General features: G+C 48.6%; 46 protein-coding genes (1 of these 46 running past the window's edge). 5 read left to right on the top strand and 41 right to left on the bottom strand.

Annotated features, from left to right (window positions below):
* Positions 1 to 602, top strand: the 3' portion of a protein-coding gene (locus PXY01_RS13865; protein WP_127570616.1) for a permease. It extends 478 nt beyond the left edge of the window; 602 of the gene's 1,080 nt are visible here — the last part of the coding sequence; its start codon lies off the left edge, out of view; the stop codon is at positions 600 to 602.
* A gap of 63 nt (positions 603 to 665) precedes the next feature.
* Here PXY01_RS13865 and PXY01_RS13860 read toward each other — a convergent pair whose 3' ends face one another.
* The 8 genes from PXY01_RS13860 to PXY01_RS13825 form a co-directional block, all read right to left on the bottom strand.
* Positions 666 to 2,507, bottom strand: a complete 1,842-nt coding sequence (locus tag PXY01_RS13860; RefSeq protein ID WP_281277889.1) for a carbohydrate-binding protein — start codon at positions 2,505 to 2,507, stop codon at positions 666 to 668.
* 391 nt (positions 2,508 to 2,898) lie between these two features.
* Positions 2,899 to 3,273 (bottom strand): PH domain-containing protein, encoded by a 375-nt coding sequence (locus PXY01_RS13855; protein ID WP_127570614.1) that lies wholly within the window; start codon positions 3,271 to 3,273, stop codon positions 2,899 to 2,901.
* Positions 3,274 to 3,425: 152 nt separating this feature from the next.
* Positions 3,426 to 4,256 carry a YitT family protein gene (locus tag PXY01_RS13850; protein ID WP_164744425.1) on the bottom strand — a complete coding sequence of 277 codons (831 nt, stop codon included), beginning with the start codon at positions 4,254 to 4,256 and terminating at the stop codon, positions 3,426 to 3,428.
* Positions 4,257 to 4,324: 68 nt separating this feature from the next.
* Positions 4,325 to 5,539, bottom strand: coding sequence for a cation:proton antiporter (locus PXY01_RS13845; RefSeq protein WP_127570612.1), 1,215 nt, complete (start codon positions 5,537 to 5,539; stop codon positions 4,325 to 4,327).
* Positions 5,540 to 5,542: 3 nt separating this feature from the next.
* Positions 5,543 to 6,037 carry a cation:proton antiporter regulatory subunit gene (locus PXY01_RS13840; protein WP_174721828.1) on the bottom strand — a complete coding sequence of 165 codons (495 nt, stop codon included), beginning with the start codon at positions 6,035 to 6,037 and terminating at the stop codon, positions 5,543 to 5,545.
* Positions 6,038 to 6,798: 761 nt separating this feature from the next.
* Positions 6,799 to 9,996, bottom strand: a complete 3,198-nt coding sequence (locus PXY01_RS13835; RefSeq protein WP_164744424.1) for an S-layer homology domain-containing protein — start codon at positions 9,994 to 9,996, stop codon at positions 6,799 to 6,801.
* Between the two features lie 396 nt (positions 9,997 to 10,392).
* On the bottom strand, positions 10,393 to 11,517 hold the full coding sequence (locus tag PXY01_RS13830) for a J domain-containing protein (RefSeq protein ID WP_127570609.1): 1,125 nt from the start codon (positions 11,515 to 11,517) through the stop codon (positions 10,393 to 10,395).
* An 18-nt stretch (positions 11,518 to 11,535) separates the two neighbouring features.
* Positions 11,536 to 13,239 carry a molecular chaperone HscC gene (locus PXY01_RS13825; protein WP_127570608.1) on the bottom strand — a complete coding sequence of 568 codons (1,704 nt, stop codon included), beginning with the start codon at positions 13,237 to 13,239 and terminating at the stop codon, positions 11,536 to 11,538.
* 239 nt (positions 13,240 to 13,478) lie between these two features.
* On the opposite strand from PXY01_RS13825, the gene PXY01_RS13820 reads away from it, so the two are divergent.
* On the top strand, positions 13,479 to 13,697 hold the full coding sequence (locus tag PXY01_RS13820; RefSeq protein ID WP_127570607.1) for a hypothetical protein: 219 nt from the start codon (positions 13,479 to 13,481) through the stop codon (positions 13,695 to 13,697).
* A 250-nt stretch (positions 13,698 to 13,947) separates the two neighbouring features.
* On the opposite strand, the gene PXY01_RS13815 is transcribed toward PXY01_RS13820, so the two are convergent.
* Positions 13,948 to 15,234, bottom strand: a complete 1,287-nt coding sequence (locus PXY01_RS13815; RefSeq protein WP_127570606.1) for a glycoside hydrolase family 18 protein — start codon at positions 15,232 to 15,234, stop codon at positions 13,948 to 13,950.
* A 186-nt stretch (positions 15,235 to 15,420) separates the two neighbouring features.
* On the opposite strand from PXY01_RS13815, the gene PXY01_RS22850 reads away from it, so the two are divergent.
* Positions 15,421 to 15,855 carry a collagen-like protein gene (locus PXY01_RS22850; RefSeq protein WP_164744423.1) on the top strand — a complete coding sequence of 145 codons (435 nt, stop codon included), beginning with the start codon at positions 15,421 to 15,423 and terminating at the stop codon, positions 15,853 to 15,855.
* A gap of 56 nt (positions 15,856 to 15,911) precedes the next feature.
* Here PXY01_RS22850 and PXY01_RS13805 read toward each other — a convergent pair whose 3' ends face one another.
* The 18 genes from PXY01_RS13805 to PXY01_RS13720 all read right to left on the bottom strand — a co-directional run bounded on the left by PXY01_RS13805 (position 15,912) and on the right by PXY01_RS13720 (position 36,362).
* Positions 15,912 to 16,841 carry a serine hydrolase domain-containing protein gene (locus tag PXY01_RS13805; RefSeq protein ID WP_246027930.1) on the bottom strand — a complete coding sequence of 310 codons (930 nt, stop codon included), beginning with the start codon at positions 16,839 to 16,841 and terminating at the stop codon, positions 15,912 to 15,914.
* A 259-nt stretch (positions 16,842 to 17,100) separates the two neighbouring features.
* Entirely contained in the window at positions 17,101 to 17,814 is a 714-nt protein-coding gene (locus PXY01_RS13800) for a stalk domain-containing protein (RefSeq protein ID WP_127570605.1), read from the bottom strand.
* Positions 17,815 to 17,852: 38 nt separating this feature from the next.
* Entirely contained in the window at positions 17,853 to 19,742 is a 1,890-nt protein-coding gene (locus PXY01_RS13795) for an AAA family ATPase (RefSeq protein WP_164744422.1), read from the bottom strand.
* Between the two features lie 1,235 nt (positions 19,743 to 20,977).
* On the bottom strand, positions 20,978 to 22,306 hold the full coding sequence (locus PXY01_RS13790; RefSeq protein WP_127570603.1) for an LLM class flavin-dependent oxidoreductase: 1,329 nt from the start codon (positions 22,304 to 22,306) through the stop codon (positions 20,978 to 20,980).
* Positions 22,307 to 22,333: 27 nt separating this feature from the next.
* A complete protein-coding gene (locus PXY01_RS13785; RefSeq protein WP_127570602.1) occupies positions 22,334 to 22,588 on the bottom strand; it encodes a glutaredoxin family protein in 255 nt (84 codons plus the stop codon).
* Positions 22,589 to 22,622: 34 nt separating this feature from the next.
* On the bottom strand, positions 22,623 to 23,819 hold the full coding sequence (locus PXY01_RS13780; RefSeq protein WP_127570601.1) for a CaiB/BaiF CoA transferase family protein: 1,197 nt from the start codon (positions 23,817 to 23,819) through the stop codon (positions 22,623 to 22,625).
* Positions 23,816 to 24,430 carry a cysteine dioxygenase family protein gene (locus tag PXY01_RS13775; RefSeq protein ID WP_164744421.1) on the bottom strand — a complete coding sequence of 205 codons (615 nt, stop codon included), beginning with the start codon at positions 24,428 to 24,430 and terminating at the stop codon, positions 23,816 to 23,818. Before PXY01_RS13775 ends, PXY01_RS13780 begins: the two co-directional genes overlap by 4 nt.
* A 127-nt stretch (positions 24,431 to 24,557) precedes the next feature.
* Positions 24,558 to 25,286, bottom strand: a complete 729-nt coding sequence (locus PXY01_RS13770) for a CoA-transferase (protein WP_127570599.1) — start codon at positions 25,284 to 25,286, stop codon at positions 24,558 to 24,560.
* On the bottom strand, positions 25,271 to 26,140 hold the full coding sequence (locus tag PXY01_RS13765) for a CoA transferase subunit A (RefSeq protein ID WP_127570598.1): 870 nt from the start codon (positions 26,138 to 26,140) through the stop codon (positions 25,271 to 25,273). The genes PXY01_RS13770 and PXY01_RS13765 overlap by 16 nt, the downstream gene beginning before the upstream one ends.
* Complete coding sequence (locus PXY01_RS13760) at positions 26,124 to 27,056, bottom strand: LysR family transcriptional regulator (protein ID WP_127570597.1); 933 nt, start codon at positions 27,054 to 27,056, stop codon at positions 26,124 to 26,126. Before PXY01_RS13760 ends, PXY01_RS13765 begins: the two co-directional genes overlap by 17 nt.
* Positions 27,057 to 27,091: 35 nt before the next feature.
* Positions 27,092 to 28,225, bottom strand: coding sequence for an LLM class flavin-dependent oxidoreductase (locus PXY01_RS13755; RefSeq protein WP_127570596.1), 1,134 nt, complete (start codon positions 28,223 to 28,225; stop codon positions 27,092 to 27,094).
* Between the two features lie 12 nt (positions 28,226 to 28,237).
* Entirely contained in the window at positions 28,238 to 28,783 is a 546-nt protein-coding gene (locus PXY01_RS13750) for a TlpA family protein disulfide reductase (protein ID WP_127570595.1), read from the bottom strand.
* Positions 28,780 to 30,006, bottom strand: a complete 1,227-nt coding sequence (locus PXY01_RS13745; protein ID WP_127570594.1) for an acyl-CoA dehydrogenase family protein — start codon at positions 30,004 to 30,006, stop codon at positions 28,780 to 28,782. The genes PXY01_RS13750 and PXY01_RS13745 overlap by 4 nt, the downstream gene beginning before the upstream one ends.
* Positions 30,007 to 30,025: 19 nt before the next feature.
* Positions 30,026 to 30,808, bottom strand: a complete 783-nt coding sequence (locus PXY01_RS13740; RefSeq protein WP_127570593.1) for an ABC transporter permease — start codon at positions 30,806 to 30,808, stop codon at positions 30,026 to 30,028.
* Between the two features lie 28 nt (positions 30,809 to 30,836).
* A complete protein-coding gene (locus tag PXY01_RS13735) occupies positions 30,837 to 31,943 on the bottom strand; it encodes an ABC transporter substrate-binding protein (protein ID WP_127570592.1) in 1,107 nt (368 codons plus the stop codon).
* 29 nt (positions 31,944 to 31,972) lie between these two features.
* Positions 31,973 to 32,857: an ABC transporter ATP-binding protein gene (locus PXY01_RS13730; protein WP_127570591.1), complete on the bottom strand. Its 885-nt coding sequence runs from the start codon at positions 32,855 to 32,857 to the stop codon at positions 31,973 to 31,975.
* 253 nt (positions 32,858 to 33,110) lie between these two features.
* On the bottom strand, positions 33,111 to 34,556 hold the full coding sequence (locus PXY01_RS13725) for a methyl-accepting chemotaxis protein (RefSeq protein ID WP_127570590.1): 1,446 nt from the start codon (positions 34,554 to 34,556) through the stop codon (positions 33,111 to 33,113).
* A gap of 252 nt (positions 34,557 to 34,808) precedes the next feature.
* Positions 34,809 to 36,362 (bottom strand): stalk domain-containing protein, encoded by a 1,554-nt coding sequence (locus PXY01_RS13720; RefSeq protein ID WP_127570589.1) that lies wholly within the window; start codon positions 36,360 to 36,362, stop codon positions 34,809 to 34,811.
* A gap of 339 nt (positions 36,363 to 36,701) precedes the next feature.
* Here PXY01_RS13720 and PXY01_RS13715 point away from each other — a divergent pair, with 339 nt between their 5' ends.
* Positions 36,702 to 36,995: a hypothetical protein gene (locus PXY01_RS13715; RefSeq protein ID WP_127570588.1), complete on the top strand. Its 294-nt coding sequence runs from the start codon at positions 36,702 to 36,704 to the stop codon at positions 36,993 to 36,995.
* 96 nt (positions 36,996 to 37,091) lie between these two features.
* Here the strand turns inward: PXY01_RS13715 and PXY01_RS13710 are convergent, their stop codons facing one another.
* The 14 genes from PXY01_RS13710 to PXY01_RS13645 all read right to left on the bottom strand — a co-directional run bounded on the left by PXY01_RS13710 (position 37,092) and on the right by PXY01_RS13645 (position 54,569).
* Positions 37,092 to 39,152 carry a methyl-accepting chemotaxis protein gene (locus tag PXY01_RS13710; protein WP_164744419.1) on the bottom strand — a complete coding sequence of 687 codons (2,061 nt, stop codon included), beginning with the start codon at positions 39,150 to 39,152 and terminating at the stop codon, positions 37,092 to 37,094.
* Positions 39,153 to 39,493: 341 nt separating this feature from the next.
* Positions 39,494 to 39,946: a DUF3237 domain-containing protein gene (locus PXY01_RS13705; RefSeq protein ID WP_246027928.1), complete on the bottom strand. Its 453-nt coding sequence runs from the start codon at positions 39,944 to 39,946 to the stop codon at positions 39,494 to 39,496.
* Complete coding sequence (locus PXY01_RS13700) at positions 39,943 to 41,208, bottom strand: flavin-dependent oxidoreductase (protein ID WP_218028225.1); 1,266 nt, start codon at positions 41,206 to 41,208, stop codon at positions 39,943 to 39,945. The genes PXY01_RS13705 and PXY01_RS13700 overlap by 4 nt, the downstream gene beginning before the upstream one ends.
* Positions 41,209 to 41,451: 243 nt before the next feature.
* Complete coding sequence (locus tag PXY01_RS13695) at positions 41,452 to 42,780, bottom strand: amidohydrolase family protein (protein ID WP_127570586.1); 1,329 nt, start codon at positions 42,778 to 42,780, stop codon at positions 41,452 to 41,454.
* Positions 42,781 to 42,797: 17 nt separating this feature from the next.
* Positions 42,798 to 44,054, bottom strand: a complete 1,257-nt coding sequence (locus tag PXY01_RS13690) for a Zn-dependent hydrolase (RefSeq protein WP_127570585.1) — start codon at positions 44,052 to 44,054, stop codon at positions 42,798 to 42,800.
* A complete protein-coding gene (gene hutI / locus PXY01_RS13685; RefSeq protein WP_127570584.1) occupies positions 44,051 to 45,334 on the bottom strand; it encodes an imidazolonepropionase in 1,284 nt (427 codons plus the stop codon). Before hutI ends, PXY01_RS13690 begins: the two co-directional genes overlap by 4 nt.
* 23 nt (positions 45,335 to 45,357) lie before the next feature.
* The gene (gene hutU, locus PXY01_RS13680) at positions 45,358 to 47,019 is read right to left on the bottom strand and encodes a urocanate hydratase (protein ID WP_373864294.1); all 1,662 of its coding nucleotides are present in this window, start codon (positions 47,017 to 47,019) and stop codon (positions 45,358 to 45,360) included.
* A 78-nt stretch (positions 47,020 to 47,097) separates the two neighbouring features.
* A complete protein-coding gene (gene hutH / locus PXY01_RS13675) occupies positions 47,098 to 48,642 on the bottom strand; it encodes a histidine ammonia-lyase (protein WP_127570582.1) in 1,545 nt (514 codons plus the stop codon).
* A 303-nt stretch (positions 48,643 to 48,945) separates the two neighbouring features.
* Positions 48,946 to 50,211, bottom strand: a complete 1,266-nt coding sequence (hisD, locus tag PXY01_RS13670; protein WP_373864296.1) for a histidinol dehydrogenase — start codon at positions 50,209 to 50,211, stop codon at positions 48,946 to 48,948.
* A gap of 38 nt (positions 50,212 to 50,249) precedes the next feature.
* Positions 50,250 to 51,044 (bottom strand): ABC transporter ATP-binding protein, encoded by a 795-nt coding sequence (locus PXY01_RS13665; RefSeq protein WP_127570580.1) that lies wholly within the window; start codon positions 51,042 to 51,044, stop codon positions 50,250 to 50,252.
* A gap of 6 nt (positions 51,045 to 51,050) precedes the next feature.
* Positions 51,051 to 51,815 carry an ABC transporter permease gene (locus tag PXY01_RS13660; RefSeq protein WP_127570579.1) on the bottom strand — a complete coding sequence of 255 codons (765 nt, stop codon included), beginning with the start codon at positions 51,813 to 51,815 and terminating at the stop codon, positions 51,051 to 51,053.
* Positions 51,816 to 51,830: 15 nt separating this feature from the next.
* Positions 51,831 to 52,268 carry a histidine utilization transcription antiterminator HutP gene (gene hutP / locus PXY01_RS13655; protein WP_127570723.1) on the bottom strand — a complete coding sequence of 146 codons (438 nt, stop codon included), beginning with the start codon at positions 52,266 to 52,268 and terminating at the stop codon, positions 51,831 to 51,833.
* A 91-nt stretch (positions 52,269 to 52,359) separates the two neighbouring features.
* The gene (locus tag PXY01_RS13650; protein ID WP_127570578.1) at positions 52,360 to 53,424 is read right to left on the bottom strand and encodes an aliphatic sulfonate ABC transporter substrate-binding protein; all 1,065 of its coding nucleotides are present in this window, start codon (positions 53,422 to 53,424) and stop codon (positions 52,360 to 52,362) included.
* A 497-nt stretch (positions 53,425 to 53,921) separates the two neighbouring features.
* The gene (locus PXY01_RS13645) at positions 53,922 to 54,569 is read right to left on the bottom strand and encodes a 2OG-Fe(II) oxygenase (RefSeq protein ID WP_127570577.1); all 648 of its coding nucleotides are present in this window, start codon (positions 54,567 to 54,569) and stop codon (positions 53,922 to 53,924) included.
* An 804-nt stretch (positions 54,570 to 55,373) separates the two neighbouring features.
* On the opposite strand from PXY01_RS13645, the gene PXY01_RS13640 reads away from it, so the two are divergent.
* Complete coding sequence (locus tag PXY01_RS13640) at positions 55,374 to 57,494, top strand: methyl-accepting chemotaxis protein (protein ID WP_127570576.1); 2,121 nt, start codon at positions 55,374 to 55,376, stop codon at positions 57,492 to 57,494.
* Positions 57,495 to 57,671: the final 177 nt, after the last annotated feature.

Genomic DNA, 57,671 nt, shown 5'->3' with positions numbered 1-57,671 from the left:
GCAATCCGACCATAAATCCGGCAACGCTCGTCTTCATGACCTTCGTTCTATCGTGGAGGTTCACGGTGCTGCGGCTCGTGTTCGGATTGCTGCTCACATTCGGCGTCAGCTATTTCGCAAACCGGTTCGCCGCGAACGAAACTTTGCCTGATCAGGTGGCACAGGCTCCGAAGAAGCTGCAGCAGGAAGAACAATCCGCACCACTTATCATCCGATGGCTGAAAGCGGTCGGGAGCATGCTACTGCATATTGTTCCCGCTTATATCATTGCAGTGCTGCTGCTCGGTGCAGCAAGAGCCTGGCTGTTCCCATCGATTGGAGAGACGGCATCGAATAACATTCTTCTTATCGTAGCGTTCGCCATTGCCGGTATGCTGTTCGTCATCCCTACGGCAGCAGAAATTCCGATCATTCAGACGATGATGTCCTTCGGGCTGGGCACAGGACCGGCAGCAGCACTGCTGCTGACACTGCCTTCCATCAGCCTTCCGTCCATTCTCATGGTCGCCAGATCGTTCCCCCGGAAGGTCCTGTTGTTCGTTGTTGCGTCGGTCGTCGTGCTTGGTGTGTTAAGCGGTGTCGTTGGAGCGGTTATCCTATAACAAAAGGAGCTTGCGACGGATGTCGTCACAAGCTCCTTCTTATTTAAAGCTATACTACCCTGATTAGAGTGAGAACTCCAAATAATCCAGCACAGCATCCCATGTTCCGTTGTCGGTCGTTACAATAAGCTTAATGTTGGTTGGTCCGGTTACATGCGATACATTGGACAATGTCTGTACCGTTGGCGTCGTTCCCGTAAAGTAGAAGGAGCCGACCGTCGTGCCGCCGATTTGCAGATCAACCCTTGCTGTACTGGAGTTCGTTGAAGCCCCCCTGAGCGAGAACGTATGCGTAGAGTAAGCAAAATATTGATCGAATGAGGCACTATCGTTATTCGCATACAAGGCTACTCCGTTAAATGGAGAGCTGATTTTCCCTGCGTATTGCCCACTTAACGTCATATTCTCAACCTCGACTCTTGTTACTGAGCCAGAGCCTGAGCCAGGGTTCGTGCCAGGGTCCGAACCTGGGTCCGAGCCAGAACCGGAGCCTGCCGGATTCGTGGAGAACTGCCAGTAATCCAGGTTAAACAAATTGCCCGAGCCTGATCCGGTGAAGACAAGGTACAGCCGATGAACGCCTGTGATGTTGTTAACCGACGTCTCCACCTGCTTCCACGTCTGAGCCCCGCCGGTAGACGTCACGTTCAGCGTCCCAGCAAGCGTTCCCGTCGGACTATCAAGTCGAATCTCAATCTTGCCGCCTGAGGTGGAGGCGACATTCGCTTTGAATGACTTCGCGCCGCTTGAGCCGAAATCGGCATTGCCTACGGCGATCCAGTCCCCATTATGAATATTGGTCACGTTCTGGTTATTGAATGGCCCGCCCGCAGCCTGTGAGTTCTCCGTTGTAATTCCTGCGCTCCAGCCGATCGTTTCGGCTTCGGTACGGTTGTACGGATTCAGATTCGCGATCTGTGCAATGCCGGCCATATTCGCTTGTACCTCTTGAATCGTTCCATCTGCGTTATGCACCAGCTTATTAATATGCGGAGAACGATAGCCTTTGCCCGAGCCTAATTGAGCTTGGCTCACCGTCTGAGCATGATAGACGACATACCACTGGTTATTGAAATTGAATACCGCATGATGATTGTTGCCGCCCGATCCGAAGAAGACGGCTGGGTTTTTCAAGAAATGCCCTGCGTACGTGAAAGGCCCCATCGGGCTGTTGCTCACCATGTACCCGATCTCTCCTGCCGGATAAGCTGCCGGGTGAGTACCGGAGAAATTGATACAGTACGAGTAATAGTATTTGCCGTTATATTTATGAATGCCGGAATCCTCGAACATGAACGGAGCATCGATTGTGACAGGAGTACCGTTAAGACTAATCATATCGGCACCCAGCTTAGCCACTCGGGCTGTCTTCGGATTCGCAATGGATGACTGATCGGACGTATTCGGAATTCCTCCGCCCATGTATAGATAACCAGTCCCGTCATCATCCACCAGAACAGCCGGGTCGAACAACCACGTCACACCAGACATGTTAGGCGTGCTTCCTGTTACGAGTGCTCTGCCCAGAGGATCGCTCCACGGACCGATCGGTGAATCCGAGGTCAGTACCCCAATGCCCGATCCACCATTAGCAAAATAAAGAAAGAACTTATCTTTGCCGTTAATCGTTTTGCGTGCAACGGAAGGCGCCCAAGAGAGCGAGGCCCATTTGGCAATGCCTGCGCCATTGTTGGCGTTGTTTTGTCCCGCAACTGGAATCGAGCCATGGTCTGTCCAGTTCACCATATCAGCCGACGAGATGACGTTAATTTTCGTTAATGCACTAAAATCGTTGTCCTTCACCGTTCCATTGCTGTTGTAAACATACGCGTCGCTCGACATATAGACATATACTCTTCCGTTATAGACGAGTGCGAAAGGATCCGCTCCAAGCTTATGATCCATCAATGGATTGGAGTTGCCGGGCGTCTTAGCAAGCGCACTGTTAGCCGCATATGCGCTCGTTACTGGGAAGCAAGTCAGCAATAAGGCAAGAGCAGCTAGTAAAGCCGCAAATCTTCTGAATTTCAAGTTCATCTCCTCCTTTTTTGAAAACGTTTTCTCACGTGAGTAGATCATTTTATCGTTCCGAAAGGACTCCCCCCTTTGTTCGATCAATTATAAAGCTGCAAGACAGTCTCATTATAGAGTGCTTGCTTTACCGCATAAATAGAATTTCTTGTGATTTCCGTTTGAATATTTATCGTGCTGGTACTCCGCCTACAAATAACAAAAGCAAGGCACATTCGTCCAAGCGGACGCACCTTGCTTCCCTTGCCTGAGAGTTAAGTCAGTCTTAGTCTTGCAGCAGCGCGCTGGCAATCAGCTTATCGAACTTGCGAATATCGACACCTTTTTGCAGCTTTACTTTGATATGCCCGGCACGCGTCCACAGCTCCACCTCAGCATTGAAATCGAGAAATCTGCCTGCATTCTCCGTGGACCACATATTGATGAAGGAATACGGTAAGGAGTATATTTCAACCTTTTTGCCGGTAAGGCCCTGCACATCTTTCACGATCAGCCTTTTGTTCGTGAACACAGCCGTATCACGTAATGTTTTATACGCAGCTACCGCTGTCTCCCCTGAGACTAACAAGTCATTAACGTCTTGAGGAACGGGACATTCCGCGATTAAGGTCCATTCCAGAATGCTTTGTGTACCTGCCATCTTACAACAGCCTCCTACAGGTTAAAGTGCGTTGGGCTCCCATAATGAAATGATCTATAGCTCATTCATTATTATTACGCAAACACCGCAATTAACACTTATGATCGAAAGTATTAACCACCATATTTATGCCCAGTAGTACACCGTAAGATTTACATTGCAGACTCTTTGGTATATTCTAAACTGCTCTTAATTTGTACATTGGGATCAAGCGCTTTCAACCGTTCTCTCATGAATGGCACATCCGCGCGATGAACGATACAGAATGCTGTATTGTCCTCTGCGGTGGAGATCCATCGAATATGGAACGTATGCGAAGTAACGTGCTGTAATGAAGAAATTTCTTTGCTTCTGACCAAGAACCGTTTATAAGGCGTTAGCCCTGAGAAGCCCGCCTCAATCATGCAGTAAGCTAATGAATGTGCCAGAATGGAATAGACCGCTTGTTGAACTCCAAATACAGCCCCTGCCATAATAAGGATCGCAATATTGATCATAAAGATAATGATACTTGCCTTTGTACGTCCGAATTGCGGGAGACGCTTGACGGCCGATTCCGGCTCATCAAACCGTCCTCCGTAGCGCAGTACGATTCCACTCCCAATCCCTAGACAGGTACCGCCGAACAGTGCTGCAGCTAATGGCTCATCAACTAACGCCGCAACAGGATGAAACAAGTAAGTGAAAATGCCTACAACGACCAACGGAATGACGAAGGGCAGACGAATGGCCTTCGGCCTTACTGTATAAGTAATAAACGGCAAGTTAAAAAGAAATAATAGCAGACTTAGCTTCATCTCCGTCATATGAGAGACGAGGATGGACACCCCTGTAATTCCGCCTGTCGTTACTTGATTCGGTAATAAGAACAGTTCAAGTCCGATCGATATAATAAAACAGCCGGCGATAATAGCGAGGTAAGGAAAACCTTTCTTCAACCATGGAACGGACTTTAACGCATGAGCCGCATTCCAAAGAAACATCTGCTTAATCCTCCTCTTGAATGGCGAGAGCGAGAGACCATTCACGGTCTCTCGCTTAACCATAATCATTATGCTTGTCCGGGCTGATCCGATTTGGTTATGAATTTGAACAATCTATTAACCGCCTGATATACGTACTTCGATTCTTTCGCTAGAATAGGACCAAGAATAGCAAGAATCAGTACATATAAAGCGGCAAATGGCTGCAAAACCGCAAGCAGGCCTCCCTCCTTGCCTAAGTTCGCCATAATAATAGAAAACTCGCCGCGGGATACAATCGTTAGTCCGATATTCGTCGATGCTTTAGGTGATAGTCCTGCACTTCGGCCCGCCAGCAAGCCAGCTACATAGTTGCCGATCAGCGTAATAGCAACGGCGCCTAAAGATAACCATACCGTGTCGAGCAGCTCTAACGGATTAATCGTTAGACCGAAGCCGAAGAAGAAGACAGCACCGAAGAAGTCACGAAAGGGCAATATAAGCTGCTCAATTCGCTTCATATGCTCCGTCTCCGCTAGTACCAAACCGATCAATAAAGCTCCGATTGCTTCCGCAACATGAATCGTTTCGGAAAATCCGGCAACTAGGAACAGTCCGCCGAAAATAACTAAAGAGAATATTTCATTCGAGCGAATGCTTAATACCTTATTCAACAATGGGATCACTTTACGTCCAACGATCAATAGCAACAGCATAAAGCCCAAGGAGATGGCAGCCGACATTAAGACTCCTGTGAAAGATGCTGAGCCGCTCAGTATCAGCCCGGACAGAATTGAGATGTATACCGCCAGAAACACATCTTCGAACATCGTAATGCCGAGAATCATCTCCGTCTCCGGGTTCGCCGAGCGCTTCAAATCGATTAGCACTTTGGCAACGATGGCACTGGACGAAATCGTAGTAATGCCCGCTACAATCAACGTTTCCTTGAATGGAAATCCCGCTACGAAACCAAACAGCAGCCCTAATGTGAGATTGATCAGAATATAAATCGTTCCGCCAACGACAATGGACCTCCCCGACTTCACCAAGCGCCCGACCGAAAATTCAAGCCCAAGGTAAAATAACAGGAACAGCACTCCGATTCTGCCCATGAACTCGATTAGCGGAGCACTCTCAATAAACCGGAAATCAAAATGCCATATCTTCGGGGCGTGCGGGCCAACAGCCATCCCCATAAGGATATAGAACGGAATGACGGAGAACCGGAGCTTCGACGACAATAAGCCTGCTGCTGCAATGAGCACGACAGCTAAGCCAATCTCCAGTACGACGTGATTCATGCGTCAATCACCGCCATTCTGTAAAATTTCTTTAAGCTGTCTTAAATTTTTCCGTTCTCCCGCGACGATAAGGATCGATTCCTGAGTGATTACATGGTCCGGTCCGGGGTTAATGACCTTCGTTCCGTCTTTGTTCACAACAGCTATTATGGAGGCTCCTGTCTTCTGACGAACTTGAAGGCCGCCGATTGTATTGCCAATCGCCCTCGCGTGATGCTCGATTTTATACCACTCAATAATAAGATCGTCCAAGGCAACTTCAATCGTTTCCAACGCCTTCGGCTTGTAATTCATACCGCCGACGATACCGGCTACCATTCGCGCTTCATCATCGTCCAACGTAATCATTGAGATACTGTCATCCGGATCATCATGCTCAAAATGATACAGCTCACGTCGGCCATCTTCATGAATGATGACGACTAATTTATCTCCGCTCCGGCTCTCGATCTGATATTTCCTTCCGATTCCCGGCAAATCCGTTTCTCTTATATTCAAGCTCAACCCTCCAATATTCTAGAATTAATACAAATCCGATCAAGGATTAGAGCAGCCTAGAAAATTCGAGGTGAACTTGATTGGCATCAGAAGCAGTCTCTTGCGAAACAACAACACGTAAGGATATAGCAGGTTCGATAGTCGAATTATTCTGATAATTATCGATGGCATAAGGAACCGAACAAAATGAAGGAAAATGGCTAGGACAAGAAACGGATGACGTGGAAGTAAAGGCTGAATTCTGATAGATCGTGTTCTGGGGGAGCTGCTGTTAAGAATTGTTGTCTCAGTAGAATCGTGGAATGATATGGGTTCGGTTAATATAAATGAAATGGATAAGCACAGCATTATAATGAATGACGGAGCTAACTTGAACCAACGGGGTGGGGCCAGCCATTGTCGCATCTCACTCCTTCATTTTATAAGTTTTCCTTATAAGTGTAACACATTATAGATTATGAATCAAAAATCAGAGTATACCTCTCCCCCCTAATTTATACGGCCTACATGGATGATATCGCAAAGTCCTATGAGATTATCCGTGCAAGCAGTCGTGAATCCAATAAACTCATGAATGACAAAAAATCACGGCGCATCGGTCATGCTGGACCGAATACGCCGTGATTGGCTCGCTTTATGCTACTCTCGGGAGTACATCACATTGTCGATCAAATTTCTGATCATTTCATAGATGGCATACACCTTATTGTTCGTTGCATCATAGGTCACATCGGCGATCGAATCGCCCTACCAATTCCCATCTAAATAGGGACTGGAACTGGGTCCATTGTACTTTTACCAATAAATTCTATGTGCGTCTTGTTGTCCATTGCAGTCAATGCAATGATCTGATCGTCGCTAATAAATACTGATGTCCCAATTCCATCCATGTAGTATGATCCTATCTGTTGAAAATCACTATAGCTATATACATTAACAATATAATCTGTTAAGGTATAGAACTTATTACTTCCCAAATCAAATGCGATATCCTCGAAGCATTTATTCAAGCTAGACATATATTTCAAATCCGACGCTCCGAATACATTGCCTGCACCGTTAAAGATGTATTTACCGTCGGGCGAGAGCTTCATATTCGTTGACATGCTGTATTCACCATGATAAGGCGAATCACCTCTATCGTAAAATTGACCCGTATCAGTAATATAGTAAGACATAATATCTCTCGGACTCGTATCAGTATCAATGACGTAGAGCAGATCCAATGTAGGATGCATAAAAATGTAACATTTCTCAGCGAGCCCACTCGTTCCGCCCTCCACTAACGCCGATCCGTTCCTACGATAGGATTTAATACCGGAAAGCGGTCCTGCCCCTGAGGAAATATAGATATTACCGTAATGGTCTACTGCAATATCAAAGGGATCAATCTCAACATCATAAATATTTGTAATCGATAAACTAGCTGCATCAATTATTGCGATCGCACCACTTTCCTTCGCGCTATAAATTTTACGATCCATCTTGAGTAGTGAGACGAACAATTCCCCGTTCGCATACGTTATACTTTCCGGCGGTAAGTCAAAGCTGACGGAAGATAATTGCTTCGTTTCATAATTCAAAGCATAAACCTTCTTGTTCGTCTTATCTGTCATGTATAAAATCGGTTCGCTCGGATGCTGTACAGAATCTGTTAAGGTAAAGCTCACATCCATATACTCGTTGTAATACGGAGCGGCATTTACCGTCTGACTATAGCTCGACTCGACCGTTCCCCCGTTTGCCACCGCAGTCACTCTGTAGTACCTTGTCTTGCGTGGAGCAAGATCTCGATCGATAAAGCTAGTACCTGTAACTTTAATTTTTTCATTCATAGCATCCGTTATAGGGACATAGGCTCCATTCAACGAATCACTGCTATACACATAATAATATTCTGCTGCAGGATTAGCCTCCCACTGCAATTCAATTTCCGAATGGGATAAAGGTTGAGCCGTTACATTCGTTGGAGCATTGATTCGTTCACTTATTTCCTCTATTACCCATTTAAACTTTGCGCTGTCCCAGACTGCCCGGACGACCAATTTATTGCCATAAAATAACGTCAACTGATCACCATCTGCCAACGGCTTCATTCCTATTAGCTGCTGGTATTCAAGATCGTTAATCTCAACATCATTGATGAGATAACGAAGGCTGTTCGAACCATTGTAATATACGTGCCCATAGACGGATCCACTCACGGAAACGGCATCCAGAATCACAGGGAAATAGTACTCGTATACGTATACATCGATGTCTGGATTAATAAATGCAACAACTTGATTATTGCCAGGAACAGGACCGCCGGCTACGTTATATGCTCCAACCTTTCCGTTAATGGATGAATAGCTCACCTCCCGGCTTGTGGGGGATATCGAAAATCTCAAGCTGGAGTAATCTCCTTCAGCAGTAAAATACGAATATAACTGATCTCCGGCAATAAATATTGCTTCAATCCCGGGCAATTTGTTCAGATCTTGACCACCCGGATCCTTTCCTGGCGTACCAGTTTCCGGATTCGTTCCGTTACCCGTGTCTGGATTCGTTCCATTATCCGTACCCGGATTCGTGCTCGGGCTGCCGCTTGATGGAGGTATGAATATTCCTCCGCCTCCGGTCGAACCGGAATTACCAGTAATGCTCCGTCCATTAATGATGACCAGCACGACTCCGTCGCCCAGCTTGTAGCTTCCTACATTTTGCTCAATTGTGATGCCGTTCGCATTAACGGTGACGACCTTGATTGTGCCTTTACCACTAATCGTTATAGCTGCATTCAATACAACATTGTCCAACGTCGCTAAATCCTGAACATCGACCGTGCTGCCTTGTGCCGCATTGTTAATGACCAAATCGGCTACATTCGTAGAGCCTAAAATATCGAGAGCAGCTTGCGAATTCACGATGACCTTCTGGAATGCGCCCAGCAATTGTACGTTTGTGCCGGCACTCAACGTAATGATCTCAACTTCTTTGAAACCCTCATTGTTATTGTCCGATTCCAGCCTAGCTTGCGATTTAACAATCGTCCTGCTAATAACGGTGCTGCCTTGGGCTAATAGACGAACTTGCCCATTCGCTTTGTTGACGAGTACAACAGACAGAACAGAATTGTTCAAGACGACACTATTTGCACCGCCGCCTGCAACAATTGTTCTTCCTTTTACCGTAACGTTATCGAGGTACACTTCCCCTTCGCCAATCCCCGGAGCAAGGTACAAGTCCCCTTCAATCGTCGTATTCTTAAGCGTTACACCAGAAGTATTAATCGTCACATTACCCTGTACCGTCTGCTCAGCTTCACCGCCGACAGTACCCGGAGCTTGGATAAGCTTGCCTGCCGCCTTATCCAGTAATACTACGGCCTCCGCTCTTGTAATCGGCTTCAGCGGACGCAGTGTTTGATCCGGATATCCTTTCATATAGCCAGCAGTATAGAGAGAATTCAAGTAAGGTCTGCTCCACTGAGGAATTTGATCCGCATCCTTGAATGTGCTAAGTGCACTGTCGTCGCTCGGATGATCCAGCTTGAGCAGCGTATCGATCATTTTGGCCGCTTCTTGTCGGTTCACGCTAGCCCCAGGCTTGAAGCTTCCGTCCCCGAAGCCTGATATGTAACCTGCAAGTTTAGCTTTGACGATATCCGAATAATACCATTGACCTTCAGGCACATCGGTGAAGGGCTTCGTCTGATCTTGATCTGTGAACCCATAAACTCGATTAATTAATGCGACGAATTCTGCCCTGGAGATCGTCTGATTCGGCTTGAACGTATGATCCGCATAACCATTAATCAGCCCTTGATCCAACCAACGGGAGATTTCATCCTGCGCCCAACTGCCATTAATGTCGGAAATCTTCTCCGCGCTTTGAGCGTAAGCCACGCCTAAATTCGATGTAATTAATGATAGGATAAGGCATAAAGCTAGAACTGCATTTCTGCTGCGTTTGATCACGCTGATGGTCCTCCCCTGCTTTTTTCTAAGAGCGAACACCGATAATTTACGACCTTAATCTTTAATAGCATTCTTCTCTTAACTTTGTAAAAAATACAAATTATATTATCCTAAAATATACCATGTATACTTTTGAGAGACAAGAAAAGTATGGGTAAAAATCAACCAAGTTGAAGTGCATATCGGAAAATGGAAACACAGTGCCTGCATCAACGAAATCCCCGCAGTAATGTTATCGCAGCCTTGGAGAAACGCGATCCTCTCAAATTAGCATTCTTTAAAAAAACTCGACCTGTTTCGGTCGAGTTCTGAAGTAGATAAGAGCCTACATTTTCTTTAACAATAAATCACGGCGTGTCGGTCATACTGAACCGAATACGCTGCGCTTCATTAATCTTATTCAATATAGAGAGTATTCCCCTCCATCTTTCCGTACCGATTCATTTTAGCAAGCAGATGATCGAGATTCATGATATATAAGCGGTTCCGAACACGAATTCTTTTGCCCCGAAGATAGATGATTAATGAATTGGAACGCCATACTATTCTGGTAATATCGATATACTTGAAATCATATCTTTTGCCCCATCGATTAAAATAGGAGAAGGTGTATTCCCACATAATAATTTTCCAGTTCCGTCTAAATACATAGAGAATACTCCGCACCAGCACCCAGAGAAGATACAGCGTGATCGTAAAAACATTCCCAATAATCAGATATATAGTCCAAATAATTGGGATCTTAAAGCAATATCTCCACCAACTAATATCCAGATTTCTAATGATTTGTCCTTTCGATATTACGGCCTTCTTCCATTGGCGAGGCGTGTCGATCTTCTGCGTCGCTATTGCGTATGTGTCTACAAAACGAGCTGGATACTCGTCTGCTTGGTTAATCATTTTCTCCATTAGCCCCAAGTGAGATTCGATAATGTTCCAAATAGGATCCTGCAGCCAGCTGTAACGCCTCGAGAGCAATTGCAGCATTCGATTTTCGATCCTAGGTTTTAATTGAAAGTCCCACAATATTTCGTCGCTAAGCAGCTCTTTCCATGCCGCTGGGTTATTTTGTTGGCTGCTATCATGGATAAGCTGCTCCAACCGCGCCATAAAATCGTTTACCGCTTGCGTCTTATCCTGAGCTTGCTGGGCAATGAAATTATATCTTGCAGTAAGATGCTCAGCCTTCACTTGACCTTCGTCCTGCTCGGATTCATCATCCTCAATTGGACCGGTACTTTCCAGCCTGAACAGCCGCTGGTACGCTCGTTCATCCCCATCTGCAGGCGCGTCAGCATTGTTTCTTTCAACTTCTACATTCCCTGTAGTTTCTGTTGCCGCCTCTTCATGCTTAATCAACAGCTTTGCTGCACTCATCGCCGCCGTATATGCAGCTCTAACCTTCTGATAGCCTTCCGGATCATCTTCAGGGTGACAGACGAGCAGCTGCTGTTTATAGGCCCTTCTGATTACGGCCGTATCAGACGTTGGAGCAATCCCGAGTACTGCCCAACAATCCATACCTCAATCCCCCCTAACTTAGTAGCCTCGAGATTGTTCAATGGTGTCCAAGAATGCCTTAAACTCTTCGGCTGCTCTGGCAATCCGCCGCGGGTCTTGCCCTGCAAGAATCCCTTCGAACTGTGCCAGATGGCTCATAATGATTTCCCGCTTCACACCGATCGATTCTTCATACAGCCGTTCAGCCTTCGCGAGAAGCAAACGGTTCTCTGAACGATCACGAGGGTGAATTTTAATATCCTTCAAGGCGCTCAGTCGTGCAGCTAACGCTTGCGGGGACAGCTTTTCTGCATTCTTCTCGATTACGATCGTTTTGATTTCGCCGGTTAATACAGAAGTAACCTCCACTTCCAGAATGCCGTTAATATCGTAAGTGAACCGAACATCAATAGAGGCCTCACCCTGTCTCATGCGCGGGATTGGAAATCTAAGCTCGCCTAATAACAGATTATTGGCCGTACGCATACTCTCTCCCTGGTAAATTCTTAGATGGATCATTTCCTGATAATCCACGACGGTGCTGTATCGTTCAACTCTACTAATTGGTATCGGGCTATTACGCTCGATAATCGGGGAGAAATATCCGCTGGCATACTGCTCGTGTTCACCAATTTTTTTAGTGATCTCGATACCTAGCGTATAAGGACAAACATCCGTTAATATCATCTCGTTCAGCGCCTGATCACGATTTTTCAGTGCTGCTTGAACTGCAGCTCCCAAAGCAACCGCTTCGTCAGGATTAATGTTCGAGAACGGGAAATGTCCGAACATTCTGCCCACCACTGATTTAATAAGCTGCATCCGAGTAGCTCCGCCTATTAGAATAACCGCGTCCAAATCACTAGGTGATAACGACGCGTCATTCAACGCCCGTTCAATCGGGTTCCTTAACCGTACAATTAATGAGGAGGTAAGCTTTTCAAACTCCGAGTAATGAATGTCGATTTCATAGGTTTGTTCTGAAGTTTCATAGCGCATCCTCCCCGTCGCTCCAGCTGCGAGGTCCTTCTTACAAAACTCGGCTTGATTAAAAATGACGGATTTCGCTTTACCATTCAAGCTATCGAACGTAAGTCCGCATTTCTCGACAAAATAGCTTGCGAGAAGCTCGGTGAAATCTTCACCGCCCAAATAATTGTCGCCTGCGACTGATTTCACTTCCATGATGCCTTCGAAAAATTCAAGAACCGATACGTCAAACGTTCCTCCGCCAAGATCGAATACTAAAAACTGCGTGTTATTCTGTTTTTCGTGTAATCCGTAAGACAAGGCCGCTGCAGTAGGCTCGCTAATGAGCCGCTCCACTTTGAGACCAGCAATCTGAGCAGCGTATATCGTCGCTTTACGCTGTGTGTCGTTAAAATAAGCAGGGACGCTAATGACCGCCTCCGTCACTTCCTCACCCAGATAGGCTTCCGCGTCAGCCTTCAGAGAACGAAGGACAAAAGATGAAAGCTCCGCAGCCGAAAACATATAAGGCTTGAGATGGAACTGCTTCTCCGTCCCCATAAATCTCTTGAAAGCTGCAGCCGTTACGTGGGGATGCGTAATGAGACGCTCCTTGGCAATTTGCCCGACGATAATCTCACCGTTATTGTCTACACTTACGACAGACGGAGTTAGAAAGCTCCCCAGCGCATTCGGAATGAGCTTAGGCCCATCCTCGGTCCAATAAGCGATCAAACTATTCGAAGTTCCTAGATCTATTCCGATTAGTGCCACAATACCCCTTCTCTCTGCATAACATTTAAATCTATCGTGTTAGGAAAATAGGACCATTTTTTCTACTATATAATGAATTTCTCAAAATGATCAATATGGTTGGAAATCAATCTATTTTTGAGAGTATTCCAAGCAGGACAGGAGCAGGGAGAAGATTAGTCCGTCACAAAATCCGTTGATTACACTTCGCGGACATCATTCAATGATTTGGAGTACATATCAAAGTGAGGAGAATGCTTGTGGATATCAAGGCGAAAATCGAAGAAATTGTAACCAAAATTAAAAATGATAAAGACTTCTCGGCTAAGTTTATGAAGGACTCTGTTTCGGCGCTCGAATCCGTTATGGGAATCGATCTGCCGAACGATCAGATCAATGCAATGATTGATAGCGTAAAGGAAAAAATTACGCTGGACAAAGCAGGCAGCATGCTCGGCTCGATTAAAAAGCTGTTTTAAACCCGACGCTGAGGCAAGCCCCCCCTTGTAGGTTCCTCGCCTTTTTCAATCGTATGCTCTTTCGCTGCCCCCTAACAAAACACTTTGGGTGCGTTACTGCAGTTACGGCTCAACGCTATGGAGAATCTGTGTGCATTTTTATCATCTATTAAAAAACGGGGGTCGGTCCGTCAGTCAGTTTACCCTGACTTTCTGGACAGCCCCCGTTAGATAGAGCGAACCGCGGAAGTGGTGCATACTGCAACCAAGACTACTTCTTCGTCACCTCAAAATTCTCATCAATTAACAGCCAGTTCTGCGGAAAGCTAAGCCCCAGCTTCCAATAGCTGATGCCCCGCAAGCCCAGCTCCTTCAGCAGATTGAACTTTGCTTGAATCGAACGCGCGTCCTCGAACCAGACGACATGCTCTTTGCCATTATTGTCCCAATAGTTAAAATGCGGCGCCTGCGCTTGCTCATCATAGAGAATCGCAGCGTTATGCTCACGGGCGATATCAATTGCCTGCTGAGGACTCACCGCCCTGGCGTATGCGCCTCCCGGCACAAAAGGAAGCGTCCAATCGTAGCCGTATAGGTTTTGGCCCATCATAATTTTCGACGCCGGCATCTCGGTTAGCGCATATTCGAGTACTTGCCGTACCGGTCCGATCGGAGACACCGGCATTGGCGGTCCTCCGCTGTAGCCCCATTCGTACGTCATAATGACGACAAAGTCCACGATCTGTCCATGCGTACGGTAATCATGAGCTGTGTACCATTCCCCCGCCTGCGTCGCACTCGTCTTCGGTGCGAGCGCAGTCGAAATTAGTAGCCCCTCCCCGTGAATCCGATCGGCAGCTTTGCGCAGAAAACGGTTATATGCCTCGCGATCCTCTGGACGAAGATGCTCAAGATCGAAGTGAATATCGCGGAAGCCTTGCTCCCTTGCGGTCTGGATAACCGTATCCAGCAGCCGATTCTGTACCTGCTCGTTATTGAGAATGATTCGCCCGAGCTCAGCGCTGAACTGGCCGTTCTCCAGGTTGGTGACGACCATCATCAGCACCGCTCCGTTCTGTCGCGCAATCTCCCGCAGACCGCCCAGCGGAGGCGGGTTTAACGTCCCGTCTCGATTAATCTGGAAGCTGAACGGGGCGAGATACGTCAAATGCGGGGCTGCTTCGCGGGACGCATTAAGGAGCGCTGGCGCTACACGGCTGCCGCGCGGTTCGACATAGGCATTAATCTCTGCAGCCCGGCGCGGCCGCGGCGGAATATAAAGTCTCGTCCCTGGCGTTAAGGTGCCGCTGATCGGAATTTGATTCACTTCCGCCAGCCGCTGCGCGGTAGTGCCGTATGCGGAAGCAATGCTGATTAACGTATCTCCAGGGCGCACCCAGTAGTACGAGCCGACGATCGGAATGACTAATGTTTGTCCGACGACCAATGTTTTGGATGGTGATATTTCATTCGCTTCCGCTATAGTTTCGACGGGAATTCCATACGTTTGTGACAGCTGATAGAGCGATTGGCCGGACTGTATGACATGAATTTGCATAACAGCCTCCCCACCTTATGGATACTTCGATAAACAGGCATCTCTTCATACATATTCAGTGAAGGAGGCGTTAGACCATATCTCTATAGATAAACCATCTGTAACTTCGTTAGGGTATGCGCCCATTCCTTTATCTCCGCTACTACATATATTGTTTTAGCCCATCAACTAAGGAGTGACAAGATCATGTCATTTTTCCCGCCTTCAGGCCCCCCAGGATTCCCTGGACCACCGGGACCGCCAGGATTTCCAGGACCACCTGGACCGCCAGGATTTCCAGGGCCACCTGGACCGCCAGGATTTCCAGGGCCACCTGGGCCACCTGGGCCGCCAGGACAGCAGCCAGGACCGCCGGCTCCCCCAGGAATTATGGCACCTAGTTCACCTCCGCCGGGATTTATCCCTCAACAGCCTGCAGTAACGCCCTTTGCTGTTGATCCAGGAGCGATAGCTCGCTGTTTGTTTCGAAATACGTACGTTTGGCTCGTCAATCGAAATCAATTCTGGTTTTTCCCGGTATTCGTAGGGCGTACATCCGTTGCAGGGTTCCAGTGGAACGGAAGGTTTTGGGTGTACACTGGACTGAGCCTGCAATCGATCCAATCCTTCACCTGTGTCTGAATGAACATGCGATCAAGGCTCCATTCGACTAGGAATGGGGCCTTCTTAACGCAGCTTTATAATTCTCTGCTAAGCAGTGCTTCATCGATTCGAGAGGCGATAATACCCGCTCCTCTATCAACATTAGCTAAAACATGGGCTTCCGCATTCAGTCTCGGATAGTATGAGGATTGCATGACGACGCCTGGATCTCCGCCCATAACAAAGTACTTAAATATTTCGTTGTTGATCATGGTCATCCATACTCCGTAGCCATAATGGATAAATTCATCATCTTGAGCATGCGGGGTAAGCATCCGTTCGGTTAAGCTTTTCGATAATAATTGATAGTTCATGAGTGCATTCCAAAATTTGGCTAAATCATATACCGTCGTATATGCCCCTCCATCAGGACCGCCTACATTAGGAATGGAGTATTGATTCGTTTTCCAATGATCATCATTCCCCACATAACCGAGCGCGGTACGTTCAGGTAACCGATCCATACGAAAATATCCCGAATCATTCATTCCACAAGCTTGAAAGATGTTCTGCTCGACATAATCGTTAAAGCTTAAACCCGTTAATTGCTCAACAATGAGTCCAAGCATAATGAATCCCGCATTGCTATATGAAAATCGGGTCCCAGGCTTGAATTTCATCGGATGATTCTGAAACAAGGGCAGAAAACACTTCGGGGAAGTAACATGATACATCGGCACGGTTGTCCAAATTTCTTCATAGCCGGTCATCATCTCTTCATCATGGTAGTCAGGAATGCCGGAGGTGTGAGTAAGCAAATGATGCACCGTAATGGCTGGATCAAGCTGACCTAGCTTGATTTCCATATCACTTAATGAAGTATCAAACGCAAGAAGCCCTTTCTGTACGAGCTGACAAATCGCAATTGCAGTAAATATTTTGCACCCCGATGCTATGCCAAATCTTGTATTCGTTGTATTGTTGATCTTGTCGCTGCGGTTGGCAAACCCATAAGCTATTCTCAAACTTTATACTGCCCCGAGCTCCAAACAATATGGCGCCCGAGAATTGAATGCGCTGACTGTCCTGCTGATTATATTCCATGACGATTTTATCGATATCCATCGTTGAGCACCCCTTTAATAACCTTATGAAATGAGTATAGGATAAGCTCTGAACTGTGGAGATATAGCTAGAATCGTTATAACAATAAAAAGACAGCTAAGGCTTCTCCATTCGCCCTAACTGTCCTTCTATCAACGAAAATTCACCAGCTAAATATAATTATTTGACCCAACTGTCATCCAGCAGAACATATCCAGTCGAATACCCATCCACTGAAGCTACGAAATCGACCGATAAATAACGAGTCATCCCCGTGATATTAAAATCCACCTCAGCAAACGGCTCCTCCTTCGTCAATGTCCCTTCATATAGCACCACGTCATCGTCATTCAGCACCCGGAACTTCATCGTGCTATGAGCGGCGGCGAAGTTAGCAGCGACAACAATGTGCCCTCTTGTATAGGCTTTGCCGAAGTCAATCGTCATCCTCTTCTGATTGCTGTTGACCTCCTCTAATTTGAAGGCCGCCTGGTATTGCTTGCCTCCGCGATTTAGCTCAGACGCATTGCGTGTCACGGAGGTCGTGTAGTACGACTTCTTCTTATCAAGACCTACCGATTTGTCCAGGAAGGAAACATAGTCCTTCTTCTCCCCAAGAATCACTTGTTTATTGACACTATTGTATTCGACAGGAACCCCGAATGCTTGAGATACCGCGCGGAGCGGCACGTAGGTCGTTCCATTATAGGTAATCGCAGCGATAGGCTTCCCATTCGCATCCGTAGGCTTCCACTTCGCCCCATTCAATAGGAACGTAATTTCATTGTTCAAATAAGCTCTTATTTCTTGTATCTTCGCAGCAGCTTGACTGGATATAGAACCGAGAAAAAACATGAGCAGCATCATACTTACCATGATCATTTTTCTTCTCATTCCTTCATCTCTCCCATCGAATAACGTTGCCCCTATACTTAAGGGGGTGTCTGCTCACTGAATTGGATTTCATGCTCTTCATGATAAAATTGTTTACGTAATGATTGGGCGACCATCACAATTAATCGCCGAAGATACCGATAGTAGGTCGCGATTGGCAATGATAACAGCGATGCAACTGCCTCATGCGAGCCTTTCTTCTGCAAATAGCGGTGCTGCAGGATTTGAGCCTGTGCCTGCTCCATGCGTGAGCCCGACTTCAACCGTCGGTAAGTGGCTAGAATCCATTCCTTCACTTCCGTCGACTGAATATCTTTATATTTTTCTAACAGGTGCTTCACAAGTGTTTCCCACGTTTTTAGGTCGCGCTCTAGATGATCGGGATTAAAGAGCTCCTTCGCTTTGGCTACAATTGGCCCTCTCAAGGATTGAGGCCGTTCCCTTGTCGAATAGAGAAGCGGAAATGGGATCGGCGTGCGCAAATCCAACTGAATGAAATACATAGACTGCCCTCCGTCCGATTGATGCTTCGCCCATTCCAGATGCTCGAATCCCATTAGACCGAAAGCTTCCACCTGCTCCTTCTTCGGCACCATGAACGTCACACGTCTACCGGCGAGCTCGTTATACAGCAGCTTCCGCAAAATATATCCGAATACCTCAAAATCATAAGCCGGTATACTAGCAACCGTATACACAAAGTAATCGTTTTCTTCGGTCGTCCCTAGCTCAATGAAGCTCTGGGTGATCGGGTTATGAGCCAATACCCTCCGCATCTCATGATTCAACGGGATCAGGAAATAGAGACCTGCAAGCCTTTCGTTACGATGTACAACATACACCGACTTAGGGTCTACGTCCCATATTTCCCCCACATATTTATGCATTTCTACTTCATCAAGCTTGTAGGGGAGAAGAGTATCGACGTTATAAGATAACATCTGCTCCAGGACGGATAGTTCGGAAGCATGAGCGGTCCGACATGAGAAGCCTTCATCATTACCGTAAAACAGAACCCCCTGCAGGAAGTCGTTATCCAGCAGGCTGAACTTGCGCCATGCCAGCTCATATTCAAACCATTGAAATTGATCCGTCGTTAGTTGAAGCAGACGATGGTGCAGCGCCGCTTCCGCCCGCTGCTTATACCGAAAGTATTGGTCAGGAGATTGTTTTCTGCATCTCGTGCGCAGGCTGCGACGGATATCATCCATCACGGACCAACCGAGCTCACCAGCCCAGCTAATATAAGGGGAGCGGCATAGCTCTTCGAATTGCTCCGGCGGAACCGGTCGCTCCAAGATGTTTTCCAGCAGCATATGGTCAAAATATTTTAATACGGATGCTGCCGCTAAATATTCGATAGATTCAGAGTCCTCACTCCACTCAATGGATGAAGCAAACGGCAGCAGCGGTTCATTCATAATCAACTCATCGAGCAGCGGAGGCCGTATGTTTCCAAGCGGAATTGTGCCCGTGCTGCAGATACGGACTTTCACCGACAGTGAAGGCAGCCATTCCTGTTGAAGCCACTCTTCAATCGTTATCCATTGATCTAGATCATCGAACAGCAGCACCATCCTGCCGCTTGTCTCGGCGATACGGTTTAGCAGGTTCATTACTTCTGCGTCTGATACAGGAGTCTCGATCAGCAGCTTCTTCCACAGCTGATCTCCCAGCTGTCTTAGGAACGACTTCGGCGAATCAAACCCGAACCGACCCTCAATATATATAACGGGGGCATCCTTTGTTACCCGTTCGAAATGGCGAAGCAATGTCGTCTTTCCCGTACCTGATCGCCCGAAGAAATGCAGCAGCTTCCAGTCATCCTGCGGAAATAATAAACATTCCTTCATCCTCTGAAGCTCCCGCGTTCTTCCGACAAAAGAATTCGTTTGTCTCTCCTTGAGCCAATCTTTAAGCTGCTTCATACCGCTCCCCCTTGCGCATCGATTCCTCATCTACACTCTACTGGAGAGGATTATTCGTATGCAACAGGGTTGCGGCAATGATGGCTCTTACACAAATACTGACCAGCATATCATCCGTCCACTCGCGGCCGAACGGCCTATGCGCCTCCTTCTAGCTTTAATATTTGCCCGGTCTTAATATGTAACGTTACATTTCTGAACCCCGTCGATTCACTGGCATTTCTATTATCAGGAAAAACAGCTATCATGATCAACCGACATCCCCCTATCAATTCTGAGCGGTTGTGATAGTGGAGCTATCAGTTGTACCAAAATCATAAAACGGACATGCACTTGCTTGAACAAGCGCATGTCCGAATCGATTGCGATACCTATAATGTATGAAACAGATTTGCCTAGGTTGTTTAGCTGATATAAGACCAAAGTCGCGAACACGCTACCTGCGCATCCATTGAGCTATGACCCATTTCACCCCGAGCAACAAAAGCACCGCTGTTAATCCACTGCCTCTTGAGACAGTGGATTTACATGGTGGAGGCGAATCGTAGCTTGGCAAATCCACAATCCGCCTGTTATGATGCTAAGCTTAAAAAAGGCACAATCTACAACTGCTATGCTTGATTAGCTTGGAACGGACGTTTGTGCATCCGTTGTGTTACGACTTATTTTTCACTGCGAACAGCAGAATTGCTACTGAAAGAGGTCATTCATTGAAGAATTGTTACTTAAAATCGTAACCTTTCTATTCATCAACTTTCACATATGTCAACCATAGCGGAAATAGAATCGTACTTGTCCCCTGCCCTGATACATTACCTCGAAGCTTTTTACCAACCGCTGCATACGCGCCCAGAACAGCCCTGTTCAACTTCCCAAACAAAGACGCAAATAAGCCGACCATGCGGTCGGCTTTCCTGATTGTGGAGACAAATGGAGTATCCGATTCTTGATCTAACTTGATGCTGAAGCCTATTCCCCGATGACAACAAAGTGGTAAAGTCGGATTGCGTGCTCGGACTGCTCCGCAGTCCTGCGCGCGGTCGACCCAGGCGGGGTTCAACTCCCCATACAACGATGCCGAAACAGCAAAAATCCACAACCTCGTGCGGTTGTGGATTTACATGGTGGAGGCGAGCATGGTCGGCCCCCTGTCCGAAGCAAATAGAAGACCGTCCCAACAGCCACTCACCATGACCTGTCGGAACAGCCTTCCCATACCTTCCTATATTGAAAAACTACACTGTCGCTCTCGCCTTCGTATACCGGTTCACCGGGAACTGTAGTCCGAGATTGCCGCGCAGCGTATCGTGCTCATACTCTTCCCGGAACAGACCGCGCTTCTGAAGAACAGGGACGACCAGCTCGACGAAATCCTGCAGCCCATTCGGAATGCCGGCCCCGACGATGAAGCCGTCTGCCGCGCCTGCCTCGAACCACTCTTGAATCTTGTCCGCTACCTGCTCCGGCGTACCGACGAATTCGCCTCTTGGCGTCGCATACCGCAGCGCAACCTCGCGAAGCGTCAAATTGCCTTCCTTCGCCATTTGCTTAATTTTCTCCGAGCTGCCCTGCTGGCTGTCGATGCCCAGCTCGCCGAGATCCGGGAACGGCTCATCGAGCGGGAACGAGCGGAAGTCGAAGTCATTGAACGGACGGCCAAGCGCGATGATCGCTTTCTCAATCGACACCAGATTGACCGTCTCCAAATATTTGCGCTCCGCCTCCTCCTCTGTCCGGCCGACGATTGGCAGAATGCCCGGCAGCACGAGAATATCGTCCGCCGAACGGCCATTGGCAACCGCTCTGCTCTTAATATCCTTCGCGAAGCTTATCGCCTCCTCGATGGAGTCATGATTGATGAAGATCGCTTCCGCCTTCTTCGCCGCGAAGTTACGGCCATCCTCCGACGAGCCTGCTTGGAAAATAACCGGCTGCCCCTGCTTCGAACGGCAAATGTTCAGCGGGCCTTCAACCGAGAAGAACTCGCCCTTATGATTCGCCTTATGCAGCTTCTCCGGATCGAAGAAGACGCCCGTCTCCTTGTTCCGGACGAATGCATCGTCCTCCCATGAATCCCACAGCTTCTGCACAACGTCCAGATGCTCCTCCGCCAGACGGTAACGAACATCATGCGCATAGTGCTTCTCCTTGCTGTAGTTTCTTGCGCTTCCCTCCAGCCAGGAGGTGACGACATTCCAGCCCGCCCGGCCGCGGCTAATATGGTCGAGCGAGGCGAACTGACGAGCGACCGTATAAGGCTCGCTGTAGCTTGTCGTCAGCGTTCCGACCAGGCCGATGTTGGACGTAACAGCGCCAAGTGCTGAAAGGATAGTCAACGGCTCGAATCGGTTCACATAATGCGGGCTCGAATTCTCTGTAATGTGCACGCTGTCCGCGATGAAGACAAAATCGAATTTGCCGGCCTCCGCCGTCAGCGCTTCCCGCTTGTAGAAATCAATATTGACGCTCGCATCGGTAATCGCCTCCGGATGCCGCCAATCCTCCCAGCCCCCGCCGACGCCGTGAATCCATGCTCCAAGCTTCAGCTTTCTCTTCTCTCCCATTTTTCTTCGCTCCTATCCTTATGTTTCTTAGGCGAGCAGCAGCGCATCGATGCGGTTAAGATCGCCGTCTGTTACCGCTTCATAGACTTGACCATTACCGATCTCGACAACCGGCACATGACGGATGCCATATTTCACCTCAAGAATGTCGCGCAGATGATCCTTGCCCGTAACATCGATATTGTCGTACTCATAGCCCTTGCTTTGAAAATAAGCTTTCGTCTCCTGGCACGCTTGACAGCCCTCACGGCTCCACAATACAAGCTTCACTTGATTTGACATGTTCAGAACTCTCCTTCTTCATCATTAATTTTGATCATGGGGTCCGAACGGCTGGTGACAGCCATTCATGGAACACTTCTTCGGTATGCTCGCCCTTACGGGGCGGCAGGCTGCGGATGGCGAATTGTACGCCTGATATCTTGACAGGGAATGCCACCGTCTTCGTCACTGCACCATTAGGCAGCGGCAGCTCCTCAATCAGGCCCATCGCTTCTACACCTGGGTCGTTCAGAATATCCTCGAACGTATTGATCGGCGCGAACGGTACGCCTCTGCGCTCGAACTCCTCCAGCCAATAAGCGGCAGGGCGCTGCTCGAATTTGGGCTGCAGCAGCTTCACCAGCTCCTTCTGATTGCGTGCGCGCAAGGTCTGCGTGACGAATCGCGGGTCCTGTGCAAGCTCCGGCTGCCCGACCGCCTCGGCAACCTCCTGCCACAGCTTATCGTTGCCGGCTGCAATGACGAACGGCTTATCGCTTCCGCGAAAGCCTTGGTAAGGCGCGTTCCGTGGGTGCGCGGTGCCCAGCCGCTTCGGCGGCGTCAGATTACCGTAATACTCACTTGTCTGCAGGGCAGATATGCCCAGCACGCTTCCAAGCATCGAGCAATCGATGTATGAGCCCTCGCCGGTTTCCCTCGCTTTAAGGATGGCAGCCGTTATGCTGTAAGCTGCATATAATCCGGCCGTGAAGTCTGCAACAGGCACGCCGCATTTGACCGCCTCGCCATCCTCCTCGCCCGTAACGCTCATCAAACCGCTAATAGCCTGAATCGTCACATCGAACGCGCCCCGCTGGGCATACGGTCCTTCTTGGCCATAGCCGGAGATCGAGCAGTATACAAGCTTCGGATTAACTGCAGCCAACGCTTCATAGCCAAGGCCGAACTTCCCGAGCACGCCCGGGCGGTAATTCTCGATGATGACGTCCGCTGCGCGGCACAGCTCCTTCAGCCGTTCCAGCTGCTCCGGCGATTTGAAGTCGATTGCAATGCTCCGTTTGTTCCGATTCAGCGAAGCGAAGTTGGAGCTGTACTCTTCCCCCTCCTCACCGGTAAAGAACGGCGGCCACTGCCGCATGCCGTCGCCGCTGTCCGGCCGCTCTACCTTCACAATGTCCGCTCCGAGATCCGCGAGCAAGGACCCGGTGAACGGTCCTGCAGCGATCTGCCCGAATTCAATCACTTTCAGCCCGGTGAGAGGTCCTGTTGTCTGCGTCTGCGTCTTCGTCATCCTGCTTGTGCCTCTTGTACAGGGTAGAGCGGCTGTTCATTGCGATGCTTCGTCACGATTTGGCGCGTGCTGCTCGTCTCCGGATCGTAGAGGAACCGCTCCTGCTTGCCAATATCCGTGCCATAGACATGAACCGTAATTGCCGTTGCTGCGAATGGGTTCGACACCCCATGTATATCATGATCCGGCGGATAGACGAACGAGATCTCCCCTTTCGATGGCTGCACCTTGCCCACTTCCTCAAGGAAGCCATTGCCGCTTGCATCAGCCTGCTTCACTCGGCGATAGCGCGTCTCCTCAATCTGACCTTCGTAGATTCCAACCAGCCCCCAGGTCAGATGATCATGAATTGGCGCCGTCTGGCCCGCTCCCCATACGAATGCCACGATCGAGAACACCTCATCCTCCGGCCGGTACAGCAAATATTGCGCATATTTGTCCGGCAGCGGCTGACGATATTCCACCGGTACGAGCCGTTCATCCTTCAGCAGTTCCTCGAAATACGGGCGTACGCCATCGATCGTCTCCCGCAGCGTCCCCTGCTTCGCAAGCACGTCTCGAACCTGCTGCTCGAACCTTTGGAACGTATCCTGAACCGTTAGCTGAGTCATAATGCTCTCCTCCATTCCAAATCATATTATTCACACCCGATTACCCCAATTTTAAAACGGAATTCCCTATTCGTAAAATTGAAATAACCGAATCATTCATTCAGAAAAAATGAACCTAGGCACATCGCTATCGAAGCTCGCTGCCTGCGAACTCCGGGTAGATCGCCCGCAGATCGTTCTTCACCTCAGACCGCAGCAATTGCACCAATTCCGAATCTGGTTCCGCGAGCGTCTCCACTGCCGGAGCATGGTTCAACCGGAAGCCCGTGCGCTGCGCTACCTCTTCCGGCGTCACGCCGGGCGCCGTCTGCACAAGCTCCAACCGCCCTTCTTGCGCATCCGGGCGCAGCACCGCAATGGGCGTATAGACGGCTTCTAGCCTGCCGAGAGAGGATTCTGTACGATGGGCCGGCGAGGCGCTGCTCGTTATGAAATCAAGCCGCTCCGGGAACCCCTTCAGCTCATGGTCTGCCTTGAACAGGTACACGCGCTTGCTGCGATAATAGAACATGGCCGCTCCTGCACCGCCCGCAAGACGCACGGTTGGGGCTGCGTAATCCCCGATCACATGGAGATTAATATTGCCATATGCGTCAATCTGCGCCCCGCTTAAGAAGAACACATCGGCAGCGCCGCGCTGCACGAAATTAAAAAACTGCTGCATATCCGTAAATGGCCAATCTATAGATGAGCCCAGAATATAGGCGCTCGCCAAAGGCGCATGCGCCCGCTTCGCCAGCAGCGCAGCAGCGGCGGGAATAGGTGAATTATTGCCCACCACAGCCTTCTCGCCATTACGGATCTGTACGGCAAGCGAGCATATGAGCCGTTCGGCATTCGTCAAGCGATCCCCCATACGGCACGCTCCTTCTCCGATACATGGTGCCTCACATATTCAGTATGGCTCTCGTAAGCCAGAACCTGCTCCTGCACATATTGCTCGAACCCCTCCTGTGTCCTCGCCTGCTGTGCATAGCGCTGGAAGGCTGAGCGATCCACGTCATAATAATCCGGGCAGGCAGACGGATGAGCACCATATGGCGCATGCACGACAGCGGTCAGCAGAGCGGCTGGAATTTTCACGCCTTTGCTCTCATCGAGCTGCCTGGCCTCCACTACTTCCTCCACCGTCACAATATTAATCCGTGAAGCTTGCACCAGCTGCATAATATTCTGATAGCGACTGGCGATCACATTGCCTGCCGTATCGGCCTGAAACGCATGGAAAAGCGTCACATCCGGTGTAATGGCAGGGACAACGACGATCTGCTGTTCCGGCTCATAAGGGTCGGCGATCAGCTTGAAATCGTCCCTCACCTTCAAGTAGTCGGTTCCGAGCATTCCTTGCACCGGGATGAACGGAATGCCCATCGCGCCTGCTGTTAAGGCCGAAGCTATACCTGGGCACGTATGATCGAGAACGCGAAGGGCTCCCTGCTCGGTTAACCGCCGAAACCGCGGGGCCAGTCCCGATTCCCCGAGCATCATATGAGACAGCTCGATCGATTGTACAACCCCTCTGCCGACAAGCAGATCGGCATTGAGTCCGACGGAGCCGCTGCATAGAAGCCGCAGCCCTGTTAAGTCCGCTCGTATCAATTCCCGAATGAGCGCCATTGGCGCCATCTCCATGCTGCCGCTAATCGCCACTTGATATCCGCTGCGAACGAGCGCAGCCGCCTCCTTCAATTCCTTATGAATAGATGACATCGGCAGCCTCCTTTCCGATTCCTTTGGATACAGGATCACGCTTTAAGCCCTTGCGTATCGCCTCAATCAGCTTCGAGCCGGCGACGCCGAGCGGCGGTCCGTCCATTTTGCGCAGAATGCCTGTAACAAGACCCGCGTTAAGATCAACAATCGGCTTCACAACGGTCCCCTTAGGCGGAGGGGTGACGCTAATTTGCGGTACGACCGCCATACCCAAATTCGATTGCACATAATATTGCAAAGCGGACATCATACTGATCTCGGTCCCATACTGCGGCGTCACGCTGCATTCCAGCAGCCGGTTTTCTAAGCTTTTGCGAAAAGGGCATAACGACGTCGTCAGCAGCAAATGCTGATCCTGCAAATCCTGCATATAGATCGAGTCCTTCAAGGCTAGCTCGTTCCCCTCGGGCAGAAGCAGCACGAGCTCCTCTGTGAACAGCGGCTCGAAGGTCATCCCTTCGCCTGTCTCGGGTGTTGTGCAGATGACGAACTCAATCTTATCCTCCTGAAGCATCTGATTTAGCATAAAGGTGCTGCTAATCTGAAGCTTTAACTGCACCTTCGGATGCTGTGCGCGGAACGTCGCGAGAATCGGCGGAAGCCGCAGACTCGCCGTCGGCTCCATGACACCAAGCCGTACAATGCCTGCATCGCCCTGCGCCCACTCATTCATCGTCGCCTGCAGCAGGTCGAAATCCTTCAATAACACTGACGCCCTATCATAGAGCAGTCTACCCGCTTCCGTCAGCTTCACCTTCTTGCCCCGCTCCAGCAGCTTCATGCCAAGATCCGACTCCAGCCTTTGAATGTGAAGCGTAATGCTGGACTGCACATATTGAAGCTGATCAGCCGCTGCCTGAAAGCTGCCCAGCTGAACAATGGTCTGAAAGGTTTTAAGTGTCTTCAAATCCATAGCGTTCATCCTGTTCCGATCATGGAGTCATATCATTAGGCAAGTCGTGCCGCCTTCACCGACTCCCGCTCCGCCAGCTTCTTCCTCACACTCGGGATAAGCTCCCGGCCCACCGCTTCCACCGTCTCAAGGAATGGATAGCCGCGCAGCAGAAACTTCTCGAACCCAAGGTCGGCATACTCGAGTATCCGATCAGCCACTTGGTCCGGCGTGCCCACGAGCGCAATCGAGTTGCCGCCCAGCGCTTGGGTCAAGCCGGCCCACAGGTTCGGTCCGATCTGAAAGCCATTATGGCGCGACGACTCCATTAGCTGCTGCAGCCTTTTCTCTCCGAATGATTCATTTCGGGCCGTCAGCTTCGCCTTCGCCTCATAGACATGGTCCGGAACGTACTGAATACGGCTGCGGGCATTTGCCCACGCTTCCTCCTCCGTATCCCCCAGATACACTTGGAACGAGATGCTGTAGCCAAGCTCTCGATTGTACGCCGCCGCCGCTGCCTTCACTTCATCGATTCGTTCCTTCGTCAGCTCCAGCGTCTCGGCCCACAGCATATACACATCGGCTTCCTTCGCCGCGGCTTCGATTGCCTCGCTTGATGCACCGCCGAAGTAGATCGTAGGCCTTGGCTGCTGAACGGATTTATAGAATAAAGCGGCGTCCTTCAGATGATAGAACTCGCCTTCATGGGTGAAGCGATCCTCTGTAAATAGACGCTTCAGCACATGAATGAACTCTGCCGTTCTTCTGTACCGACTCGCGTGGTCTAAGAAATCACCGTCCGCATTCAGCTCAGCCGGATTACCGCCTGTAATAATATTGACGAGCGCCCGTCCTTGTGTGTAATAATCGAGCGTGCCGATTTGCCGCGCGAACGTCGCAGGCGCCGTAAAGCCTGGACGTGCCGCAATTAGGAGCTTTAACGTTTCCGTGCTGGATGCAAGCGCAGAGGCTGTCACGAGCGAATCCAAGCAGCTGTTACCGGTCGGCAGCAGCAGCGCCGTAAAGCCGTTTCGTTCGGCCGCCTGCGCATATTGAATTGCATATGCCAGCGACGGCTCACGGTCGGCTATCGCGGTCCATGGGTCAGTACGTCCAGGCTCCGGATTCGCAGCTCCAACATAGGCCGAGTCGCCGTGCGTCGGCAGCATAGTCAAAAATTCGATCATCACTTATCCCTCCTATACGGTCGGTGAACCGATTAATTCTTTTATTTTGCGATGCATAAGCTCCTCATGTACTTCCCCATATAAAATATCTTGAAGCTTTCCCGAGCGGTCGATCAGAAAAAACGTCGGCAATATCTGCACCTCATAGCGCGCTGCAGCCTCACCACTTGAATCGAACAGTACAGGGTATTGCACACCATATTTTGTCATGAACTGTTCCGCTTCGGAACGACTGTCATCCTTCGTCGCATTAATGGCATAGAAATCAAGCTGGCTGCCATACTCCGCAAACCAAGCATTCATCCTCGGTACCTCCGCTTGGCACGAATCGCACCATGAAGTCCAGAAGCTGATGATCTGCGGCTTGCCGCTGTCCGAGCGAGAGCCGCCCAGCCTTATCGTATGTCCCTCTGCATCCTTCAGCTCAATTGCAGGCGCTGTCTCTTCAATAACGGGCCGGTCAACATCTGCCTTCGAGGCAAACGCGGTATTCCAAATCACACCCGCCGCTAGCAGCAGCAAGACCGCAATAATGGAACGGTTTGCCCACGCTCTCATGGCGTCTTATCCTCCTGCTTAATAAGCAGACTGTCTCCCACTTGGAACGAATCAAGCAGCGCCCATTTGCCAAGCTCCTTCAGCTTATAATCGAGCGGGTCATGCAGGGTATGTGTCCGAATATTCCGCCAATAACGGTCAAACCCGTACTGCGATGAAGTGGATCTCGCCCCCATCACCTCAAATATCCGACTCGTCAGCCCCACGCCAACCTTCGTCGCCGCCGCATTGGCAAGTATAATAGCCTCTATTGTTGATTCGAATTGATCGCCGTGCAGATCAGCCTCATGCTCCCAAGCCTGATCGAATCGTGCGGCCGCTTGATCCGCCAGAAGCCGGGCACTCGACAGCTCGACCCACATTTCGCCGTAATGCTTCAATATATATGGGTCTTCTGACGCCTTCGCCACACCAGACTTCCGGTACGCTCGCGTCGTTGTCCGCGTATAGGATTTCGCCGCCTCGAAAGCACCCTCGGCAATTCCGAGGTACACTTGACCGAGCACAAGCAGAGCCAAATATTCACGCAATCGGATGAACTCACTGTTGCTCCGTTTGACCGCATGCAGCACTTCCGCTTCCTTCACGATGACATTCGTGAAGGTGACCTGTCCGCTATCCGTCTGCCGCTGCCCGAAGTTATCCCAGTCATTATGAACATAGATGCCTTCCCGCCTGGTTGGCACAATGGCGATGAAGGAGCTGCTATCCTCGGAACGAAGAGCGGACAGAATGAGATAGTCCGAATCTGTCGCTCCAGAGCAAAAGCCCTTCGTTCCATTCACGACATAATGCTCACCCTGCTTCGTTGCGAACACCTTCAGTTCAACCGGATTGAATGCATTGCCCCAGAACAGATTGCGCGATATTGTCTCCCGATAATAGAAAGCTTTCTGCTCCGCTGAACCGAACATATGCGGCGTCACAAGGTTAACGAAATGGTAGGCAAACAGATGCGCGATCGAGCTGTCCACACGCGCAATACGCCGAGTGATATACAGCACGTCAGACCAAGTGCCGCCTAATCCTCCGTACTCTTCCGGAATAAGCAGATGCAGCAGACCGCTTGCGCGCAGCAGTTCCTTCTCCTTCACAGCCGTGCCACCGGTACGATCCCGTTCCACCGCCGTCTCCGCCAATTGCTTCACCAGTTCATCCACAACCCCCGCATACCGCTCCAATAGCGGCTGCCCGACGTGCTCTAATTGCTGTTGTTGGCTCATCCTTGTATCCCCCTCAACCTTACGCTTGATCTTCCTTCAACCGGGTCCAAAATAATAGACGACGGCGAATCGCCTCGAAAATAAGCACGATACCGAGGATGACGATACTATTAAAAATCATCCCGCCGATCACGTTCTTATAATCCGAGAAATCGCTGTAATATTGCACGTAATAGCCCATCCCCGATTTGGCGCCGAACATCTCCGCCACGGTTAGAATAATGAAAGCAAAGCCTAGCGCCGTATTCGCACCGCTGAAGATGAAAGGCAAGCTTGCCGGAATGATGACCTTCGTCAAGTAACGGAACCCCTTCAGCCTAAGCACATGGGCATTATCCAAGTAATGCTTATCGACCAGCAGCACGCCTTGTACGGTACTAAGGAACACCGGCCAGAAAGCACCGATAAAGATTAGTGCCATGGAAGCGGACGTGAACGTCGGCAGCAGCGCAATCGCATACGGCGTATACAGCGTCGGCGGGATTGGGCTGAGCGAATGAAAGATCGGCATGAGGATATGACGAATACGTCGATTGAGTCCAATAAACAATCCTCCTACAATGCCGAGCGCCACAGCAGCCAAGTAGCCTGACAGCAGCAGCGTCATCGAGCTGAAGAACCCTTCCACGAGCAATGATTTACCTTCCCACATCGCCTTCACGACAGCTAACGGCTTTGGAAAGAGAATCGGATTGATTCTCTCCCCCAGGTCGTTGAAGAACTGCCAGGCAAGAAGAAAGACGATCAGTATGAGAGCCGTACCGTAATACGTTTTAATAAATTTAACGATCCGATTGATCATGCCATCCTCTCCTTACTTCTTGCCTAGACTACGTATTTTGCTTAATGAATCGCTCCTGTACTTGCTTAAAGAACTCATCATCCGGATTTTCCTCAATTAGCTCCTCTACAGCTTGCTTGTAGAGCGTTGTGTTAATATGCTGGTCAATATCTGTGTCTTTGCCATCCGTTATATAACCGATGCTCACCATCGAGTCCCACATTTCCTCAATCGCCTTCTTGTTCGGATCGGAGTAATTCCATTGATGCTCCTCGATCACCATATCGCGGATTGTGGCATCGTCGAGATTGTTCAAATAAGGTCTGCTCGCGGTGACCGTTTCTTCCGGATCGCTGAAACGAATTTTCTCAGCCTTAATGATCGCTTTGAGGAATCGTTTGTAAGCTTCGGACTTGTCGTTCACCTCATCGGTGTTCGCTACAATCCGGCAGCAGACGCCATCAGGAAGGAGATCATTCGTCCAAGTAACCGGAATAACGCCCGCCTCCGCCGCTGCCGCTCTATTAATGCCGCCGACGCCTACGTCGACTTTGCCCGACTTGATCGCTTCCAGCAGAACTGACGGGCTCTTGAACTCCGTAAGCTCTACATCCTTCTTCCAGTCAATGCCCGCAGCGCTCAGCGCCGTCCGAAGAACGATGTCGCCGGTATAGAGACGAACCGTACCGATTCGTTTGCCTCTGTAGCCTTCAATCGTTTTGTACTGTTCCTTGTCCTCTTCTCTTGCGAATATGGCCGTACCGCCGGATAGATGGCCGCCAATAATCGAGAACTCCGAGCCTTTCGAGATAAATGTAAGCGGCCCCGCTGTACCGAAGGATACGCCGATATCGATCTTGTCGGTCTGGAGTGCATTCAGTCCGTCAGCCGTTACGGCGAACGGCACAAATTCCACCTCAAGGTTCTGCTCTTTGAAATATCCTTTATACTCCGCCAGGAAGCCCAGCTGCGAGCCAAAGCCTTGTCCATAGCCAACCTTCAGCTTGTAGCTCTGCTCTTGATTGGCGCTTGCCTGGCCACTTGTCTCATCGACTGTCGTGGCGCTGGTTGTTTCCTTCTTCTCGCTGCTGCAGCCTGCAATGAGGACTGCAAGCGATAATAGGGCAGCTGCCGCCGCTTTCGTTAGAAACTTCATGTTCGATTCACTCCTAATGAATATAGATGTTAGATGCCGCTGCCAGACAAGCCCATCACATGCGGGCTTTCCAAGCGATCCAGCAGGGCGCGATTCATATGGTTCAACAGCTGCTCGCGCAGTTGACTGAAAGCTTGCGATTCCGTCAGCTTCTTGCGGTTACGCGGCCGCGGGAATGGTACCTCCACCACCTGCGAGATGACGCTGCCCGGCCCTGGGGTGAACAATATGATTCGATCCGCAAGGAAGAGCGCTTCCTCGACATCGTGCGTGACGAACAAAGCCGTTTTCCGTTGATCCTGCCAAAGCTGAACAATAAGATCCTGAAGCTGCAGACGCGTAACCGGATCAAGAGCACCGAATGGCTCATCGAACAGCAGCAAATCCGCCGATAGCGCCAATGCCCGGGCAATGGCCACGCGCTGCTTCATACCGCCCGACAGCTGCCCCGGATACTTGTTATAGGCATGCTCCAGATTGACCAGCCGAAGGTACTGCTCCGCCAGATGCCGAAGCTCCTTCTTGCTGCCCTTCATAATCTGCCTTAGTGCAAGTACTACATTCTCGCCAGCCGATAGCCATGGGAACAATGAATAATCCTGAAACACCATACCGTGAATCGCTTCTTGTCCGTTCTGCTGCTTACTGTCCTTAATTTCGATCGTCCCCTGCTGCGGGGAAGCAAGGCCTGAGATGAGCCGCAGCAGCGTGCTTTTACCGCATCCGCTCGGGCCCATTAGCACCGTAAATTCTCCCTCTCGAACCTGCAAAGATATTTGGTCCAGTATGGTCTGCCCACTATAAGCGAACGACACCGAGTCGACCTCGATTTTAACTTTACGATCCGACCTCTCCTGCTGCTTCACCGACGCTTCCTTCGGCTGCAGCGCTTGTAGCGTCTTATTCAATCGCATCCGCTCCTTCCGCAATCCTTAAATAAACAGAAAGAGACCTAACCCTCTTACTGTGGTCAGGTCTCCGGTTTTCCGGTCGATCCTATTGTCTAGTATTCCAAGTAATTAACTATGATTTAAATGTATACCAACTTTTAGTATGTGTAAAGCAGAATTTCCTGAAGCAAATGTTCAGTTTTTCTGAATTGATGTATGCCCGAGAAGCAAAGAACCACATCCGTATGGGGATGTGGTCCTCGTTTCATTCTGCTGTCTAGCGTCTTACGGTCTGATCCAGCTTCGTCATGAGCCCCTGCAGCTGAGAAATCGACGATACGATATCTTCAACATAACGCTGCTGCGAGAGCGAGCTTGCCAGCACCTCTTCAACCGAAGCAGCCGATTGCTCCGTGAAGGAGGCTACCGATGCCGCCTCCTGTACGACGGTTTGCGACGACGTATCCAGACCCTCATTAAGCACACGGATATATTGTGCTTGATCCTGTACTTCTGCCGCATTCAATTCAATGCCTTCGAATAGTTGCGATACGCTTACGGTCGACTCTCTGCCCGCACGAACAATCGACTGCCCTTCCTCAACGAGCCCTGCCGCTTGACCAATCTTCGTCTGGATTGAGGCGAGAATACCTGCGATATCAAGTGAAGCATCTTGAGCATGCTGCGCCAGCTTACGAATCTCTGATGCGACAACCGTGAAGCCCCTACCAGATTCTCCCGCCCTGGCTGCTTCAATCGAGGCGTTCAGCGACAGCAGATTCGTCTGATTCGCAATCTCTTGAATCGTCGACACAATGCTGCTGATCTTCGCATTCTCCTCGTTGACCTCGCTCATGACGACCGATGTGCTGCCAACCAGCTGATCAATCTCTTGCATATTGTGTGACAGCTCTTCCATTCTCGATCGGCCAAGTACCGTCAGCTCGACGGTTGCCTTTGACTTGTCACTCATGGAGACGGATGCCTGAGCCGTCGTGCTGATGCTCTCGCTCACTTGCTGAATGGCATTCGAAATGCCCGTTACACTGCTCGCCTGCGTCTCAATGCCCGATGCGATCTGTTGGAACGCCATCACAACCTGGGATGAAATATCTCCGGTTTGTCCTGCATTTTGCTGCAAGCTGTGAATCGAATCGCCCAATACTTGAATGGAGCTCTTCACCTCGTTCAATACCTCTTCTGTGCGCAGCCTTGCTTCAGCCGACTCTGCTGCGTTCATCTCCGCTTTCTTCGTCGCTTTCGCTCCGAGCACACTTGATGTAATTAACGCCGCTAACGTTAAGTCCTGAAATGCTATCAGATGGGTGATCGAGAAACTAGCGTAAGTATCCTTGGTATTAAAAAAGTAAATAGTCATCGCATTCGCCAATATCGCACTCAAGGTGAGCGGCCGCCAATCATGGTAGATTGAAACAAGCCCCAATGCGATATAAACAATATACAACCCCTCTATTGTAACGGCCTCTCGTGCAAAGAAATAACAAATACCGCTAATCCCTAACGTAATCATATACCGAATATATGGAATGGCAACTCGCCTCCATATTAGCCCTGCACATAATATACAGAAAGGAATACCGGCTAGCGCCAATATTTTCCGAATCTCACCCTCGGCTATTACAATTCCTAGAATCAGTACTCCTAGCATCAACGAAACCATTAATTTGTTCTTCTTATGCATTTCAAGCAAGTCCGTAGACATCCTAATCCTGCTCCCCCTAAGTATGTAATAATTCCACACACTAAACGAATTGACATATTCTAACAATATATAATTTTTATCGGTTAGAAAATACTATTTGTTGACAATGCAAAAAAATATTTTTTCCTGTAATACAGTTTTGTAATTAAATGGAATATAAAGAAAACGAAAAAGGTTGTGCAAAAAACGGCTCACCTCACTGTTTTCTACACAACCTTTTAATTTGCAGGGACTTATTGGGCAGCCCCTTTACTATGAATTGACCTCACTCGTTTCCAAGAAAGCAATAGCATTATCATTCACCACAACAAGCTCAGTAGCCGAGAGTGGAAGCACTTGAGCAGAAGCAATAGTCCGTTGATTAATGACCAGCTTAAATCTCAAATTCCCTTCAGCATCGAGTGCATGTACAGTACCACCCTGAGTAGAAATGTAGACATTGCCGTATACATCATGAACTAAAGTGCTTGCAAAGAAGCTGTATCCGCGACTCGCTTCTTTGGTCGGCAGTTGATAAGTCCACAGCACTTCCCCGGTGTTAGGGTTTATTTTCTGTAATGTTTTATCTTTATTCGTTACCCGGAACATATGCCCGGATTGCGTCAATGATTCAGAGATCTGTTGCAGCTTGCCTTCAACGAGCCGATACGGCTCTCCTCGATATAGAATTGTTCCATCATCCATCACACTAATGTTATCATATCGCCCTCGCAGCAGCGCGATTAATTCACCTTTCGAATCAAGAACAACCAGATGATCCACATACGACAGATAGAGATGATTAGCGCCATCAGTATGAATCTCTAGCAGTTCATTAAAAGCCGATTCCTTCTCGCTGCCTTTGGTCCATTCCGAATGTACCCAAAGCTTGTTCCCTTGCGGGTCGAATGCAGTAAGACCATCGGTCGTAATAATGATTAAGTTCCCTAATCGATCTATAGTCGCTGCAGGATGAAGAAAATCCATTGAAGGTTCTCCATTTACCTTTACGTATGACGTTACATTAGCCTGAGTATAGAGCGGTATGTTGTTCCAAGCCGTCGTGGTATTGTCACTTGTAATCTTATACCCGCCCTTACCTGTCGCAACAGCATTAATGTCAGGATCGAGCGCGGCCCTATTTTGCTCAAGCGGCATTTCTTTAATTACATTTCCAGCATAGTCCATAATGATAGCCTGATTAAAGCTCGCAAATATTAATTGATCATTCGACATAGCAAACCCTTCATACATCGTATAAGGGCTTTCTGCCTGATACGACCATCTAAGCTTCATGTCCCCGCGATGCTCAAGAACGATCGGCTTTCCGCTGTCGTTTTTAATAGGAAGCTCTAGTTGTTCATCAACAAGCTTCGGATCATCGATGACTACAGTCCGGGTACTGCTGTTCCAAGAGACCTCTGCCCCTAACGACTCGCCAATGAAACGAATCGGTACATAGACACTGTTATTCATCATAAAGGGCGGAGCAGATAACGTAATCGGTTGATTATTCTTATAAGCCGTTGTTTTGCCGATCTGAAGCTCGATTGTGGTGCCGCCTTTGACCCCAATGACCTTCTTCTCGCTGGACTTATATGTAACCTCTGCTTGAAGCGACTCAAAAATTAATCGCATTGGCACAAAAATGCTTCCGTTCTTACTAATGGGAGACAGATCGGATACAAGCTCTTTCCCGTTTACCGTAATATGAGTATTAGGGCTCGCTGAAGCCGTATGCTGGAGAGCTGGAACGATTAGGGTGGTTAATAGCAATCCAGTTGCAAGCTTTCTAAGGACATTTCCCTTTCTACGATTGGACAACACTCAGCTTCATCTCCCTATAGAATATTATTCCTTAATATATCATTCTAAGATACTATTAATAATTTTACTATAACCCAGAATCTGTTTCAGATACAGGCAGCATCCCTAAACCAACCACCACTCTTACCCAACCCGATTGCCGGAAGAGCTTTTGTTATGGCAGCCTGAGAAGATGTAATTTGTGGACGAGTTAAACCACCACATACGGGCCTCTGTGCAAAACGATCCATCACATAGTATTCTATTACCAATTACTAGTTGATTCTTTCTTACCATGTTTTTATATCCGTTTAATGTTATATTTTTCTTGAACCAAAATTGGAAGGAGATGATGTATTGATGAAGATTAAAACTTTAGCTGTCGGAATAATGGCTGCAGCAGCTTTACTGGTTGGAGGCGCGACCGTCACGAGTTCGATTTCTACACCTGTCGCCGAAGCCGCCTCAATAACGATAACTTTACGTCCCGGCCAAGTTTATGACACAGGTGGTTTGGCAACTAAAATTTCCCCATCTAATGCAATCGTTATAGATTTCAACCAATATATCCATGCATTGCAGCCTGGAACAGGTGTCGTTGACGTATATAAAAACGGCGTAACGACTCGATACAATGTACTGGTAACTAATTAGTAAGACAAAGGCATTACTTGCGAGCACCCTGTGCGGGAAGGTCTCGTAGTAATGCCTTTTATCTTCTAGATGTTTGGAGTTGTCCCCTGCTGCCACTTATATTTTAAATTTCAAGTTTAGTTCATTTAAAGTATCGACAAGCTGCTTCAGATCCTCGATCGCAGACACTACAGACTCCAGATCCTTCGCTTGGGATTGTAACGTATAGGAGGCCTGCTCCGAGGAGGCCGCGCTTTCTTCCGAGATAGCCGAGATCTCTTCAATCTCTGCTGCCAATCGCTTCGAATCCTCGGTTAATTGCGTAATATGCTCGCTGTTGGCTGCCAACTGCTGATTAATGTCTGCAATAGACGCGGATATGAGCTGGAAAGCCCCGCTTACTTTCACAATGGCTTCTGTCTGCTCGACTCCCCGTTCTTTTACAATATGCATAGCCTCGACGGTCCCTTTCGAGCTCTCCTGCACCGCGGCAATAATGTTCTCGATATCCTTCGTCGAGCTTCTCGAATGCTCCGCCAGCCTGTGAATTTCATTGGCAACAACCGCGAAGCCCTTGCCCGCTTCACCGGCTCTTGCCGATTCAATCGATGCATTCAAAGCCAGAAGATTGGTCTGCACGGCGATTTGATTAATCTGCTCTACGATCTGGCCAATATGTTGATGCTGCTCATTCAGACCGTCAATCGTCCGCTCAATATGATCGATTGCAGTATTATTCTTAACGTTAACTTCATTCAATCCTGTGACCACAATTAGACTTTCCTTACTATTCTCATTCATCTCGCCCATGGTTGTGAGTACATTGTTCGTATTCTCATACAGAATTTTGCTTTTCCCAGCAAGCGATAGAGCGAACTCGGAGCTGCTCTCAACCGATGTCGATTGAGCCTTCGTTCCGCGTGCGATTTCATCGACAGATGCAGTTACTTGATCGGATGCAGCCGCAATCTCATGCGAAGAAGACGTTAATGAAAGGATCGATTTATGGATGCTCTCGGATACATAGCGAATACTTCTCGTAAGGTTCCCCAGCTCTTTAACCATGAGGTTAAAGTTAATTCCGATCTCACCAATTTCATCTTTGCTATTAATGGTTGCTTGAATGGTTAAATCGCCATCCTTCACTTTGTTCATACTAGCGATAAGTTGGCGCAGCGGTTTCGCAAATTTATTCCCTAACAGCATCGCTACTGCTACAGCAATGATTATAACGATTACCAGCACCACAGCAATCAACCGCGTTAACGAGTTGACATCATGGTACATATCTTCCTTAGTCGAAGTAATCAGCAGCACATGACCATTAGACAATGTCGCGTACGAGATCACTTTCTCTTCACTATCCAATACGATTTCATCTACACCTGATTCGCTTGCCTTTATATGTTCTGACATGTCGGTATTTACATTAGCTAAGTTGTCCTGCAAGGTTCGCGAGGGATCGATCAAGAAGCTCTGGTGGGCATTTAACAACGAACCATAGCTATTCTTATAGGGCTTAATCGCATTAACAACGTCGGTGAACAGCTTGAAGTCGATATCCATTCCGACAACGCCGATCGTTACCCCATCTTTAAAGAGTGGAATGACATAGCTGATCATATCAACGCCGATATTTTCATTACGGTAAGGGTCCATCCAGATAGGCTCTCCCGCCTGAATCGGGCTGTAATACCATCCGACGTGCTCTGTGTCGTTAGCATCATACTTGCTGAAATCGGTAGGGACCAATTGCTCGATCGTACCATCTCCGTCAGTGTCGGCGTAGAACAATCCGGACGTCGGCTCTGTAAATGCCGGATTGAACCTTACATAGAAAGACATGGCCCCATCGGTATTCGCGGCGAACTGCTCGGCGACCGGCCTAATGGATTCTTGATAATGGTGGACATAGGCTGGGCTTGTTTGAAACTTCGCTGCGTTATCCAGCATGGAAAGTACGGATATAGCGAGTCCGTTAACGGATGTTTCAATTTTACCGATGGTCTCGTTTAACGTTTTTGCATTGCTTTCCGCTAACAATTGCGCACTGTCTGAGGAATATTCTTTTAATATCCCCCTGCTTGCATAGATGCTTATGATACCGACTAGTAACACCGCTAATACCGAGCACAACGTGATCGCATACATAATTTTAGTTCTTATGCTTTTTGTCAAAACAGTTTTCCTCCTGATATGGTGACTGAGCACTGATGTCAACTGCAGACTTCGGTAAAGATCGAGTAGAACCATTATATAACACCCGAAAGAAATTAACCCCCTAAAAAGTTCAATAGTAACTGAAAAAACTCATTAATTTTAATTTTAGAACCCATATTTTCTCTTATAGTTACTCTTGTTAACTAGTTTTGAAATTCGTTATATTTCTTCTACGCATGTACGCATAGTCCATTAATTCCTTCCCAAAATAAAATAAAGCACCTTCAAGTTATCCCCCACATCTTGCGACATCGGGACATGATCTTGAAGGTGCTTTGTAATTGAAATCCATTCCAAGTTTATTCACAACTATAGAATTGAAATAAGACATGGTCCTTTCGACGTTCTCCTGTGCCAACAAAGACTTTTCTCGTTAGCCAATCATACTTCCCTTGCTCCACTTCAAATATAGGCGAGGAACGGAAATAGTAATGTTCAGGGGCCACCTCTATACCTTGTGCCATTTGTGCCATAATGTCAGGCGGGCCATGTCGGTAACCCTTATTCATAATATAAATACAAACTCCATCATGCGTCTTCATCGTATAGTGCGCTTCAATTTCAGCTACTCCATCAGGCCGCACAAGCTGCCAATCCGCACCGCCAGGCAATATGACACCACTTATCTCTTGACCTGCAAATGCTCCGCCCAGAATGGGAATCATTTTACGAATTCCTTTGGCCGTGACACCAACCTCTTGAACAGCCCCGACTTCCATTTTGGCTTCAAATACTGGTTTGAGTGTAATCACGATATTGCCTTCATCTCTAGTCGGTTAAGCTGTTCCTTATCGAAACCGGCAATTTGCTTATAACGATTAGCTACTTCCTCTAATTCAGCTTGCGAGATTACATCCTCTAAACGTTCAAATCCTTCAGGAGCACGCTCGTGAACCATTTGCATCACAATCTCAGGACCATGCTGTCGATTACTATTTACGATAGATGCCGTTTTATGAATACGTCTTTGCTCATAAGCGAATAGAGCTTCCTCAATATTTTGATTCTCCTTAAGCGATAAATATAACGCTTCAGCGTCTAGTATAGCCTGCGAGGCTCCATTAGAACCTATTGGATACATTGGGTGAGCAGCATCGCCAAGCAGTGTTACTCGATTAAAACTCCACCGCGGTAAAGGGTTTTTATCTACAAGTGGAAACTCATATACATATTCAGCACCTGAAATTAAGCTAGGCACATCTAACCAGTCAAATGTCCAGTCTTGAAATTTAGGCGCGAAGTCAGCGAGATTAGCAAGCCTGTTCCAATCATTGCGATTAGGCGCTTCGGCTACAGATAGCTCCGCGATCCAGTTAATATCGCAATAACCGGAATGATCAGGGGTAGTAATCGGATAAGCAACGAATTTCTCATCAATATTGCCTGCCATAATCATCGTGCGACCCGATAGGAATGGTTTGGCCTTCGTCATCCCACGCCATAATATTCTACCGCCATATATTGGCTGATCGTCTTGTGGATAAAGCTGCTTTCTTAAAGCAGAATGGATGCCATCTGCTCCGATCAAGAAATCAGACTCCACCAGTTCAAGCTGCTCATGTTCATTATTACGATCTATAAAATAAGCTTGTACCTTATTATTAAGCTGTTCAACATGAGATAAGTGCATTCCTGTATGTATACAGCCCTCTCCAAGCACTCGTTTGACTTCATGTAGCAGTATTCCTTGCAGCCTGCCTCTGTGTATAGAATATTGCGGCCAATTATAGCCCGCATCCATACCGCGGTCTTCCCGCCAAATTAATTGACCGAATTTGTTATGGTATGCCAGCTCCTTCGTCCGTACTGCTGATTCATCCAACGCCTCTTGCAATCCTAAATCCCATAATATTCTCACAGAATGAGGCAATAGATTTATTCCTACACCTAATTCCTTAATCGTTTTAACGGACTCGTAGATCTGAACCTCTACTCCAGCACGATGAAGATATAAAGCCGTTGTTAAGCCGCCAATCCCAGCGCCAACAACAATGGCTTTTATACTTTTGTTCATAGGTATGCCCCTCCCGGACTATCATTTGTACCGTAAAAATCTGAGCGACGATTGATGTAAGCGTTTAACTTTATTATATTATAAGATTTGTCATTTATATATATTTATCGAGTAAATTTGTTGCAGAGCCGATGTCTATAACGCAACGAGCAATGAAGCACAGTCGTTGTTTCCCATCACCATATTGGGGTGCTGAATAGAAAAAGGAGATGATGTCACGAAACGTCATCTCCTCCTGCTGTCTTAACTATTGTTAGATTCTAATAATCGATCAAATAGAGCGTCGACACGGGTGCTGATACTGCGTTCAGGTATAGTCACAATATCGTTATTGTCGTACACAACGCGGCCGCCTACGACTACCCGCTTCACGGCAGACGGCTGCATGGCGTACACCATATTGGCAAACAGCTCATTGCGCGGAGCGAGCGACAGGTCATGAATATCCAGTGCATTGAAATCGGCGTAATAACCGGCTTCTAGTTTGCCGACTGGCAAACGCAGCACCTTTCCTCCGTTGTCTGTCCCCATTTGGTACGCTTGCTGCGCCGTCATGCATGTTCCATCCAGACGAGCTACCTTCTGAAGTAATGACACCATCCGCATTTCCTCATAGACACTATTGCGATTATTACTGCATGCTCCATCAGTCCCAAGCGATACTGTAACCCCGGCTTTCACAAGATCGGGAATCCGAGTGATGCCATCGGCTAGAAACATGTTGCTCGATGGACAGTAGGCAAGTGAAGCGCTGCGGCTGCCGGCCAGTGCAATTTCGGAATCGTCCAGCCACACAAGATGAATCGCGATCATTCGTTCATCCAGAACGCCGAGCGAATCGAGGTAATGAATCGGCCGTTTACCGTAATCCCGTAAAATTTCCTCTACCTCAAACATCTCTTCCGCAACATGAATATGGTAAGGCGTATCCAGCTCCTGCGCCAGCCGGTGTCCCGCTTGGATCATTTCCGGCGAAGCTGCGTGCGGGCTATGGGGCGCCGGATGGATCGCCACCATCGGATTCCCCTGATATTTCACCGCGAGCGAACGCGTCCGGCTTACCGCATCTGCAATCGATTCGCGGTAAGCAATCGGGGCGCCATCCCAGTCATACATGGTGCGCGCCATGACAAAACGGATGCCCAGGTCATTAGCTGCGCGAATGACGGCCTCATCATAGGCCGTTCCGTCATGATGAATGTAGAAAAAGTCACACACCGTTGTTACGCCATAACGAAGCATCTCGCCAAAAGCGAGCAGCGCGCCTGTATAAATGTCCTCCTCCTTCAGCAGCGGAGTGTACTTATACAGCGCCTGATCCCGCCATTCCAGGAACGGCTTGTCTATGGCGATGCCGCGCAGCAAGCTTTGGAACGAGTGATTATGAGCATTGACTGTGCCCGGCACAATAGCTTGCCCTTCCCACGCAACAAGCTCTGCTCCAGGGTAGCGAGCCTCAAGGTCCGCACGGGTGCCCGTATCTTGAATCATTCCATTCTCAACCAGCAGTGCGCCGTCTTTGCAGAAGTCGCCAGCTAGATAAACGTAATCGGCTGTAAATAGCTTTTGCATCCTGATCTCTCCTTAGCTTAACGGTGTAATTGGTCGTCCAGCGCCAGAAGCGAATGCAGCAGCACATTAGCCGCCTTCTCGATGTCCTCGATGCGGCTCTCTTCCTCCGGACAATGGCTCTTGCCGTCAATGCTCGGTACAAACAGCATACCCGAACGGGTTAATGCTGCCATATGCGCCGCATCATGACCGGCCATGCTTCCTAACGTATACGACTTATAGCCTAACTTCGAGGTCTGCGCGGCGGTAATGTCCATGACGAGCGGGTCCATCGCAACCGGATGTTGATCGAGCAGCAGCCTCCGCTCCAGACGGACGCCCCTTCGTGCAGCAATCGCTTCGGCATTTTTAGCCCACTTATCCAGCACTTCCCCAATCTCGGCCCTCGTCTTGCTGCGAATTTCCATATGAAACCGCACCTGACCCGGGATAATATTAGCCGCGTTCGGCTCATTGGCGATCGTTCCGATCGTGCCAACCGTTTCCGCAGAAGGATGCTCCCGACACGCCGCTTCAAAGGCCAGCATCATCTCGGATGCCGCCATGAGCGCATCCTTACGATTCTCCATCAGAGTCGTACCTGCATGATTGGCTTCCCCGATGACCGTAACATCTTCTCGGTAAATGCCTGTAATCGCCGAAACAACACCAACGGGAATCTCCCTCTCCAGGAGCCTCAGCCCCTGTTCGATGTGAACCTCCAGAAAGGCCGCCAATTCCTCCGGTTTACGACGGGCGTCCTCCAGACGCTCCGGATTCCCGCCTGCTAAGCGCAATGCATCCGCCAAAGAAGTACCGTTATGATCCTGTACACCTTCAATATTTGCTTTTCCCAGCTTGCCTGCTACAGTACGGCTGCCGAAGGTGGAAAGACCGAACGGATTAGGCTCCTCCGCGCTGAAGGAAACGAGCTCGAACGGATGACGAGTATCCAGACCACTCTCCTTCAATACCTCCATGACCTCCAACGCGAGAATGACTCCAAGCGCTCCATCATACCTTCCTCCGTTCGGAACGGAATCGAGATGAGAACCGAAGGCAATGACCGGAAGATTGCAATCTGCACCCTTCCGATGTGCCCAGATATTCGCCGCTTCGTCCACCTTAATGTCCAGATCAAGTGCGCGAAGCTGCTGTTTCAGCCATTCCCGCGCCTCAAGCTCGGCCGGAGTGAACGTCGTGCGGTCCATGCCGTCCCCCGCATTGCGTCCAATTTCGCCGAGCTCAAGAATACGGGCTTGTATTCTTGCAGCGTTAACCTTCAGTTCCTTCACCCGGCCAGCCTCCTTCCGTCCTGAATTACGACTCGGCCGTTTTTAATCACCGTTTCCACCAAATTAACGCCGTAATGATATTGCAGATATAAATAATTCGGTGCATCAAACAATACAACATCCGCCTGCTTGCCGACCTCAAGGCTGCCAATGCGATCCGCTCGACGAATCGCGTGTGCGGCATTGATCGTGACGGCCGTTAGCGCTTCCTCCGGGGTCATGTGCATCGTCAAGCACGCTAAATTCATAATGAGCGGCAGCGACTCCGTCGGACATGATCCAGGATTGCGGTCGGTAGATAGAGCAACAGGCACACCGGCATCAATCATTTGGCGTGCCTCCGCCGGCTTCGTCATCAGGAAGAAGGCCGTCCCCGGCAGGAGAACCGCAATAACCCCCTTCTTGGCCATAGCACGGATACCCTCGTCCGAAGCGCGAAGTAAGTGCTCGGCTGACACGGCGCCGATTTCAGCCGCCAATTCTGCCCCACCGTAAGGGACGATCTCGTCGGCATGGATCTTCGGCAGCAGCCCCCACTGCATGCCCGCCTCCAGAATGACTCGCGACTGCTCCGGCGTAAAGACGCCTTCTTCGCAAAACACATCGCAAAATTCAGCCAGTCCTTCGCGGACAACCGTCGGGATCATCTCCTCTGTGATGAGCCGCACATAAGCGTCCGGATCTCCCTTGTATTCCCGAGGTACAGCATGTGCACCCATAAACGTCGATACAAGATCGACTGGATGCTGCTCGTGCAGCTGACGTGCCACACGCAGCTGCTTCAGTTCATCCTCCAGCGTAAGTCCGTAACCGCTCTTGGCTTCTACGGTTGTCACCCCATGTTCGAGGAAGCGATCAAGCCGCTTGGCAGTTTCTCGGATCAATTGCTCCTCATCTGCCTCACGAGTGCGGGTGGTGGAATAATGAATTCCTCCGCCCGCATTCATAATTTCCATGTAGGTCGCTCCGTTCAACCGCATGCCAAGCTCTTTCTCCCGAGTACCCGCAAACACGACATGTGTATGCGGATCGACAAGTCCTGGAGTGACCAGCTTACTCGTTGCGTCAATCACAGTCACTTCTTGACCTGCGGAGTGCTGCTCCACATAACGCGCCGCTTCCTCATCTGTACCGACATAAGCGATACGATTGTCCTCAAGCACGACTCCTCCACGCTCGATCACACCCAGTTCGCTCATAGCCGCGCCCGTGCGCGGCTTATCGTTTGGGCCTGCCATCGTTACGACTTGAGCTGCGTTGCGAATATATACCAATCCCATGCCGATCCCCCTCTTATATCCGCTTAACCGAGCATCGGCATGCGCACGCCTCTAGCTTTAGCCGTCTCGATGGCCAGCTCATATCCCGCATCGGCATGACGCACAACGCCCATACCCGGATCGCTGGTCAACACGCGGGATAGTCTCTCTTCCGCATCTTTAGTTCCATCCGCCACAACGACCATACCTGCATGCATCGAATAACCCATGCCTACGCCGCCGCCATGATGCAGGGATACCCAGCTGGCTCCAGCCGCTGTATTGACGAGCGCGTTAAGCAGCGGCCAATCGGCAACCGCATCGCTTCCATCCTTCATCGCTTCCGTCTCGCGGTTCGGAGAAGCAACGGACCCAGCGTCCAAATGATCCCGTCCGATGACGATCGGTGCAGATAATTCACCCGAAGCGACCATATCGTTAATGACTTTGCCGAACTTCGCACGCTCCCCGTAGCCGAGCCAGCAAATACGGGAAGGAAGCCCTTGGAAGGCGATTTTGTCCTGAGCCATGCGAATCCAGCGGTGCAGCGGCTCATTGTCCGGGAACAGCTTTAGCACGGCTTCATCCGTCTTGCGAATATCCTCCGGATCACCAGATAGCGCCGCCCAGCGGAAAGGCCCTTTACCTTCACAGAACTGTGGGCGAATATAGGCAGGAACAAACCCCGGGAAGGAGAAGGCAGCCTCGACCCCTTCATCATAAGCGACCTGGCGAATATTATTGCCGTAGTCGAACGCAATTGCGCCGCGCTCTTTCATCGTCAGCATCGCCTCGACATGCCGCGCCATACTCGCTTTAGACAGCTTGACGTATTCATCTGGATTGTCCTCACGCAGCTGTTTGCCTTCCTCCATCGTGTAACCGGCTGGCAAGTAGCCGTTCAGCGGATCATGGGCAGATGTCTGATCCGTAATAATGTCTGGGATGAATCCGCGCTCAATCATTTGCGGCAGTATCTCTGCCGCGTTACCCACCAGACCAATAGACAGCGGGCTCCCCTGCGCCTTCGCTTCTTGCGCGAGCGAGATCGCATCATCCAGACTGTGTACCATCAAGTCGCAATAACGGGTTCTGATCCGTTTATCAATCCGGCTTTGGTCAACTTCAATACCAATGACCACACCCTCATTCATCGTGACAGCCAATGGTTGAGCGCCGCCCATGCCGCCTAATCCAGCCGTTACCGTGATCGTTCCTTTCAGGCTGCCGCCAAAATGCTGGCGCGCCAGCTCTGCGAACGTTTCATACGTTCCTTGTACGATTCCTTGACTGCCGATATAGATCCAGCTTCCTGCCGTCATTTGTCCATACATCATCAGACCCTTTTTATCAAGCTCATGGAAGTGCTCCCAGTTCGCCCAGGCCGGCACCAAGTTCGAGTTGGCAATCAGCACGCGAGGAGCATCTTTATGCGTCCGGAATACCGCTACAGGCTTGCCGGATTGCACCAGTAAGGTTTCGTTGTCTTCCAGCTCCTTCAATGATTTCACGATAGCGTCGAAGCTCTCCCAATTGCGGGCTGCCCTCCCGATTCCGCCGTATACGACCAGCTTCTCAGGATGCTCCGCAACCTCCGGGTCTAGATTGTTCATCAGCATCCGCAATACAGCTTCTTGCACCCAGCCCTTTGTATTCAGCTCCGTTCCTCTCGGCGCACGAATGACACGTTTTTCACTGCTTCCCATATTCATTTCCTCCCCAAACTTTTGACTTTGCCCTTGACAGCACCTATATCCTGCTAGACACGATTACGAAGTCTGCTATCAGTTAAGTTGACCTATCATTTGTTCCAGCTCAATCATCGAATCGACTTGCTTCATCCAGCCCGCAATCGTTCTGAAATCGCCCGACAGCACCCTGTCACGATCCACGAATGACACGTTGCTGCGGATTTGGCGGTACAGCCACGCCGTGCCTTCCCCTAGCAATGCCGGATTACGGAAATCCGCAGCCTGCGCTCCGCATAGCAGCTCAATCGCGAGTACGTTATAGGCATTGTCGACGATTTGCCGGGCTTTACGAGCCCCGATCGTCCCCATGCTGACATGGTCTTCTTGATTGCCCGAAGAAGGAATCGAGTCGACACTAGCCGGATGAGCAAGCGACTTGTTCTCCGACACGACCGAAGCCGCAGCATATTGAGCGATCATAAAGCCTGACTCCACCCCGCCATTAGCCGTCAAGAACGGCGGTAAGCTCTCGTTCAAGTGCGGATTGACCAAGCGCTCGATACGCCGTTCCGCGATATTAGCCAGTTCTGCTGCCCCGATAGCCAAATGATCCATGGCCAGAGCAATCGGCTGTCCGTGGAAATTGCCTCCTGAGATGACCCGATCCTCCTCTGCAAAAATCAACGGATTGTCTGTCGCAGAGTTCATCTCAATTTCGAGCTTCTCCCGCACATAAGCAATGGCATCCCGGCTAGCCCCATGCACCTGAGGCGCGCAGCGCAGCGAGTATGCATCCTGTACGCGGCGCTCCCCTTGATTCGTCATAAGCTGGCTTCCGGCCACCAGTCTACGAATACGGGCGGCCGATGCACGCTGACCCTTATGCGGACGGATTGCATGTGTTCGATCGTCGAATGCGTCACGCACTCCATACAGCGCCTCCGCTGTCAGAGCAACCGCATTGTCGGCCCAATCGGCTAAGCGTTCCGCATCGAAGCATGCCAGCGCTCCGACTGCTGTCATAACTTGCGTACCATTGATCAGCGCCAGCCCTTCCTTCGACTCCAGTACGATTGGCGTTAACCCTGCACGCTTCATTGCTTCTCCTCCGGGAAGCCGCTCGCCCTTGAAGTACGCTTCTCCCTCCCCGACAATAACAAGCGCCAAATGGGACAACGGCGCCAAATCTCCACTTGCTCCAAGAGATCCCTGCTCTGGAATGACCGGCGTTACGCCCCTGTTCAACATTTCCGCCATAAGGCTAACGACTTCCGGACGAATGCCCGAGTAACCGATCGCCACCGCATTAATTCTCAGCAGCATGATGGCACGCACGACTTCCACCGCGAACGGCTGTCCAATCCCGCAGGCATGGCTGCGAATCAAATTCAATTGCAGCACTTTGGCGTCTTCTTCCGGTATAAAAGTATCGCTAAATTTGCCAAAGCCCGTCGTTAACCCATACACGACTCTTTGCTCGCGGAGGAGCTTCTCTACGTACTCCCTTGTCCGCTGCATCACTTGCATGCTGCCCTCGTCGATTTCGACCTTCCATCCATGCCGGGCTACGTCTACAACATCCTTCAGAGTCAACGAGCTGCCATTAATGCGAACCGTGTGTTCAACTGTTGTCAGCATATCCTCACCTGCTTTACAAGAAAATAAAAAAGCCCATACCTCTTCCGGGTACCGGCTTCTATACACTAATCACTAAATGGCCGCTTAGCCATATTCAATTCTATCGTTATGAAAACTCAAGCACTGCACTAGTCAATCTGAAAATCACTATAAACTAAAGAATACGCACTATTCACATAAGACCTATAAATCGACATCCTAAATTAACTTGCTTCTAATGGACTTGCTTCTAACGGATTTGCTTCTAGTCTGCTTACTTATAACGGTCGACCTCGACTCAATCCTTCAGTGGATAGCTTCGAGTTATTTCTCCAGCCGTAATTCTACAGCACGGGCATGTGCCTGTAGTCCTTCGTAACGTGCCAAGGCAGCAATCTTGCGGCCGTTGTCCAGCATATCCTGGCGACTGTAGCAAGCAACGCTTGTTTTCTTGACAAAATCGTCTACCGATAGCCCCGAAGAGAATCGCGCGGTTCGTCCTGTCGGCAGCACATGGTTCGTCCCTACGAAATAATCCCCAATCGGAACCGGGCTGTTATCTCCAATAAAGATCGCTCCGGCATGCTTGATTTTGCCTAGATGGGCGAAAGGATCTTCAAAATGGATTTCCAAATGCTCGGTTGCCATTTCATTCACAATATCAATGGCTTCCTCCAAATGGTCCGCCAAACAGATCGCTCCGTAATTTTCTATTGCCTTCCCCGCAATGTCGCGCCGCTCCAATTGTTTAAGCTGCAGCTCGACTTCCGTCTGCACTTCCTTCGCGAGCGCTGCCGAAGTGGTCACAAGCGTTGTCGAAGCGAGTGGATCATGCTCTGCCTGAGCCAACAAATCGGCTGCAATATACGCCGCATTAGCGGATTCATCGGCCAGAATGACCACTTCACTAGGCCCTGCGATCATATCGATCGCCACTTGTCCGAACACTTCCCGTTTCGCTACAGCAACAAAAGCATTCCCTGGCCCGGTAATCTTATCGACTTTACGAATCGTCTCCGTCCCGTAAGCGAGCGCAGCGATCGCTTGCGCGCCTCCAACCTTGTAAATCTCTCGTATGCCTAATTCAGCAGCAGCTACTAACACTGCCGGATTCAATTTACCATCCTTGCCTGGCGGGGTTGTAATAGCAATTTCTTGTACGCCAGCTACCAGCGCCGGTATCGCGTTCATCAGGACGGAGGAAGGATAGGCGGCAGTACCGCCCGGCACATATAGTCCCACTCTTTCAAGCGGCAGTACAAGCTGTCCAAGAATCGTTCCGCTGCTCTGCGTCGTCATCCACGATTGGTTAACCTGACGCTGATGATAGTCTCGGATGTTGTGAATAGCGCCTCGCAGCGCATCCAGCACTTCCGGATCAATGATCCGATATGCTTCCTCGATCTCTTCTTCCTGAACCGCGATATGCGCAAGAGCAACCTTATCGAATGCTTCGGTCATTCGCTTAAGCGCTGCATCCCCATCCCGTCTCACCTCTGCAATAATGTTCAGCACCGTCTCCCGGCGTTCCGGATGATCGGATACCTGAGGCTGGGTCACCAGCAACTCCGACCTTGGCACAATTTTCAGCATACTACATACACCTCCGGTAATACCGCCCAAACCTATTAAGGTTGTAACGCCTCTTTTTGTTGTGATTTCTGTCTTACCAGCTCTGATACGATTTCCCGTTTGTAATGAAGGAATTCATCTGTCAGCATATCGTTCCAATCACGCGGCTTGTGCATGTCGATGGTCATTTCCTTGGCGACTCGACCAGGATGAGCACTCATAACGTACACGCGGTCGGACAAGTAGATCGCCTCATCGACATCATGAGTAACGAACAAGACGCTGCATTTCTCCTCTGTCCAAACCTTCATAAGTAAGTCTTGCATATCTCTGCGGGTTTGCGCGTCCAACGCGCCAAACGGCTCGTCCATCAGCAGCAGCTTAGGACGATAAACGAGCGCTCGTGCGATCGCTACCCGTTGCTGCATACCCCCGGACATTTGCACCGGATAGTGATTCTCAAACCCTTTGAGGCCAACCAATTCAAGATAGTGATAGGCCATATCCTTCTTCTGCGAAGCGCTGAGCCCCGGTGTTTTCTTAAGCGCGAATGCAACGTTCTCCCATGCGTGCATCCAAGGCAGCAAGCTGTATTGTTGAAATACGACGCCGCGATCTCTTCCTGCACCGTTGATTTCTACACCATTTAGCTTGAGTGATCCTCCGGTCTTCGTATCCAATCCTGCGACAAGTCGGAGAAAGGTTGATTTGCCGCATCCCGAAGGCCCGAGCAGGGAAATGAATTCCTCTTGCTGTATCGTCAAGCTGACTCGATCTAGAGCAGTAATTTCCTTCTTATGGCTGACGAACGTCTTCATGACGTTATCTGCGTGAAGCATAACCTCTCCCATCTTCAATCACCCCTTCGCCTTCTCCAGCATTTTCCATGGGAACATTTTGCGATACAGCCAGCTGAACAGCAGGTCTGTGAGAAGTCCCAGGAAGCCAATGATGAGAATGCCTAACACGATGCGGTCCGTTGCCAAGTAACGTTGAGCCTGCATAATGCGGAAGCCCAATCCATCGGAAGCGGCAACCAGCTCCGCGACAACCAGGTAAGTCCATGCCCAGCCCCAAGTCGTACGCAGCGTATCCATGATGCCTGGGAATGCAGCCCGAAATACAATGCTGCGAGTCACTTGCCATTTGGAGAAGCCAAGCGTATGGCCGACCTCAATCAGAGACTTATTGATCGTCTTACAATTGTCAGCAATCATGATAACTTCCTGGAAGAACACCCCAAGGAACAAAATGAAAAATTTCTGTAAATCGCTCGTTCCGAACCACAGAATGGATAACGGAATGAACGCGACGGCAGGCATATAGCGGATCAACCCGACGAACGGCTCCCAAATCGCTTGCCATGTGCGAGAAGTCGCCATCTTAAGCCCGATCGGAATAGCGAAAATCGTTGAGATCACAAATCCCATTAGGATCCGATAAAAGCTAGCCACAACATCACTGAAAAATATTCCTTCATCAATCTCATCAACGAGCGCATTAACGGTATCGCCAGGTGTCGGAAGGAATAATGGATCGATCATTTCGGAATACGTAACAATCGACCAGGCTGCCAGCACCACAAGGATACTTGCAACCGATATAAACGTATATTTCCTCACGCGTATCCCCCCTGCCTATATATGATTGAATCCAAATCCGATAGCTTCATGCTCAAAGCCTTTCTTAGGGGCACCGATTGTACCATAGATCGCAACCGCTATCCAATCCCCTTGATGTGGAACCGTTCCCGCAAACTTGCCTCGTACAATCGAGAAGGTCAAGCCTACAGTACGCAAAATGTTACCGAACTGCACCTCGCCTCGGCCAACGCCTTGCAGAGCTTCAATAATCGCATGGTAAACCGCGTGCACTTCCCGATACGATTCACCATCGATAATCTCATTGTTCTTAGCAGCTGTTTCGATCGCTGCGATCACCTTCATCATATCCATAGCCCCGACACGGCCGATCGCATAACGATACCCTTCAGTGCGCAGCTGCTGTTCAACCGTCTTCCTCCACGGGTGATCTTGGAGGGTTGCCAGCAAAATAGCCATCTTGCCTATCATCATCTTAGAATCTATTCCTTCGCTCACGATGACCCTCCTTTAATTGGATGTATCGCCTTCCCCCTGAATGAGAAGGAAGGCGACATTTTCATACTTATTGCAAGTGAAACATTTTGTTCAGGTCAATCGCTTGTTTCAGCGCTCCTTGCTCGATCATAATCTCTTGGATTTTCTTTGCGGTGTTCATAAATTCGCCGGATTCAGCTACAGCCGCTTGTTCTTTCGAAGTATAGTAGCTCATTCCCGCCAGAATGACCGGGAGCTCAGCAATATCAATGCCTGCATTCTTCGCAATGATCTCGTCGCCTGCTTCACGGTTGTTGTTCCAGTATTCCATCGTTTCATCCCATACTTGCTGCAGTTTCTCTTGCACATCTGGATGCTCCGTCAAGAATTCGGATTTAACGACCGCAATATCACTAATAATGCCAGGAGAATCAGCGCCGGAATACAATACCGTAACATCAAGTTTATCCTTAACAGAGGAGATATACGGCTCGTAAGTGACCGCAGCGTCTACCTTGCCAGACAGAAGGGCAAACCCAGCATCGGAAGCCGCCATATATACCACTTTTATATCATCCATGCTCATATTATTGTCATGCAGCGCTTGGCGCAGCAGCAAATCTGAAGTCGCACCTTCTTCGTAAGCAACTGTTTTGCCTTTCAGATCAGCGATCGTTTTAATATCACCTGTCGCCAAAATCGCATCGGCTTCTGCAGCATCGTCTAGCAGAATAATCCCTTGAAGACCCAGCTCGTTAGCCGCCTCCATTCTAATTGCTGTATTAGTAGCGACATTGGCAACTTTAATATTATTAGAAGCAAAAGCAGCATTCATATCGGCATCTTGAATGAAATTCACAACTTTCACGTCGAGGCCGTATTTTTCAAAAATGCCTTGCTCCGCTGCGATCCACCAAGGGGCATAACCAACCCACGGGGAAACCCCCATGCTGAAGGACAACGCTTTACCCGATTCCGGGGATTCCGGGGATTCCGGGGATTCCGAGGATTCGGAATTTGCATTGGAGTCAGAGCTGGTAGTCGAGCTTGTGCTGCTGGAAGCCTTGTCACTACCACCGCAGGCTGCCAACATTGCGACAAACAAGGACAAAACGACGAGCAGCAGGGAGTTCTTCTTGAGTACAGATTTCATAGATGACCACTCCAATTCTTTTAATTATCTAGATTATTTAATCTTATTAATCTTACTAAAAAACCGCGACTCAATGAACAATAAATGTTCACAAAGAACAAAAAAAATGCACGGACAATAACAGGAATACAAATAATCCCATTTATGCCATGCACATTCTAAAATTCTATTCACTATATTGTGCTTGTTTATATTCTATTCGTCTATATATGCTTTGTCAATCAATTATGTCAGGTTATTTCACATTTGCATCTCAACGACCTTGTTTATCAACCTATCTTGCGTAACGCAACCCCAAAGTTCAAATAAAACCAAATAATAATGCAAAGAAAAGCGCCGTTATACTATATACCTAGCAGATTAATATTCACTGACAAGTTCTAGATTAACTAATTGAGGGATGAAGAGACTTATTAAGTCTCCCCTTGTCAGAATACTTATCATCAGATCGACACCCTTGTAATTAGCTAACGATAATAAAACCATCCTCTGCCTGATTAACTTGGAATTAGACCAAAATCGCGGATTCGCTGTCTGCGCATCCATTGCGTTGCGACCCATTTGTCACCACGGACAACGGGAACGCTGCTGTGCAAGGTCAAGTTGTTGAGCGCTTGCTGTTGATAGAAATATTCAAAATACAACGCTGACCCACGCTCCGGCTTCACCCTAAGCTGCAGTAAGGGAAAGAGCGTCTCTCCCCCTTCCTCTACATCGTTCAAGTAGATGATCAGCGTGCTGATCCGATTATTCCTTGCCAAAGGGCTGTTCTGGCCGAAAAAGTCATAGTGAGCCTTATATTCTTGATTAGGACCATAATGAAGAACTTGCAAGCCTTCGGCATGCTCGATCGGCACGTTCATTAACTGTGAAATTCGCCTTTCGATGCGCCGGATGAACGGACTCTCCTCTTCTTCAAAAAACATCCCGCGACTCGTGCGAATCTCACTGACCACCTTGTTCACGAGTTTGGATTCTGTAAGACGGGGGCCGGCTGTCTCCATTAACCACTGACATTCATCGTCCGTAAGCAGCCGTTTAAGCTTCATAATTAATGGTTCCTTATGCAGTACCGTCGCCGCAACGACGCAGTCATCGAGCGAGTAGAAGGATTGAATCGGCAAGATAGATGTTTCCTCGCTCATATCTCTCACCTCTACAGTACAGAATTTCGTAGTAGCTTAACTAATAAGCTCTTAACCACAAGAATAATTATACATCAATGGGTGTTTCTATGAATATTCCCTCAACTGAATGACCAGCAGTCGATATGGGGTAGTAAATATCCCAAAAGCGCAAGGTGTCGATATGCTCCTCATTAAGTCTGATGCCACCTCGTTGAGACTTACGGACAAGACCACTTTGTCGACAAGTTCTTGAAATGTCCTCATAAATAGGCATTTCCTTAGCATTGTTCTGCCTCCAAAAAGAGATTATTGAAAAAGCCAAGAGGCGCCTATTTGTCGTGAACAGGAATCAATGAGCATTTCATTAACCCCCGCCTTAGACAAGTGGTATGCCTCTTAGCTTTATTAAAGAATAATGATGCCGCTCGATATCGTTCATCGTAGTTTTCGTATTCTGCAAAAGGGCAGACTTCCCCCTTGATAGCCGGTACGCGTTTTTGCCGACCCGAAAACTACCTACTTCGAACGATACGGAATGACATCCATTTCACCTCTTTTTGGAAAATACAGCTATCATATCCTCTTATCTATGATTACAGCAAGTACAAGTTTCTGTACACGCCAAAACGGGCGAATTTGTACATATAACTAGCTTGACATTAATATCTGTATCAAAGTATGCTGAAATTAATTAATACTTTCTAATGAATATAATACATATATTAGAAAAAAAATAACGATTTTGGATGTTCGCTGTTCTGATTTATGTAAAATTAGGTGGTTTTATATTGAGTTTTCATTATTCATATAAGGGGTTTTTCCATGGCTCAAGACACAAAGCAGTATAAAAGAAAGGCAAAGATCAATTTCAACACAATTAACAACAAATTAATACTATCAATTGTAGGGATTACGTTAATTTCCTTAGCGCTCGTAAGCTCCGTTGTATCATATAAAGTTAGTGAACAAACAGAGGAAGACTTTAGTCGATCAGTGGATGTCCAGCTTAAAAATATTGATGCAAGTATTGAGGCTTTCTTTGCTGAGGTTGAATCAAATTCTTTAATGTTAACAAACTTATCGTTGCTTAAAGAAACAGATAAGAGAATCACAACCTATGTGGACAAAAAAGGGATTGACGGAAAAGTTGCAATGAAACCACTCGAAGGAGATCCGTTCGAAGCAGAAGTATATAAAACATTTAAATCCTACGTAGAGTCTCACCCTAACATATTAGCTTCGTCTTTAGGGGTGGAAGAAAATGGCGGGTTTGTTCAGTATCCAGAAAATCCTCGTGATGAAGGGTATGATGCAAGACAACGTTCCTGGTATGAACTAGCGACTGCTAATCCAGACAAAGTTAATTTTTCAGATGCCTATACAACTTCCGGCGGTCAACTCGTAATTTATGCTGCAAGAGCTATTCTGGATGATAACAAACAACTACGCGGCGTATTGAGCATCGACATTGATTTAACGAGTTTAACCGACGTTATGAAGACGAATAAAATCGGCGAGACTGGTTATATCGTTCTTGCAGATCGTCTTGGCAATATCATTGCACATCCAAAAGATGATAGCTTACTATTTTCCAATATTTCCGCACTTGGGATTAAAGAATTTGAAGATGTTGAAAAGTTGCCGAAGGTGCCATTTAAAACAACATTAAATGGTCAGAATTATATATCTAGTGTTAACCCCTCTTCAAACCAAGAGTTAGGTCTTAACTACATTGTAATCGTAGAAGAAAGTGAGTTTACGAAAAGTGCTAGTGAAATAGAAAAGTTTATATTATTTACAACAGTGATTGTTATTATCGTTTCGATAATCATTGCTTATTTCATTTCCAGCAGAATATCAAAACCAATTAAGTTCGTTTCTTCCCACTTAAAACAGTTAGGAAATGGTGACTTCACCCCAGTCATTCCTGAAAAATATTTACGTCATAAGGGTGAAGTTGGAGATATTATGAGAGATACAAGCAATATGCAAACGAACTTAACGAAACTTATTGCTTCTATTTCAGATGCATCTAAAGTAGTTTCTGTTTCTTCAAATGAGCTAATGGAAACGAGCGAACAATCCGTCATTGCTGCTGATGAAGTTTCTCGAGCTATTGCGGAAATTTCTAAGTCTGCTGGAGAACAAGCAGTAGATACTGAACAAGGTGCTATGCACATGAATGAGTTAGGAAATCTCATTACGAAAGATCGCTATTATATTGCGAATCTTAATCAGTCTGCTAATGAAGTAGATGCGATCAAACTCGAAGTAATAGATATATTGAAGGACTTGGTTGAAAAGACAGAAAGCAGTTACGCAGAAGCTAAGGAAGTATCGGATGTCATTATTAATACGAATGAAAGTGCCTCAAAAATCGAAATGGCTAGTCAGATGATTAAAGGTATAGCAGAGCAAACAAACCTCCTTGCCCTAAATGCCTCTATCGAAGCAGCTAGAGCCGGAGAATATGGAAAGGGCTTTGCCGTTGTAGCTTATGAAATAAGAAAATTAGCAGAGCAATCTAATAAGTTCACACAGGAAATCTCCGAAATCATCCACGACCTAACCGGAAAGACGGAGTTTGCCGTTGAAAAAATTCATGAGGTTGGGCGAATCGTGCAATTGCAGACAGAAAGCGTGAATAATACTAATAGCCGAGTGGATCGAATTGCGGAAGCTATTGACAAGATGAAACAGGCAATTACCCACATCAATAACTCTTCGAATGAGATGGAAAGCAAAAAGAATGAAATTATCCAGATCATTGATAGCTTAGCTGCAAGCACTGAGGAAAATGCAGCAGGAACAGAAGAGGCATCTGCATCTGTAGAGGAACAAACCGCTTCGATGGAGGAAATTTCTACCGCTAGCAAGCGACTTGCTAAATTAGCACATGATATGCAGGAGAGTATAGATCAATTTAAATATTTAAAAGAATAGAAAGTGGAAAGAGCCAGGATAAAACTATTTAGCGTAAAAACTCCTGTGTGGACAATTATCCATACAGGAGTTTTTTATTAATGCATCATTTATAGTCTTTGTAATTTTCATATGAGTCTAAACAGAACCCCGTCCTCATGCGGACTGGGTTCCATGGTGGAGGCGAACCGCCGCTCT

This window comes from Paenibacillus xylaniclasticus, assembly GCF_004001065.1.
Classification (GTDB): domain Bacteria; phylum Bacillota; class Bacilli; order Paenibacillales; family Paenibacillaceae; genus Paenibacillus_T; species Paenibacillus_T xylaniclasticus.
Note: the sequence above shows the minus strand (reverse complement) of the source record. Positions and strands in the feature narration are given on the sequence as shown.

Coding starts and splice junctions, on each gene's coding strand:
- PXY01_RS13730 (WP_127570591.1), bottom strand. CDS start 32,857: ATGCGATTGAATAAGACGCTACAAGCGCTGCAGCCGAAGGAAGCGTCG.
- PXY01_RS13790 (WP_127570603.1), bottom strand. CDS start 22,306: ATGGGAGAGAAGAGAAAGCTGAAGCTTGGAGCATGGATTCACGGCGTC.
- PXY01_RS13845 (WP_127570612.1), bottom strand. CDS start 5,539: ATGAATCACGTCGTACTGGAGATTGGCTTAGCTGTCGTGCTCATTGCA.
- hutH (WP_127570582.1), bottom strand. CDS start 48,642: ATGCTGACAACAGTTGAACACACGGTTCGCATTAATGGCAGCTCGTTG.
- PXY01_RS13695 (WP_127570586.1), bottom strand. CDS start 42,780: ATGCAAAAGCTATTTACAGCCGATTACGTTTATCTAGCTGGCGACTTC.
- PXY01_RS13745 (WP_127570594.1), bottom strand. CDS start 30,006: ATGAGCCAACAACAGCAATTAGAGCACGTCGGGCAGCCGCTATTGGAG.
- PXY01_RS13800 (WP_127570605.1), bottom strand. CDS start 17,814: ATGAGAAGAAAAATGATCATGGTAAGTATGATGCTGCTCATGTTTTTT.
- PXY01_RS13830 (WP_127570609.1), bottom strand. CDS start 11,517: ATGGATTGTTGGGCAGTACTCGGGATTGCTCCAACGTCTGATACGGCC.
- PXY01_RS13715 (WP_127570588.1), top strand. CDS start 36,702: ATGAAGATTAAAACTTTAGCTGTCGGAATAATGGCTGCAGCAGCTTTA.
- PXY01_RS13700 (WP_218028225.1), bottom strand. CDS start 41,208: ATGAACAAAAGTATAAAAGCCATTGTTGTTGGCGCTGGGATTGGCGGC.
- PXY01_RS13750 (WP_127570595.1), bottom strand. CDS start 28,783: ATGAGAGCGTGGGCAAACCGTTCCATTATTGCGGTCTTGCTGCTGCTA.
- hutI (WP_127570584.1), bottom strand. CDS start 45,334: ATGGGATTGGTATATATTCGCAACGCAGCTCAAGTCGTAACGATGGCA.
- PXY01_RS13650 (WP_127570578.1), bottom strand. CDS start 53,424: ATGAAATCTGTACTCAAGAAGAACTCCCTGCTGCTCGTCGTTTTGTCC.
- PXY01_RS13785 (WP_127570602.1), bottom strand. CDS start 22,588: ATGTCAAATCAAGTGAAGCTTGTATTGTGGAGCCGTGAGGGCTGTCAA.
- PXY01_RS13755 (WP_127570596.1), bottom strand. CDS start 28,225: ATGATCGAATTTTTGACTATGCTGCCGACGCACGGCGACTCGGCCTAT.
- PXY01_RS13855 (WP_127570614.1), bottom strand. CDS start 3,273: ATGGCAGGTACACAAAGCATTCTGGAATGGACCTTAATCGCGGAATGT.
- PXY01_RS13775 (WP_164744421.1), bottom strand. CDS start 24,430: ATGACTCAGCTAACGGTTCAGGATACGTTCCAAAGGTTCGAGCAGCAG.
- PXY01_RS13815 (WP_127570606.1), bottom strand. CDS start 15,234: ATGCAAATTCATGTCATACAGTCCGGCCAATCGCTCTATCAGCTGTCA.
- PXY01_RS13640 (WP_127570576.1), top strand. CDS start 55,374: ATGGCTCAAGACACAAAGCAGTATAAAAGAAAGGCAAAGATCAATTTC.
- PXY01_RS13860 (WP_281277889.1), bottom strand. CDS start 2,507: ATGGATCATAAGCTTGGAGCGGATCCTTTCGCACTCGTCTATAACGGA.
- PXY01_RS13665 (WP_127570580.1), bottom strand. CDS start 51,044: ATGGGAGAGGTTATGCTTCACGCAGATAACGTCATGAAGACGTTCGTC.
- PXY01_RS13770 (WP_127570599.1), bottom strand. CDS start 25,286: ATGGGGGATCGCTTGACGAATGCCGAACGGCTCATATGCTCGCTTGCC.
- PXY01_RS22850 (WP_164744423.1), top strand. CDS start 15,421: ATGTCATTTTTCCCGCCTTCAGGCCCCCCAGGATTCCCTGGACCACCG.
- hutU (WP_373864294.1), bottom strand. CDS start 47,019: ATGGGAAGCAGTGAAAAACGTGTCATTCGTGCGCCGAGAGGAACGGAG.
- PXY01_RS13645 (WP_127570577.1), bottom strand. CDS start 54,569: ATGAGCGAGGAAACATCTATCTTGCCGATTCAATCCTTCTACTCGCTC.
- PXY01_RS13725 (WP_127570590.1), bottom strand. CDS start 34,556: ATGTCTACGGACTTGCTTGAAATGCATAAGAAGAACAAATTAATGGTT.
- PXY01_RS13760 (WP_127570597.1), bottom strand. CDS start 27,056: ATGGATTTGAAGACACTTAAAACCTTTCAGACCATTGTTCAGCTGGGC.
- PXY01_RS13850 (WP_164744425.1), bottom strand. CDS start 4,256: ATGTTTCTTTGGAATGCGGCTCATGCGTTAAAGTCCGTTCCATGGTTG.
- PXY01_RS13795 (WP_164744422.1), bottom strand. CDS start 19,742: ATGAAGCAGCTTAAAGATTGGCTCAAGGAGAGACAAACGAATTCTTTT.
- PXY01_RS13780 (WP_127570601.1), bottom strand. CDS start 23,819: ATGACGAAGACGCAGACGCAGACAACAGGACCTCTCACCGGGCTGAAA.
- PXY01_RS13765 (WP_127570598.1), bottom strand. CDS start 26,140: ATGTCATCTATTCATAAGGAATTGAAGGAGGCGGCTGCGCTCGTTCGC.
- hutP (WP_127570723.1), bottom strand. CDS start 52,268: ATGATGATAGGCAAGATGGCTATTTTGCTGGCAACCCTCCAAGATCAC.
- PXY01_RS13735 (WP_127570592.1), bottom strand. CDS start 31,943: ATGAAGTTTCTAACGAAAGCGGCGGCAGCTGCCCTATTATCGCTTGCA.
- PXY01_RS13740 (WP_127570593.1), bottom strand. CDS start 30,808: ATGATCAATCGGATCGTTAAATTTATTAAAACGTATTACGGTACGGCT.